Genomic DNA, 57,671 nt, shown 5'->3' with positions numbered 1-57,671 from the left:
CTAATTCGTTTATCAAAATGCTGTAACCCAGTTCCAGGTGATGATATCGTTGGGTATATTACGAAAGGCCGAGGTGTATCGATTCATCGTCGTGATTGTGTCAATGTGCATACAGAAGAAGCTGTAGAGCGTTTACTAGAAGTAGAGTGGGAAGGTAGCCCTGAAAAAGAAATTGAATACAATGTTGATATTGAAATTTCAGGCTATGATCGCCGTGGTTTATTGAATGAAGTATTGCAAGCTGTTACAGAAACGAAAACGTATATCTCAGCTGTTTCTGGTAGAAGTGATCGTAATAAGATGGCAACGATTAACATGTCGATTTCTATTCGAAACTTACAGCACTTGAAAAAAGTAGTAGAGCGCATTAAACGTGTTCCAGAAATTTATGCAGTACGACGCATGATGCATTAATAGGGAGTGTAGAAAAGATGAGAGTTGTTTTACAACGATCAAAGGAAGCGTCTGTCACAGTAGATGGTGAGATTGTAGGACAAATTCCATTCGGCTTAACATTACTAGTGGGCATTACGCATGAAGATACAGAAAAAGATGCAACTTATATTGCAGAAAAAATTGCAAACCTACGCATTTTTGAAGATGAGAGCGGAAAGATGAACCACTCTGTACTTGATGTAGAAGGACAAGTTCTATCTATTTCGCAATTTACATTATACGGAGATTGCCGTAAAGGAAGACGTCCAAACTTTATGGATGCTGCGAAACCTGACTATGCAGAGCGTTTATATGATTTCTTTAACGAAGAGGTACGTAAACAAGGATTACATGTAGAAACAGGGAAGTTCGGAGCAATGATGGACGTTTCTTTAATCAATGATGGTCCGGTGACCTTAATTGTGGAAAGTAAATAGCATTGTTAAAAAAGAGAGGGTTATATGACCCTCTCTTTTTTATACATTATTGTATGTTTTGTTCATTTATCCTGCTATTTGTGGGCTGCCCGTAAAGGTCCGATTGGTGAAGGCTAATAATCAGTGGGGGATGGACAAAACCCCCATTGATTAAAATTTCACTTTAACATAGGATGATTGTGAAGGGGAATAAAAGAAAAAGAAGGTGTAGCATGCTTCAAGAATTCAATATAGCTTTGCGTTTTATGCTAGAGTTATGTGTTCTTGGGATTGTTGGGTACTGGGGGTTTCGAATAGGAGAAATACCTGTTGTGAAAATTATACTGGCTATTATTCTTCCGATTGTTGTTGCGGTCATATGGGGGTTATTTGGAGCTCCACACGCAGAGTGGGAAGTGCGTGGTATATTGCATGTATTGTTAGAAATTAGCGTTTTTGGAGTAGGGGTTGCAGCGTTATATCATTTAAAGCACCCTTTACTTGCGAGTGGATTGGCTACTGTTATTATTGTTAATCGCATTCTTATGTTTATTTGGAATCAATAGCTGTTTCGGCTATGTATAACTATCTCATCAATATGGAACAATAACAAGTAAAACATCCATATTGAATGTGAGGGATATACGTATGCGTATGAATGAAAAAGGGCATTCTGTTACAAATGGTGCAAATCAGCTGTTTAACGTGAGTTTTCATGATTTTATTTCAAAAGAACAAAACAATACATCCATGGAGCTTGCTTCTGAGTTCGGAATTTCTCTTCAAGATGTAAAGCGTCTAAAGAAGCAGATTGAACGTTCTTAGAGCACTTGACAATCCTACTCAACAAACGTATAGTAATTTTATATTTACATATGAATATAACCGTTGATAGAGAAGAGTAAATGAGACACACATGGAAAGAGAAGAAATGTCTTAGGCTGAAAACATTTCTGCATGATGACTGATTGAATGACACTCTAGAGGTTTCAACTTGAACGGCATATATGCTTAGTAGAGATGAACGCATATTTAAGCGTTATTAAAAAAGTGGAAGCATACGTGCTTCAATTAGGGTGGCACCACGGGTATAATACTCTCGTCCCTACTGTTCAAACAGTAGAGGCGGGAGTTTTTTTATTTTTATTAAGATTAAAACAATTTGAGGAGGAACTGAATATGTCTATTCAAATCCCACGCGGAACGCAAGATATTCTTCCAGGCACTGTTGAGTTATGGCAGTATATCGAAGGGCAAGCACGCGAAATTTGCCGTCGTTACAATTATAAAGAAATTCGCACACCAATTTTTGAACACACTGAGCTATTTTTACGCGGTGTTGGTGATACGACAGATATCGTACAAAAAGAAATGTACTCATTCCAAGATCGTGGAGAGCGCAGTTTAACATTACGTCCAGAAGGTACTGCACCTGTTGTACGTTCTTACGTTGAAAATAAAATGTTCGGTGATGCAACACAACCAACGAAATTATACTATATCGGTCAAATGTTCCGTTACGAAAGACCACAAGCAGGTCGCTATCGTCAATTCGTACAATTCGGTATTGAAGCAATTGGTAGTAATGACCCTGCAATTGATGCAGAAGTAATTGCACTTGCTGTAGAGTTTTACCGCGGCATGGGCTTAAAAAATATTAAAGTTGTATTAAACAGCTTAGGTGATGCAGCAAGCCGTCAAGCACACCGTGATGCGTTAATCGCACACTTTGAGCCACGTATCGGCGAATTCTGCTCTGACTGTCAATCTCGCTTAGAAAAGAACCCACTTCGAATTTTAGACTGTAAGAAGGACCGTAACCATGAATTAATGGGAACAGCACCATCTATTACAGAATACTTAAACGAAGATTCAGCAGTATACTACGACAAAGTTCAAGAACTATTAACGATGATGGATGTTCCATTTGAAAAAGATCCGAACTTAGTGCGTGGTTTAGACTACTATCAACACACTGTTTTTGAAATTATGAGTGAGGCAGAAGGTTTCGGTGCGATCACTACATTAAGCGGTGGTGGCCGTTATAACGGACTTGTACAAGAAATCGGTGGACCAGAAATGCCAGGTATCGGTTTTGCAATGAGTATTGAACGTTTAATTATGGCGCTAAAAGCTGAAAACATTGAATTACCACTTGAACATAGCATTGATTGTTACGTTGTAGCGCTTGGTGAAAAAGCGAAAGACCATGCTGCAAAAGTTGCGTTCGATCTTCGTAAAGCTGGATTGTCAGTTGAAAAAGATTATTTAGATCGCAAAATGAAAGCACAATTTAAATCAGCAGATCGTCTAAAGGCGAAATTTGTAGCTGTATTAGGAGAAGATGAGCTAGATAAAGGCATCATTAACTTAAAAGATATGGCAACAGGTGAACAAGAAGAAGTAGCGTTAGATGTATTCGCTTCATACGTAGCAGAGAAATTAATATAGGGGGAACTTACAGTGGCTGAAAGAACACATGCATGTGGAAAAGTAACGGTAGAAGCTGTTGGACAAACAGTTCAATTAAAAGGTTGGGTACAAAAACGTCGTGACTTAGGTGGATTAATCTTTATTGACTTACGTGACCGTACAGGTATCGTACAAGTTGTATTTAACCCAGAAACGTCAAAAGAAGCGCTAGAAGTAGCAGAAACAATTCGTAGCGAATACGTATTACACGTAGAAGGTACAGTTGTTGAACGTGGTGCAGGTGCAATTAATGACAATATGGCAACTGGTCGTATTGAAGTACAAGCAACGAAAGTAAACGTATTAAATGCAGCGAAAACAACGCCAATTATTATTTCTGATGACACAGATGCATCAGAAGATGTGCGTTTAAAATATCGTTACTTAGACTTACGTCGTCCTGTAATGTTCAACACATTTAAAATGCGTCACGACGTAACAAAAACAATTCGTAACTTCTTAGATACAGAAGAATTTTTAGAAGTTGAAACACCAATTTTAACGAAGAGCACACCAGAAGGAGCTCGTGACTATTTAGTACCAAGTCGTGTGCATGATGGTGAATTTTATGCATTACCGCAGTCTCCGCAGTTATTTAAACAGCTTCTTATGGTCGGCGGATTTGAGCGTTACTATCAAGTAGCACGTTGTTTCCGTGACGAAGATTTACGTGCGGATCGTCAACCAGAATTTACACAAATCGATATCGAGGCATCATTCTTAACACAAGATGAAATTTTAGAAATGATGGAGCGTATGATGACGAAAGTCATGAAAGATGCGAAAGGTGTAGAAGTTAGTGCACCATTCCCTCGTATGAAATATGCTGATGCAATGGCTCGCTACGGTTCTGATAAGCCAGATACACGCTTTGAAATGGAACTAACAGACCTATCTGAATTTGCAGCAGGTTGTGGTTTCAAAGTATTTACAAGTGCTGTAGAAAACGGCGGACAAGTAAAAGCAATTAATGCAAAAGGTGCTGCGAGCAAATACTCTCGTAAAGACATCGATGCATTAACTGAATTTGTAAAAGTATATGGTGCAAAAGGTCTAGCTTGGTTGAAAGTTGAAGAAGACGGTCTAAAAGGACCAATTGCAAAATTCTTCGGTGAAGAAGATGCAAACGTGTTAATGAGTACATTAGAAGCTAATGCCGGCGACTTATTACTATTCGTAGCAGATAAGAAGAGTGTTGTTGCAGATAGCTTAGGTGCACTTCGTTTACGTCTAGGTAAAGAACTTGAGTTAATTGACGAAAGTAAATTTAACTTCCTATGGGTAACTGATTGGCCACTTCTTGAGTACGATGAAGATGCAGATCGTTACTTCGCAGCTCACCACCCATTCACAATGCCATTCCGTGAAGATGTTGAGCTATTAGAAACAGCACCAGAAAAAGCACGCGCACAAGCATATGACCTTGTATTAAACGGTTATGAGCTTGGTGGTGGATCACTTCGTATTTACGAGCGTGACGTACAAGAAAAAATGTTCAAGGCACTTGGATTCTCACAAGAAGAAGCACAAGAGCAATTCGGATTCTTATTAGAAGCATTCGAATACGGTACACCACCACACGGCGGAATCGCATTAGGTTTAGACCGTCTTGTTATGTTACTTGCAGGTCGTACGAACCTTCGTGATACAATTGCATTCCCGAAAACAGCAAGCGCAAGCTGCTTATTAACAGAAGCTCCAAGCCCAGTTGCAGAAGCACAGCTTGAAGAACTGAACTTGAAGTTGAACGTGAAAGAAGAGAAGTAAGAGAAGTAAAAATAGGGTCTAGATGGTTATATTAATACCATCTAGACTTTTTTAATGGATGATTGAGAGAAGAAGTGAAAGCACAGTTTACACTATGTTTTCCTTCTTGAAATATGTATTTTTAGGAATTCTATAACTTTTTCTATACAAATAGTCGGAAAAACGCTAGAATACATGGTAGACCATTTTTGTAATAGGAGTGTAGAGCTGAATGTTACATCAATTTTCACGTAATGAATTAGCCTTTGGAAAAGAAGGCCTTGAAATATTAAAAAATAGTACAGTCGGTATTTTAGGAATTGGCGGCGTAGGGTCATTTTCGGCAGAAGCGTTAGCACGTTCTGGCGTAGGACGTCTTGTATTAGTTGATAAAGATGTTGTAGATATTACAAACGTAAACCGTCAAATTCACGCGTTAGTATCTACTGTAGGGCGTTCAAAAGTAGAATTAATGAAAGAGCGTATTGCAGACATCAATCCAGAGTGTGAAGTAATTGGATTAGAGATGTTTTATACAGATGAAACATATGAAGAGTTCTTCAAACACGGCTTGGATTTCGTAGTGGATGCATCGGATACGATTACGTTTAAAATTCATTTAATTAAACAATGTTTACGTCGTAAAATTAAAATTATCTCATGTATGGGTGCTGCAAATAAAATGGACCCAACTCGTTTCCGTATTGCGGACATTTCTAAAACACATACAGATCCAATTGCGAAAGTAATTCGTACGAAGCTTCGTAAAGAGGGTATTAAAAAAGGTGTAAAAGTTGTCTTCTCTGACGAAAACCCAATCGTAATTCGTGAAGAGGTACGTAAAGAAATCGTACCAGACGAAAATGCAAAAATTCGTAAAGCGAAATTACCGCCTTCTTCAAATGCATTCGTACCATCTGTGGCAGGCTTAATTATGGCAAGTCACGTTGTACGTGAGCGTATTAAAAACGTAGAAGTGAAGCGTGTAGGGCAAGAATAAAAGGAAAGCATATATTCATTTCGGATATATGCTTTTTTATGTTTTAAAGAATTGTTGATATTTGCAATACTAATAATTCAAATGTAAGTAATCCTAATAAAGAATAATCGTATTTGTCTGATTTGTAGGCAGAGGTCTTTTTTAAACTATGAATTGTAAAAAGACCTAACGCTAGGACTAGAACACCGAGTGTTATTTTGAATACTATTAATGAAATAGCAACCATCTCCCTTCAAGTGTATATATTGACAATAACATTTAAGTGAAAAATATCCAATTTTTTACTTAAATGTTATTGTCAATCTTTGTCGTTAAATCGATATTCCTTGTCGAATCGTTGATATATTTTAAGTTGTGATAGATATATTCGAAAAACCGTTAATATAATTTCATTTACTGTTGAATTGTGAATCAAAAAAAACAGGGATGTCACTTAGTCAAAAAGTGACATCCCTGTTTTTTAATTCTCTGCGGAATATATAATATCTAAGTTTCCGTTTTGATCAGTCTTGAAGATTGGAGCAATCTGTTCCTCTTGCTCTTCAACTGAAACAAGTTTTCGAGCACGGTCCATAATTCTAACAAGCATTGCGTAATCTTCTTCGATTGCTTGTTGTTTTTTTGTGAGTACCGCTAATTTTGCTTCAAGTTCATTATTCGTTTTTTGTAGGGAAGTGAGCTGATCTTGTAATACACCATTTTCAGTTTGCAACTTTGCGATTGAAGGGTTACTATGTTCCATGTTTTGCAAAAATGAGATGACATTTTGCATTGTAAGTTCCTGTTTACTTGGCGTAATATCTTCTGAAAACTCAGCGTCGATTACGAGCTGCCGAGTTTGTGTAAACTGCTCTTTTTCTATTTTAGCTTCAGAACGTTTTAATTCTTTACGTTGTTTTTTTGCAATCTGCACCGCATCTTCGTAATTCGGTCTGACTTCAGCGTTCCATCTAAATCCACAAGCTGCGGAAGTACGGTTTAATGTATCGCCAACTTCATCGAACGCTTTTATTTGTGTACTTCCGCTGCGAATATGTCGTAAAACAGTTTCTGCTAAAAGGAGATCGTCTTCTCTTGTCCATGCATCTTGACGTGTTTTCATAAGCGAAGCCTCCGTAATGGTGACGTTTTCGTTTATGTTACCCTTTATTTTTCGTTTTATTCGAACTTTGTAATCTTTCATAAACAGTAGAAAGTGCTTGTTCAAATTTCCCTGTCGTTTTCGGTTTATAATATTGCTTGTTTTTTATTTTATCAGGCAAGTATTGTTGTTGTACCCAGCCATTTGGATGGTCGTGTGGATATAAGTATCCAATGCCTCTTCCGAGTGATTCGGCACCTTTATAGTGACTATCTTTTAAATGACTTGGAATATCACCTGTTTGACCGTTACGTAAATCGTGTAATGCGGCATCAAGTGCTTTATAAGCTGAATTTGATTTTGGTGATAGGCAAAGCTCGATAACCGCATTTGCAAGTGGTATACGTGCCTCTGGGAATCCAACTCGTTCAGCCGATTCAATTGCGGCTAGTGTACGCGGTCCAGCTTGTGGGCTAGCAAGTCCAATATCTTCATAAGCCATAATAAGAAGGCGTCTACCAATACTTTGTAAATCACCTGCTTCAATAAGGCGTGCTAAATAATGGAGCGCTGCATTTACATCACTTCCGCGCACTGATTTTTGAAATGCTGATAATACGTCATAATGAGCATCTCCGCCTTTGTCGTGAACGAAGCTTTTTTTTTGTAGGCATTCTTCTGCAATCTCGAGTGTGATTTCAGCCGCTCGATCGTCTGTAGTGAAGCTAGATAATACAGCAAGTTCAAGTGCGTTATAAGCGGAACGCATATCACCACCAGAGGCGTTTGCAAAGTGGTGCATTGCTTCATCTGTTACCGTTACAGTATATTCCCCAAGTCCTTTTTCTTTATCTTCTAAAGCTCTTTTTAACCCAATTAAAATATCATCTTCTGTTAGTGCGTGTAATTCGAAAATTTGACACCTGCTTCGAATAGCGGAGTTTATCGCATGAAACGGATTGCTTGTCGTTGCACCAATTAAAGTAAGAAGTCCACTTTCTAAATGAGGTAATAAAAAGTCTTGCTTTGCTTTATCTAGACGGTGAACTTCATCTAAAATTAAAACGAGGTGTCGATGCATCTTCGCTTCTTGTACGACAACTTCCATATCTTTTTTATTGTGAGTAACAGCGTTTAATAGGCGAAACGGGGTTCCGGTACTTCCTGCAATTGCACTAGCAATCGATGTTTTTCCTGTGCCTGGAGGACCGTATAAAATCATAGATTGAAAATGATTCGCTTGGACCATTCGCCATAAAATCTTTCCTTCACCAACTAAATGTTGTTGTCCGATAATTTCTTGAATATTTGTAGGGCGCATTCGATGTGCGAGTGGTTGTTTCATTTTGACCTTCTCCCTTAATGTATAATCTCACTCTATCGTATCATTTTTTTTAATGAAATTTGAAATAAGATGTTGCTTTGTGGGGAAAATGAATATGAATATTTTCATTTTTCTTTCAATTATAATAATTCCCGAGTTTTTCAATGTGATTTTATGTTATCATTTTGATACACAAGTTGAAATTTCTTATAATACTATATTATGCTATAATTTCATAGGATTTTAAATTGTGTTCTTTTATAAATAAGATATAACCAATAGAAGTGAAAATTTGAAATGAGGTGCAAATAGATGAAGATTTCAACGAAAGGCCGCTACGGCTTAACAATTATGATCGACCTTGCAAAAAAGTTTGGTGAAGGTCCAATTTCATTAAAATCAATCGCGCAGGCACATGACTTATCTGAACATTACTTAGAGCAATTAATTTCACCACTTCGTAACGCTCGTCTTGTAAAGAGTACGCGCGGTGCATATGGTGGATATGTATTATCTGATCAGCCAGCCAATATTACAGCTGGAGATGTAATCCGTGTATTAGAGGGGCCAATTAGTGTTGTAGAAATGATCGAAGAAGAAGAACCAGCACAACGCCAATTATGGATGCGTGTTCGTGACGCGGTGCAAGAAGTATTAGATAGTACAACTTTAGAAGATTTAGTACGTTATGAGGAAGAAAATCACGGGGGCTATATGTTTTACATTTAATTCCTTGTGAAACGATTTGGAAAGAAGGAGATTTAATGGAACGCATTTACTTAGATCATGCTGCGACATCTCCGACTCACCCAGAAGTGGTCGAAAAGATGATTCCATATATGACAGAAACATTCGGAAACCCGTCTAGCATTCACTTTTATGGTCGTCAAACGCGCCATGCGGTAGATGAGGCGAGACGCGCGTGTGCACGTAGCATTCACGCAAATCCGAATGAAATTATATTTACGAGCGGTGGTACAGAAGCTGATAATTTAGCGCTTATAGGTGTAGCACGCGCGAATCGTCATAAAGGAAACCACATTATAACGACGCAAATGGAACACCATGCGATTTTGCATACGTGTGAATTGTTAGAGCGTGAAGGGTTTGTAGTAACATATGTACCTGTTGATGAAACAGGGCGTGTTCAAGTTTCTGATATACAAAAGGCGTTAACGGAAGAGACAATTCTCGTATCTGTTATGTTTGGGAATAATGAAGTAGGGACAATGCAACCAATCGCGGAAATAGGAAAGCTGCTGAAGGAGCATCAAGCTTATTTCCATACAGATGCGGTACAAGCTTACGGTTTAGTAGAAATTGATGTGAAAGAGTTTGGTATTGATTTATTATCCATTTCAGCTCACAAAATTAATGGGCCAAAAGGTGTAGGGTTCCTATACGCAGGTGCAAATGTGAAATTTGAACCGTTATTAATAGGTGGAGAGCAAGAAAGAAAACGCCGTGCTGGTACGGAAAATGTACCTAGTATTGCTGGGCTTCAGCATGCAATTCTTATAGCTGAAAAAACTCGTGAGCAAAAAAATGCCCAATATGAAGAGTTTAAAGATATAATGGTATCTGTCTTCAAAAATGAAGACATTACTTTCGAGGTAAACGGAAACTTGGAATATCGCTTACCACACGTGTTGAATATAAGTTTTACAGGAATGAACATTGAACCGTTCCTTGTGAACTTAGACTTAGCTGGCATTGCAGTATCAAGTGGTTCTGCTTGTACAGCGGGTTCGATTGATCCATCACATGTATTAGTGGCGATGTTCGGAAAAGATTCCGATCAAATACGTTCATCCGTACGCTTTAGTTTCGGACTTGGAAATACGAAAGAGCAAATTGAAAAAGCGGCGTACGAAACAGTGAAAATCGTGAAGCGATTAACACAAAATTAGCATGGGAGGTGACATGATGAACAAACTACCTCACGAAACACGCGTTGTCATCGGGATGTCTGGTGGCGTCGATTCATCAGTGGCAGCTCTTTTATTAAAAGAGCAAGGTTACGATGTAATCGGAATTTTTATGAAAAACTGGGATGATACAGATGAGAATGGTGTCTGCACAGCAACTGAAGATTACAATGATGTAATTGAAGTGTGTAACCAAATCGGTATCCCGTATTATGCAGTAAACTTTGAAAAACAATACTGGGATAAAGTATTTACGTACTTTTTAGATGAGTACCGAGCTGGTCGTACACCAAATCCAGATGTAATGTGTAACAAAGAAATTAAATTCAAAGCCTTTTTAGAGCATGCAATTGCGCTTGGTGCTGATTATGTAGCGACAGGCCATTATGCACGTGTTGCTTATATGGACGGCGAATATAAAATGCTTCGCGGCGTTGATGACAATAAAGACCAAACGTACTTCTTAAATCAATTAAGCCAAGAGCAATTATCAAAAACAATGTTCCCATTAGGTGAATTAAAGAAACCGCAAATTCGTGAAATGGCGACAGCAGCTGGTTTAGCGACAGCCGCGAAGAAAGATAGTACGGGTATTTGCTTCATCGGTGAGCGTAACTTTAAAGATTTCTTAAGTAACTATTTACCAGCACAACCAGGTGTAATGCAAACATTATCTGGTGAAGTGAAAGGAAAACATGACGGTTTAATGTACTATACAATTGGACAACGTCATGGCCTTGGTATTGGTGGTAACGGTGATCCTTGGTTCGCTGTTGGGAAAAACTTAAAAGACAACATTTTATATGTTGATCAAGGATTCCATAACGAACTTTTATATGGTGATGAAGTTATTGCTACGAATGTAGGATGGGTAAGTAACAAGGCAAAAGAAACAGAATTTACATGCACAGCGAAATTCCGTTATCGTCAAGCAGACAATAAAGTAACGGTTCAGATCGTTGATGAAAATACAGTGCGTATTCTTTGTGATGAGCCAATTCGTGCGATTACACCAGGACAAGCAGTTGTTTTCTATGATGGAGATGAGTGCTTAGGCGGTGCTACAATCGATGAAGTATACCGTAGTGGTAAGAAATTAGATTATTTAGGATAAACGAGAAGCCTCTGCCGATTAGCGGTTAGAGGTTTCTTTTACATAAAGCGAATTTTCGTTCGCTTGGAAAATACATTCTTTGTTATAATTTGTTGTAGAGGTGAAGGACATGTCAAACAAACTTGAAACAGGTATTCAATATATGCAAGAAGGAAACTGGGAAGAAGCAGCTAAAAATTTTACGGAAGCAATCGAAGAAAATCCGAAAGATTCGCTAGGATACATTAACTTTGCGAATTTATTAGATGTATTAGGTGATAGTGAGCGAGCAATTTTATTTTACAAACGTGCATTAGAATTAGATGATAAATCTGCGGCTGCCTATTATGGCTTAGGAAATGTATATTACGGCCAAGAGCAATTTGCAGAGGCAAAGGCTGTATTTGAACAAGCAATGCAAGCTGGATTACAATCAGCTGATGTAACGTTTATGTTAGGTATCACACACGTGCAACTTGGAAATGATCGTCTTGCACTGCCATTTTTACAAAGAGCAACTGAATTAGATGAAAGTGATGTAGAAGCTGTTTTCCAATGCGGACTTTGCTTCGCACGACTAGAACATATTCAAGAGGCAAAACCTTATTTTGAAAAGGTATTAGAAATGGATGAAGAGCATGCAGATGCGTATTATAATTTAGGTGTTGCGTACGTATTTGAAGAAAATAATGAGAAAGCTCTTGCTTTATTTAAGAAAGCAACTGAAATTCAGCCAGATCACTTTTTAGCTGGTAATGGCGTTCGTTTATTAGAGCAAGAAGCTGAATAAAGTGAAATTATAGTTTAATGCGCAGTTACCCCTCATCTAAAGAGTATGAAAGAGGTGGGGGATGTACTGCTCATTAAAGTGAAAAGAACTCGGAAAGGAGAGGAAAGATGGGAAATCAACATGCAATGGATTTGTTTGAGGAAGAGAAAAAATTTATAAAAGCGCAAGTTCTTCATACCATTTTCCACAACGAAGAAAACCTCTATTCCGTTGTTAGTATGAAAATCATTGAAACAAATGAAACATACGACGAAAAAAAAGTGATGATAAATGGTCATTTTCCCCGTATGCATGAAGATGAAGTGTTTACATTAACAGGTCATTTTAAAGATCATCCAAAGTATGGGAAACAATATTTAGTTGAAACGTTTAAGAAAGAATTGCCGCAAACAAAAGCAGGTATGGTGCAATATTTAGCGAGTGATTTATTTAAAGGAATCGGAAAGCGTACAGCCGAAAAAATTGTGGACCATCTCGGGGAACATGCTATTTCTAAAATTATGGATGACCCTGAGGCGTTAAATGGTGTTGTTAATAAACAAAAAGCGCAAGAAATATATGAGACGATTGTTGAGCATCAAGGATTAGAGAAAGTAATGAGCTTTTTAAATGGTTACGGTTTTGGAACGAAACTTTCCATTAAGATTTACCAGCAATATAAAGAAATGACATTAGAAGTGATTCGTAAAAATCCATATCAACTTATTGAAGAAGTGGACGGGATTGGTTTTGGACGAGCAGATGATATAGGACGTGCGCTAGGGATATCGGGTAATCACGATGACCGTGTACGTGCGGGATGTTTTTACACATTAGAGAATGTTTCACTGCAACTCGGTCATGTTTATATGGGAAAAGATCAACTTGTAAGAGAAACGATGTCACTTTTAAATAATCAAGAAGGAAGAGTGACGGAAGAAGACATTATAGGTTGCGTTGAAATGATGCAAAGTGAAGGGAAAGTCATCATAGAAGAAGAACGAGTGTATTTAGCATCGTTGTTCTACTCTGAAAAAGGTGTTGTAAAGTCTATTCGTAGGCTTATGAATCAAGAAGAAACACCTTCATTCCCTGAAGCTGAAGTGTTAAAGACGTTAGGTGAAATTGAAGAGCAGCTGAATGTCCAATATGCACCATTTCAGCAAGAAGCAATTCAAACGGCACTTCATAAACCGATGATGTTATTAACAGGTGGACCAGGAACAGGGAAAACAACTGTTATTAAAGGAATTGTAGAAATGTATGCATCGCTGCATGGACTATCGTTAAATCCGAATGAATATAGTGATGATAATCCATTTCCGATATTATTAACGGCTCCAACAGGAAGAGCTGCGAAGCGAATGAGTGAATCAACAGGACTTCCGGCTTGCACAATTCATCGTTTGCTTGGCTGGACGCCAGAAGGTTCTTTCCAGCGCAATGAAACCGATCCGGTTCAAGGGAAGTTACTCATTATTGATGAGTTTTCGATGGTTGATATTTGGCTTGCAAATCAACTATTTAAGTCACTGCCAACGAACATCCAAGTAATCGTTGTAGGTGATGAAGACCAATTACCATCAGTAGGACCTGGACAAGTGTTGAAAGATTTATTAAATGCAGGTGCCATCCCAACGGTAAAACTCACAGAAATTTATCGTCAGGCAGAAGGTTCGTCTGTTATTCAGCTTGCCCATGCGATAAAAGACGGGACGCTTCCGCCAGATTTAGCGCAAAATAAAAAAGATCGTTCATTTATTAGCTGTGCAGGGGCTCAAATTGTTGAGGTTGTGAAAAAGGTTTGTGAAAATGCTAAGACAAAAGGCTTTAGTGCCAGAGATGTACAAGTATTGGCACCTATGTACCGCGGACCAGCAGGTATTAATGTACTGAATGAAGCGTTGCAACAAGTATTTAATCCGAAAAGGGAAAAGAGTAAAGAAATTGCTTACGGTGATGTTGTATACCGAAGAGGCGATAAAGTACTGCAACTTGTCAATCAGCCAGAAAGCCAAGTGTTTAATGGTGATATTGGAGAAATTGTTTCGGTGTTTTATGCGAAAGAAAATGTCGAGCAACAGGACATGATTATCGTTTCATTTGATGGAATTGAAGTAACGTATACAAAGCCGGATTTAAATCAAATTACTCATGCATATTGCTGCTCGATTCATAAATCACAAGGTAGTGAATTTCCAATAGTTATTATGCCGATTGTAAAGAGCTATTACCGTATGTTACGTCGTAATTTAATTTACACGGGCATTACAAGGAGTAAGAAATTCCTTATTATTTGTGGGGAGGAAGCGGCTTTTCAATCCGGTGTAAATCGCCTTGATGATGCAATGCGTCAAACGACTTTAGCTGGTCGCTTGCAAGAATCACAAGGAGAGGTGCAGATGGTAACGGTTAATGGCGAGGAAATGGACGTGGAAAACATTTCACCGTATGATTTCATGTAACAAGGTGAAATTATATAGTGAAACTTTCAAACGTATAACGTTGAAAGGCTCCAGCAATGTATAAATGAATGCGGTTTGGACATAATGGCGAATAGAATCTGGGAGACTGTAAGGAGATGAAAGCCATATGTTTATTTGTCCAAATTGCAAAGGGAAAGACATCGGAAAAATAGGTGTCAACCAATTTTATTGCTGGAATTGTTATATCGAATTATCGGTTTCAAAGGGGAAAATCCATACGCATCAAGTAGAGGAAGATGGTTCATTAAGCTCTCTTGATGATTTATTTGATGAGAACGAAAGAACGATCGGATAACGAAAAGGGGGATTTACTTTGAATCTACGCAATTCATTAATCGCATTAGGTGTTGGAGCTGCAGCATATCAATATGCTCGCAAGCAAGATGTATTTTCAAAACGCAATATGAAAAAAGCACGTAAGATGATTAAATCTTATTTATAAACGTAAAAAACTCCCTTCATGATAAGGGAGTTTTTTTATGCACTCGTATGCAAATATAAAAGTCCAATTTCAGAGAAGAGATAAGATAGGCCGTAGCACCCAACGCCAAGCATTCCATAATGCCATAATTGCTTCGCCCGTTCTTTTCGCGAGGAACGAATAAAGAAACCTTTCCAAATACCAAACCCAATACAAATCCATTCAAGAATCATAAAAAGTGCTGATAATACGAGCATCAACAAAATCATAATGAGACCTCCTGATTATATTGTTTCATGTTGCATTCTCAGGGGTGGTTGTCCTTATTATGTTAAATATATGTCCGTCTTTAAAAAACAGTATGGTCTGTATAAAAAGATTTTAAAACTTTTGCACATAACCTAACCTATTTATTTTCAAAATAAAGGTGGAGGAGGTTTTTCGTGTGAAGAATCTTAAAATCATTTGGATATATCGTTTAGGATTATTGTTACTCATTTTTCTTTGTTTGCTTGTCTTTTTAAAAATTAAGCCATTATGGGCACCGATTATTTTTGTATTTAAAGTGGCAATTACACCATTTCTTATCGCGTGTTTCATTGCGTACTTATTGCATCCTTTAATTGAAAAAATACATAAAGAAGGAATGCCTCGCACGCTTGCCATTTTGCTCATTTACGTACTTTTCTTCGGCGGAATTGGTTATGGGATTTATAAAGGAACGCCCGTTGTTATTAAGCAGTTGCAAGAAATTAATGAACAATTTCCACAGTTTACAAAAATGTATGATTCTTGGATGGATGGGGTCACAGAACAAACGGCGAATTTCCCGTCGTTTATTCATGAAAAGGTGAAACAAATTTTTGGTGGTGTAGAAACGAAGATTCAAGCACTTTTAAATAAAGTGATGAGTACAGCTCGTGGTGTACTCGATTCGTTACTCATTATTTTCTTAATCCCGTTCATTGTATTTTACATATTAAAAGATTACGGTGAGTTTTATCATATCTTTTGGAAACTAGTCCCGAGTAAATGGCGTAGTACGGGTCAAATGCTTGCGAAAGAAATTGATAAGTCACTCGGAAGTTATATTCGAGGACAGTTATTTGTTTGTTTAGTATTAGGGGGAGTATCTGTTCTTTCTTTTTGGTTTATCGGTATGAAATATCCATTATTACTCGGCATTATTATTGGGGTAACGGATATAATCCCGTACTTTGGTCCTATTTTAGGGGCGATTCCGACGTTGATGATTGCAGCAACGGTATCAACGAGTTTACTCATTAAGGCAGGGATTACAATTGCTATTTTGCAATTTTTGGAAAGTAACATTTTATCACCTTACATCGTCGGTAAGTCACTCCGTATGCACCCTGTTATTATTATGCTTGCATTACTAGTTGGAGGAGAGATAGCAGGGATTGTGGGGTTGCTAGTATCGGTTCCAATTTTAGCAGTTATTCGTACAGTAATTGTTCACGTGAGACCCCTTTGGAAAAGAGAAGATGTTTAAAATGAAGCCCTCTATTTAAAAAATAGAGGGCTAATTATATATTTATTTAGAAATCTGCTTGTGTATCTTTTGAATGAGGGAGCTCACATCATTTGTTTGAATATGTTTTATTCTTTTCCATTCCGTATCATACATAAATACAATTTGATTGCTGAAAAGACGCTTCTGTTCTTTTAGATTAGAAATGTTTGCGAAAGAGTACTCTTCAAATATTGGGTTCTGACTTACATCTGGTCCATAAAAGAATAGCCTTTTGTTCGTTAAAATCAATAGGCCTGGCCTTGCGACGGAACGATAAATAAATATGTCTAATGAACATGCTGCGTAAAAAAGGATTTTTTCGTCGGTAGCTAACATTGCTTTAGCTTGATTCAATAAAGTTGTCATTGTAATCGCTCCTTTATTGTTAATAATTTAATTATAACAAATAATGTAATATCTAGAAATTTGTATAGGGGTATTTTTTATGAAGAGATTCCTATTTAGTAGTAAATGCATAATATATCGAAAGGCTGTTAAAAATGAATAGTAGAATAATTATGGTTAATAAGCAATTGACACAATATAAATGATTATCTACATTGACAAACTTAAGAGAATTCTATTATATTTAGTCATATAATACATTAAATCAATGACGGAACAAGTACGTTACAGTCCATTTGTAGAGAGAAGCTTCCACTGGCTGAAAGAAGCTTTAAATGAAGGGTAACAGAAAGCTAATCCTGAGAGCAGCTAATCACTGCCGTCTTGCCACGTTACGGCACCATGAGGTGATGAATTGATTGTTATAATAGTCAATTCATAATTAGGGTGGTATCGCGAGTTAACTCTCGTCCCTTTTATAGGGACGGGAGTTTTTTATATTTAAGGAGGAAAATACAATGAAACAACTAACAGGCGCACAAATTCGTCAAATGTTTTTAGACTTTTTCCAAGAAAAAGGACATGCAGTAGAACCTAGTGCATCACTAGTTCCACATGAAGATCCATCTCTTCTATGGATTAACAGTGGTGTAGCAACATTAAAAAAATATTTTGATGGACGCGTAATCCCGCAAAATCCACGTATTACAAATGCTCAAAAATCAATTCGTACAAACGATATTGAAAACGTAGGGAAAACAGCTCGTCACCATACATTCTTTGAAATGTTAGGGAACTTCTCAATCGGTGATTACTTCAAAGAAGAAGCAATTACTTGGGCTTGGGAATTCTTAACGAGCGACAAATGGATCGGATTCGATAAAGAATTACTATCAGTTACAATCCATCCAGAAGATGAAGAAGCATTCACAATTTGGAATGAGCAAATGGGTGTTCCAAAAGAGCGCATCATCCGCTTAGAAGAAAACTTCTGGGATATCGGTGAAGGACCAAGTGGACCGAATACAGAGATTTTCTATGATCGCGGGGAAGCTTACGGTAATGACTTTAGTGACCCAGAATTATATCCAGGCGGAGAAAATGAGCGTTACTTAGAAGTATGGAACCTTGTATTCTCTCAATTTAACCATAATCCAGACGGTTCATATACGCCACTTCCTAAGAAGAACATTGATACAGGGATGGGTCTAGAGCGTATGACATCTATCGTTCAAGATGTGCCTACGAACTTTGATACGGATCTATTCATGCCAATGATTGGTGCAACAGAATCAATTTCTGGTGAGAAGTATCGTAATGGAGACTTAGAAAAAGATATGGCATTTAAAGTAATTGCTGACCATATCCGTACAGTAACATTCGCTGTTGGTGACGGTGCTCTTCCATCTAACGAAGGCCGTGGTTATGTATTACGTCGTTTATTACGCCGCGCTGTTCGTTATTCTAAGAAATTAAACATCAACCGTCCATTCATGTTTGAATTAGTACCGGTTGTTGGAGAAGTAATGAAAGACTTCTATCCAGAAGTACTTGAAAAGAAAGATTTCATCGCAAAAGTTGTGAAAAATGAAGAAGAACGCTTCCACGAAACACTTCATGATGGTGAAGCGATTTTAGCTGAAGTTATTGCAAAAGCGAAAGAAGAAAAAACAACTGTTATTTCTGGCGTAGATGCGTTCCGTTTATACGACACGTACGGTTTCCCAATTGAATTAACAGAAGAATATGCAGAAGAAGCTGGTATGACAGTTGATCAAGCAGGCTTCGAAGCTGAAATGGAAAAACAACGTGAGCGTGCACGTGCTGCTCGTCAAGACGTTGATTCTATGCAAGTTCAAGGCGGTGTCCTTGGTGAAGTTAAAGTAGCGAGCGAGTTTGTTGGTTACGGTACAGTTGCAACAGAAAGTAACGTTGTTGCACTTGTGAAAAATGGTGAATACACAGATAGCTTGCAAGCTGGTGAAGAAGGACAATTGATGCTAGATGTAACACCATTCTATGCTGAGAGCGGTGGACAAATTGCAGACCGTGGTCACCTTCTTGCTGACGGTGTAAAAGTTGTTGTAAAAGACGTACAAAAAGCACCAAACGGCCAAAACTTACACAAAATAGTTGTAGAAGAAGGTACGTTAACGAAAGATGCGGCTGTGAAAGCTGTTATTGATACAAAGAATCGTAGTAGCGTTGTGAAAAACCATACAGCAACTCACTTACTGCACCAAGCATTAAAAGACGTACTTGGAATGCATGTTAACCAAGCTGGTTCTCTTGTAACTTCTGAACGTTTACGCTTTGACTTCTCTCACTTTGGCCAAGTACAAGCTGATGAATTAGAAAAAATTGAGCGTATTGTAAACGAAAAAATTTGGGAAAGTATTGATGTTGAGATTTCTCAAAAAGCAATTGAAGAAGCGAAAGAAATGGGTGCAATGGCATTATTCGGTGAAAAATACGGAGATGTGGTACGTGTTGTACAAGTTGGCGGTTATAGCTTAGAGCTTTGCGGTGGTTGTCACGTTGATAACACAGCTTCTATCGGTATTTTCAAAATCGTTGCTGAGTCTGGTATCGGTGCAGGAACTCGTCGTATTGAGGCGGTAACTGGTAAGTCTGCATACGAATTAATGAACGATCAAGTAGGTTTATTAAAAGAAGCGGCAGGAAAAATGAAAACAAATCCGAAAGATATTTTAACAAGAGTTGATGGTTTATTTGCTGAAGTAAAACAACTTCAAAAAGAAAACGAATCTCTTGCTGCGAAATTAAGCAATATCGAAGCTGGAAACTTAACTGATTCAGTAATGACAGTTGATGGCGTGAACGTATTAGCGGCGAAAGTAAATGTTGCAGATATGAACAACTTACGTACAATGATGGATGATCTAAAAAATAAATTAGAGTCTGCAGTTGTTGTATTAGCGTCTGTAAATGATGATAAAGTAAACATTTTAGCTGGCGTAACGAAAGATTTAATTAGCCAAGGCTACCATGCAGGTAAGCTTGTGAAAGAAGTGGCTTCTCGTTGTGGTGGTGGCGGTGGTGGCCGTCCTGATATGGCTCAAGCAGGCGGTAAAAACCCAGCTCAAGTTGAGGAAGCTTTAGCGTTTGTACAAGAGTACGTTAAATCTGTTTCAAAATAAAGAGATAGTAGTGTACAATGGTAGGGAGAGGAGAAGTTCTTCTCCCTATACTTACTACTTACAAGTGAGGTGCTTGAAATGGACGGTTTTGATAAAACAATGAAGTTTAGCATTCAAGATGAAAAACAGAGTGTCCATGTAAATGATGTACTTTTAACTGTGTATGATGCACTTCAAGAAAAAGGCTATAATCCGATTAACCAAATCGTCGGTTATTTATTAAGTGGAGACCCAGCATACATACCTCGCCATAAAGATGCACGAAGCATCGTTCGCAAGCTTGAACGTGATGAGATAATTGAAGAGCTTGTGAAGTCTTACTTGAAACATCATCGTGAGGAGTAGTTTATGCGGATATTAGGTTTAGATGTAGGTACAAAAACAGTCGGAGTTGCAATGAGCGACGAAATGGGCTGGACAGCACAAGGGCTGGAAACAATCAGGATTAACGAAGAACGAGGCCACTTTGGTTTTGACCGTATTTCTGAGTTAGTAAAACAGTATGGTGTGGACAAAATAGTAGTAGGTTTACCTAAAAATATGAATGGTACAATTGGTCCGCGTGGTGAAGCGTGCCAGCAATTTGCAGAAAACCTACGAGAGCTGTTACAATTAGACGTAGTAATGTGGGACGAGCGTTTGTCGACGATGGCAGCGGAACGTCTGCTCATTTCAGCTGATGTAAGCCGTAAGAAGCGAAAGCAAGTAATCGATAAGATGGCTGCAGTCGTAATCTTACAAGGATTTTTAGATAGTAAATAAGAGGTGACCAAAATGGAAGAAAATCAAATTACAATTGTAGACGAAAAAGGTAACGAACATTTATGTGAGATTGTTTTCACTTTTGATGCTGAAAAATTTGGCAAAAAATCATACGTAGTCTTCTCTCCAATCGGTGAAGTAGACGAAGATGGAGACCAAATTTATGATGCAATGGCTTATGAGCAAAATGAAGAAGAGGGCGGAACTTTACTTCCAATCGAATCTGAAGAAGAGTGGGAAATGGTACAAGAAATGTTCAACACTCTTGCTGATGAGCAAGAAGCAGAATAATAAGTATTGAGAAGATGGACGATATATAGTCCATCTTTTTTTATATGTAAAATGAAAGATTTTTTGTCGAAACTGTGTAATCCTTTGTAGTATAATGAGACGGATTGTAGAAAAATAAAATATCTGTAAAAAAATGATAGGTAAGTTTATTGTGATTTTTCATTGTGTTGTATAGAAAGATGTACATATGGCCTACAATTGAATAAGGAGGAAGAGTTTTGATAGAGAATCAAGTGAAAAAGAAGCGTAGACGCATTTTTTTATTTTCGATTATTGCACTGCTTTTAGTTTGTGGTTCAGTCTATGCATATATTTCATCGGCTTTAGGACCGGTTGATAGCGAGAATAAAAAAGAGATTGAAGTAGAGATTCCAAAAGGATCATCTACAAGTAAAATTGGTGAAATTTTAGAGGGAAAAGGTGCTGTGAAAAGCGGTACAGTTTTTAGCTTTTATACGAAGGTTAAGTCAAAAAGCTTACAAGCAGGTACATATTTATTAAATCCTTCGATGAGTGCAAATGACATCATTGAACAAATGTCATCTGGTAATGTACATCGTCCAGCGCTATATAAAGTGACGATTAAAGAAGGGGCGCAAGTAACTGAAATTGCAGAAGTGATTGCGGCAGAATTAAAGTGGAATAAAGATGATGTTGTACGTCAATTAAACGATAAAGCATTTGTTCAAAAAATGCAGCAAAAGTATCCGAAGTTATTGACTGATAAAATTTTTGATAGCAATATTAAATATCCATTAGAAGGCTATCTATATCCAGCGACGTATTCTTTCTATAAAAAAGATACGACGTTAGAAGAAATCGTAATTCCAATGCTTGAGAAAACGAATGCCATTATTGTTCAAAACGAGGCAAAAATGAAAGCGAAAAACTGGGATGTTCATCAGCTTTTAACAATGTCTTCACTTATTGAAGAAGAGGCAACGGGCTTTACAGATCGTCAAAAAATCGCTAGTGTTTTCTATAATCGTTTAGCAAAAGGTATGCCACTTCAAACAGATCCGACAGTGTTATACGCGCTTGGAAAGCATAAACAACGCGTATTATATGAGGATTTAAAAGTAAACTCACCGTACAATACGTATGTTGTGAAAGGATTGCCGGTTGGGCCGATTGCAAACTCTGGTAAACATTCAGTGGAAGCTGCGTTAGAACCTGCGCAAACAGATTATTATTATTTCTTAGCTGCACCAAGTGGTGAAGTGTACTATGCAAAAACATTAGAAGAGCATAATGCATTAAAGCAAAAATACATTACGAAAAAACAGTGAAATGGGGAGGGATAGCGAAAAAGGTCGCACATCCCTCTTTTTTGTGGTAAAATATATCGGGTTAAAAACTGGCAGAAGAATCGTTTTTAATATCAAAACGGGACGTACAAGCTAAGGGTTAAGCTGGCTTGTATTTTTATTGCATTCTATGTGTGAAAAGACAAAGATTGACGCGTCATAGAGGCACTTCTCCATGTAAATAAGGAGGACCAATTATGGAGGATGCAGTTAACGAGTACCTATTATCATTTATTGATCCAAAAGATAAATTAATTCTTGAAATGGAAGAGTATGCAACAGAAAACCATGTGCCGATTATGGATCGACTTGGAATGGAATTTATGCTGCAATTTTTACGTTTAATTGGACCGAAAAGCATTTTAGAACTTGGAACAGCAATCGGTTATTCTAGTATTCGTATGATGGAAGCTATTCCGAATTCGCGTATTGTGACAGTAGAGCGCAATCGTGAACGATATGAAAAGGCACTTGAATATATAGAACGTTCCCCAGTAACAAATCGCATTTCTGTTATTTATGGTGATGCTTTAGAAACGGGTGAACAAGTGAAAGAACATGGAACATTTGACGTTATTTTTATTGATGCAGCAAAAGGACAGTATCGTCGCTTTTTTGACTTATATGAACCGTTATTAAATCCTGGTGGCGTAATTATTTCAGATAATGTTATGTACCATGGTCTTGTAACGACAAAAGAGAAAATTGAAAACAGACGTACGCGTGGTTTAATCCGTCGTATTAAGGCGTACAATGAGTGGCTTATGAACCATGAAGGATATGATACAACGATTTTCCCGATTGGTGATGGAGTAGCTGTTAGTAAAAAGAGAGGGTGACCAAGGTATGAAGAAACCTGAATTGTTAGTAACACCAAGAGCGGTGGCGGATATCGAACCTCTTGCGAAAGCAGGAGCAGATGCGGTAATGATCGGTGAGCAAAAGTTTGGTTTACGTTTAGCAGGGGAGTTTTCACGTGAAGATGTAAAACAAGCGGCGAAGATTGCACATGAAAATGGTGTGAAAGTATACGTAGCCATGAACGCTATGTTCCACAACGATAAAGTAGAAGAATTAACAGAATACGTTTCATTTTTAAACGAAGTGAATGTAGATGCAATTGTTTTTGGAGATCCAGCGGTATTAATGGCTGTTCGTGAAGTAGCGCCAAATATGCAGTTGCACTGGAATACAGAAACGACAGCAACAAACTGGTTCACTTGTAATTACTGGGGACAAAGAGGGGCGAAGCGTGCTGTATTAGCTCGTGAGCTTAGCTTAGATGAAATTGTTGATTTAAAAGAAAATGCTGAAGTGGAACTAGAAGTACAAATTCACGGTATGACTTGTATGTTCCAATCAAAGCGTTCATTAGTAGGAAACTACTTTGAGTATCAAGGACGTAATCTTGACATTGAAAAGAAAAAATATGAAGAGAATATGTTCTTATATGACCCAGAGCGTAACAATAAATATCCAATTTATGAAGATGAAAATGGTACTCACATTATGAGTCCGAACGATATCTGTTTCATCGATGAATTAGAGGAACTAATCGAAGCTGAAGTTGACAGCTTAAAAATCGACGGTGTACTAAAAAGCTCTGAATACATTATTGAAGTAACGAAGAAATATCGTAAAGCAATTGATTTATGTGTAGAAGATCGTGATGCGTATTATGATGTGAAAGATGATTTATATAAAGAGATAGAAGAAATGCAACCAGTAAATCGTCCGTTAGATACAGGATTCTTCTTTAAAGAGACGGTTTACTAAACGAGGAGGGTGTAGGAAATGACTGTACAAGAAATTTCACGAGTGATCGATGGCAAACGCGTTATTGTGAAGAAACCTGAACTGTTAATCCCTGCGGGTAACTTAGAAAAATTAAAAGTAGCTATCCATTATGGGGCAGATGCTGTATATTTAGGTGGACAAGAATTTGGTCTTCGTTCGAATGCAGGTAACTTTACGCTGGAAGACATGGCAGAAGGCGTTGAATTTGCAAAGAAATATGGAGCGAAAATATATGTAACAACAAATATTTTTGCACATAATGAAAATATGGACGGGCTAGAGGAATATTTAAGAGGGATTGAAAAAGCTGGCGTAACGGGAATTATCGTTGCTGATCCGCTTATTATTGAGACATGTAAACGTGTAGCACCTTCTGTTGAGGTGCATTTAAGTACACAACAATCGCTATCCAACTGGAAAGCAGCACAGTATTGGAAAGAAGAAGGTTTACATCGTCTTGTATTAGCTCGTGAGGCAAGCTATGAAGAGATGAAAGAAATTAAAGACAAAGTGGATATTGAAATTGAAGCATTCGTCCATGGTGCAATGTGTATCGCATATTCAGGAAGATGTACATTAAGTAACCATATGACAGCGCGTGACTCTAATCGTGGTGGTTGTTGTCAATCTTGTCGCTGGGACTATGATTTAGTTCAAACGGTATCACAACATAAAGATGCAAAAGAGCTTCCTTTATTCCAAGAAGAAGATGCTCACTTTGCGATGAGTCCAAAAGATTTAAATTTAATTTTATCAATTCCGAAAATGATTGAAATTGGAATTGATAGCTTAAAAGTTGAAGGACGTATGAAATCTATCCATTACGTAGCGACTGTAGCAACTGTATATCGTAAAGTAATTGATGCGTATTGTGCGGATCCGGATAACTTTGAGTTTAAACAAGAGTGGTTAGATGAGCTTGATAAATGTGCAAATCGTGACACAGCTCCTGCATTCTTTGAAGGGGTTCCAGGACATCAAGAGCAAATGTTTGGAAATCATAGTAAGAAAACAACGTATGATTTTGCTGGTTTAGTGTTAGATTATAATGAAGAAACGGGCATCGTAACGCTTGAGCAACGTAATCACTTCAAACCAGGACATGAAGTGGAGTTCTTTGGACCAGAAATAGAAAACTTTACGCAGACGGTGGAGAAAATTTGGGATGAGGATGGAAACGAATTAGATGCAGCGAGACATCCGTTGCAAATCGTGAAATTCAAAGTGGATCAACCAGTGTATGTGAATAATATGATGCGCAAAAACATACTTCAATAAGAAAGAGTGGTAGTCGAATGGGGACGAATAAGCCTGTTGTAATTGGAATCGCTGGTGGTTCAGGATCAGGAAAAACAAGTGTAACGAAAGCGATTTTTGACCATTTTAAAGGTCATTCCATTTTAATCTTGGAGCAAGATTATTATTACAAAGATCAAAGCCATTTACCAATGGAAGAGCGTTTAAAAACAAATTACGATCATCCGCTTGCGTTTGATAATGATCTGTTAATTGAACATTTGAAGCAGTTGCTTGCATATGAGCAAATTGATAAGCCTGTATATGACTATACATTGCATACGCGTTCAGAAGAAATTATTCCAGTTGAGCCGAAAGATGTAATCATTTTAGAAGGAATTCTTATTTTAGAAGACCCACGTCTTTGTGAGTTAATGGACATTAAGCTATTCGTTGATACAGATGCGGATCTTCGTATCCTGCGCCGCATGCAGCGTGATATTAAAGAGCGCGGTCGTACGATGGATTCAGTTATTGATCAATATGTAACTGTTGTACGTCCAATGCACAATCAATTTATTGAGCCTTCTAAGAAATTTGCGGATATTATTATCCCTGAAGGTGGACAAAACCATGTTGCAATTGATATTATGGTGACAAAAATTGCAACAATTCTTGAACAAAAAGTAAATTTGTAATAGCATAGTAAAAGATATACGATAGGAAGGGATTTTTTCCCTTCCTATCGAATACAATGAAACATGCAACCTCATCTATATATAGGTGAGGGCATATTTATATCAACTTTCCATACATATCTTCTTTATATAAAGAAGAATTGGGAATACGGGGTTGTATGTGACAACTCCGCTAGTACAGGCGTGCTAGAAACCTCCGCTATACATATAAGTGGGGGAGTTTTCATATGGAACTCCTCTTTTTTTTCGGGGGATTGGTATATAAAAGGAGTGGAAAATATGGCAACAGAAAAAACATACCCAATGACGCAAGAGGGTAAGCAAAAATTAGAGAACGAACTTGAGGATTTAAAAACGGTAAAACGTAAAGAGGTTGTAGAGCGCATTAAGATTGCACGTAGCTTCGGAGATCTTTCTGAGAACTCTGAGTACGATGCAGCGAAAGATGAGCAAGCGTTCGTAGAAGGACGTATTACACAATTAGAAAACATGATTCGTAACGCAGTTATCATCACAGATAACGGTGAAGAATCTACAGTTGTTACATTAGGTAAAACAGTAACATTTAAAGAGTTACCAGGTGGAGATGAAGAATCTTACACAATCGTAGGTAGCGCAGAAGCAGATCCATTTGAAGGAAGAATTTCTAACGATTCTCCAATTGCAAAAAGCTTATTAGGTAAGCAAATTGGTGAGAAGGTAGCAATTCAAACACCGGGCGGAGAAATGCAAGTAGAGATTATCTCTGTAAAATAACGTAAAAATCACTCGTGTAAAAACGGGTGATTTTTTTATTTGTATAAAAGATGAAACACCTCGTCTAAACTACATGAGACGAGGTGTTTTTTATGAAAATAAAACGGAGAATTACAGTTGTTTTAATTTGTTTTATGAGTGTAATGTTTTTACTACTTTGTCGCTTAATCCAAATACAGATTTTAGATACGGAATCATTTACTGACCAAAATATCAATTTAATTGAAAAAAGTGTTACGCAACGAACGCAATCACTTACAGTAGATAATGGAAGAGGGCACTTTACAGATCGAAATGGTAAGGAAATCGGTGAAGAGAAATATCCAGTTCTAATTATTTTTCCATTTTTACAAATAAAAAATGACATGTTAGAGAAAATTTCGCATATCATTGGTTTGTCGAGACAAGAGATAAGACTGCAAATGAAAAGTAAGAATAAAGCATTTATATTACAAAGGGGGAATATCCCATTTCAATTAACGGTTGAGCAGATGGAGAAGGTAAATCAGTTAGATACTTTAGGCATTGTAGCAGCAGAAGTTCGATTGAAGCAAACGGGAGAGGCAAATCATTTAATTGGTGATGTGGGAGAGAATGAACAGGAATTTCAAAAGCGCTATGGAGAAATGAAAAAACTTTCGGAACAAACGCCAATTGGTATTTCCGGATTGCAACAATCATTTGATGAATTTTTACTTACTGATGGAGAGGCAAAAGTACTATATCAAGTGGATCGGCAAGGAGAGCCGATTTTCGGGAAACAAGCAAAATACACTTCACCAGGAAATCCATTTTATCCAGTTACTATTCAAACAACGCTACATAAAACGTTGCAACGGCAAGCTGAAAAGATTATAAATGAAAACGGAATAAAAAAAGGTGGGTTAGTATTACTAGACATAAAAAATAGTGAAGTTTTAGCAATGGTAAGTAAGCCATCTTTACAGATGAATGATAGGAGCGCATACAAAGCAACACTTGAAAATCAAATGTTAACTCCTCATTTTCCTGGATCTGTTTTTAAAACAGTAGTTGCAGCGGCGGTAATTGATCAAAATTTGGTGCGATTTAACCGTGTATTTAACTGTAATACGGATTTATACGGTGAAAATCTTCCACAAGTTATGATGGGGTCATTAAACTTTAAGGAAAGCTTTGCTAGAAGCTGTAATCGGACGTTTGCCCTATTAGGTAATGAACTAATACAAAAGGATAGAGAAGTGTTAGAGACGTATATAGAGGCCCTAGGAGCAAGTAAGACGGTTGGTTGGAAAGGTTCAGTATTTCATACACCAGAATTTGAACAATTGCCAGAAGAAAAGAATGCTGTTATTTGGAGAAGTGAAGAAAATAAAGTTAGTAGAAAAGCCATTGCTCAAACGATGATTGGACAAAAAGATGTACGCGTGTCGCCTCTAGCTATAGCGAATATGATGGCGACAATTGCTAGAGATGGAGAGAAGTTGGAAGTGAAAGCTGTAAAAAAAATAGTATATAAAAATGGAACTGACTTTTTTACATTTGAAAATCATAAATTAACTGGGAAACAGCTTTCTTATGAAACGGTGAAAAAACTACAAGAGTTATTAAGAGGTGTTGTAACGACGGAGAAAGGAACGGGAACAGTGTTCCGTTCGTTACCACTAAACGTTGCCGGAAAATCTGGAACGGCACAAACAGGAAAAGGAGAAAAGGTGAATCGCTGGTTTGCAGGTTATTTTCCATATGAAAACCCAAGGTATGCTTTAGTTGTAGTTGATATAGAAACAGATAGTAACAAAAATGTAGTTACACCCGTTTTTACAGAAATGGTAGAAGTAATTCATAGATTAGAAAATGAAAAGTAATCTTGCAATTATTTATGAAATGTTTTCATTTCGTGAAAATATTATTGTAAATGTTCAACCTTTATAAATTTAATGTTACAATAGCAAGTATGAAAAACTGCATGGAGGTTTGAAGAATGGCAGGAGGATCTAGATTTCAACAGAAACAACAAAAACGTCGTCAAAACGGTGTTTTAAATATTGCAATTGCTATTGTATTAATAGCAGTAGCTATTGTAGCATATCAATTGTTTGTTCCTGACACAAAAGAGCAAGCGGCTTCTAGTGATAAAAAAGTAGCTCAGCAAACAACAAAAGAGAATAAAGCTGAGAAAGCTAAAGGCAAAGAAGAGACGAAGAAGAACGAGCAAGAGAAGGCAGAGGCTAAGAAGAAGGAAGAAGAGAAGCAAAAGGCTGAAGAAGAACAGAAAAAAGCTGAAGAAGAAGCGAAAGCTAACGAGAAAGTACCAGCTGAAAAAACACAGCCAAAGGCAACTGACGCTTATACGAAAGCTTCTTGGAAGCCAGTAGGTACAGAGCAAGGTGCAACACCTGCGATGACGTTTAAAAAAGGTACAGCAGATTGGAATGAGATGAATCAAGCAATTTCAGCTGCAATTGACGTTCCAGTAGAGCAATTAGTTATTCATAGAATCGGAAATAACGGTAAGAATAAAGCTTACGGTAACGTACAAGATAAACAATCAGGTAAAAAGTATTATGTGAATATTGATTGGGTAGACAATGAAGGCTGGAAACCAGTACTTGTTCAAACTCTAAACTAAAAAAGAGAAGCTCTTATGAGCTTCTCTTTTTTAGTTAGCGTAATTTTTTTAATTTAAAATGAACAACCGCGCTATAATATGGTCTTTTGCTTTCCGGATCCATAACCATTTGATGCGAGATGTGATGAACTTCAAGCATAAGTGCTTTATTATTATCGATTTGTTCACTAATTTTTCGTTCTAAAGAAGCTAAGTCTCCCGCTTCAAAAAACTCTACTTTATCTTCTAACATTTCAAAGGTAAATGACACGAAGACGACCCCTCTCCTATGTAATCACCTATAGTGTAACAAAGAAAAGAAGGAAATACCATGTGCATTTCAATTGACATTTTTGGAAAGAGGGCATATTATACTGATAAAACCGATAAGAAAAAGGGGAATTTTTATGGGAACAGAATTTAATGGTTTATTTGATGAATGGGCTCATACGTATGACTCATTTGTACAAGGCGAAGATATACAATATAAAGAAGTTTTCGCCCATTATGAGGACATTTTAGAGGATGTAGTTAACAAGTCATTTGGCAACGTATTAGAATTTGGTGTTGGTACTGGCAATTTAACAAATAAATTATTACTTGCTGGTCGCACAGTTTACGGTATAGAACCGTCACGCGAAATGCGTACTATTGCAAAAGAGAAATTACCAAAAGAATTTTCAATTACAGAGGGTGATTTTCTTTCATTTGAAGTCCCAAATTCAATCGATACTATTGTGAGCACTTACGCATTTCATCATTTAATAGATGAAGAAAAAGACGTAGCAATTGCGAAGTATAGTCAATTGCTAAACAAAGGTGGTAAAATAGTGTTTGCTGATACGATATTTGCAGATCAAGATGCGTATGATAAAACTGTCGAAGTAGCAAAACAAAGAGGTTTTCATCAGCTAGCAAACGATTTGCAAACAGAATACTATACACGTATTCCGATCATGCAATCTATTTTTGAAAACAATGGCTTCCACGTAACGTTCACGAGATTAAATCATTTCGTTTGGGTAATGGAGGCAACTAAGCAATAGAAAGAGGGATTAGATTGAGAATTGCTGTAATTGGAGCAATGGAAGAAGAAGTACGTATTTTACGTGACAAACTAGAACAAGCAGAAACAGAAACTGTTGCAGGTTGTGAATTTACGAAAGGGCTATTAGCAGGACATGAAGTAATCTTGTTAAAGTCTGGTATTGGTAAAGTAAACGCAGCGATGTCAACGACGATTTTATTAGAAAGATATAAGCCTGAAAAAGTAATTAATACTGGTTCAGCTGGTGGATTCCATCACTCTCTAAATGTTGGAGATGTGGTTATTTCAACAGAAGTTCGTCACCATGACGTAGATGTAACAGCATTTAACTATGAATATGGTCAAGTGCCAGGAATGCCGCCGGGATTTAAAGCTGATGAAGCATTAGTTGCATTAGCTGAGAAATGTATGCAGGCAGAAGAAAATATTCAAGTTGTAAAAGGTATGATTGCAACAGGCGATTCATTTATGAGTGATCCGAACCGCGTTGCGGCAATTCGTGATAAATTTGAAGATCTTTATGCAGTGGAAATGGAAGCAGCAGCTGTTGCACAAGTATGCCACCAATATGAAGTTCCGTTTGTTATTATTCGTGCACTTTCTGATATTGCTGGTAAAGAATCAAATGTTTCATTTGATCAATTTTTAGATCAAGCAGCTCTTCATTCTACAAACTTTATCGTAAAAGTACTAGAAGAGTTAAAGTAATGTAACAAAAAGGCAACTGTCTCATATAAAGAAAATACATACAGTTGCCTTTTCTTTATTGGCAAATAAGGGGGAGAACACGATGAATGTATATCGTGGCGTTCATGAATTGATTGGTCATACACCAATTGTAGAAATTACTCGTTTTTCACTTCCAGAAGGAGTCCGTTTATTTGCAAAGCTTGAATTTTACAACCCAGGCGGAAGCGTTAAGGATCGTTTAGGAAGAGAATTAATCGAAGATGCGTTAGAAAAAGGGCTTGTTACCCAGGGCGGAACAATTATTGAACCGACGGCTGGAAATACTGGCATTGGACTGGCACTTGCAGCGTTAGAACATGATTTACGCGTTATTGTTTGTGTACCAGAGAAATTTAGTATTGAGAAACAAGAATTAATGAAAGCGCTAGGTGCAACGGTCGTGCATACACCGACTGAGCAAGGAATGACCGGCGCAATTGCAAAAGCAAAAGAGTTAGTAAATGAAATACCGAATTCATACTCTCCAAGTCAGTTTGCGAATGAAGCAAATCCGCGTGCTTATTTCAAAACATTAGGTCCTGAACTTTGGGATGCATTGAATGGAGAGATTAACATATTTGTTGCAGGGGCAGGGACTGGCGGTACGTTTATGGGAACTGCATCTTATTTGAAAGAGAAAAATATTGATATTAAAGCGGTTATTGTAGAACCAGAAGGCTCTATTTTAAATGGCGGTAAAGCTGGTTCACATGAAACAGAAGGTATTGGTCTTGAATTCATTCCACCATTTTTAAAAACATCTTATTTTGATGAAATTCATACGATTTCTGATCGACATGCATTTTTACGAGTGAAAGAATTAGCGCAAAAAGAAGGACTTCTCGTTGGAAGCTCTTCAGGAGCAGCATTTCATGCGAGCTTACTTGAGGCAGAGAAAGCAACACCAGGTACAAATATTGTAACGATTTTTCCTGATAGTAGTGAGCGCTATTTAAGCAAAGACATATACAAAGGATGGGAATAAAAAATGAGAGCAAAGACAAAGTTAATTCATGGTATTCGCATAGGAGAACCTTCAACTGGATCTGTAAACGTACCGATCTATCAAACAAGTACGTACAAACAAGAAGCAGTTGGTAAGCATCAAGGATATGAATATTCACGTACAGGCAACCCGACACGTGCAGCTTTAGAAGAAATGATTGCTGTATTAGAAAATGGTCATGCTGGATTTGCATTTGGCTCAGGAATGGCTGCTATTACAGCAACAATTATGTTGTTCTCAAAAGGTGATCATGTCATTTTAACAGATGATGTTTATGGCGGAACGTACCGTGTTATTACGAAAGTATTAAACCGCTTCGGTATTGAGCATACATTTGTAGATACAACAAACCTAGAGGAAGTTGTAGAAGCAATTCGCCCAAATACGAAAGCAATTTATGTAGAAACACCAACAAATCCATTACTAAAAATTACTGATATTAAGAAAATATCTACTCTTGCTAAAGAAAACGACTTATTAACAATTATTGATAACACATTCATGACGCCATATTGGCAGTCGCCAATCTCTTTAGGAGCAGACATTGTACTTCATAGTGCAACGAAATATTTAGGAGGTCATAGTGACGTAGTTGCAGGGCTAGTCGTTGTAAATAGCCCACAACTAGCAGAAGACCTTCATTTCGTGCAAAACTCAACAGGAGGTATTCTTGGACCACAAGATAGCTTCCTACTACTTCGCGGTCTAAAAACGTTAGGAATTCGTATGGAAGAGCATGAAATAAATTCACGCGCAATTGCTGAGTTTTTAAATAACCATCCAAAAGTAAATAAAGTATATTATCCAGGTCTTGAATCACATCAAAATCACGAATTAGCAACAGAACAGGCGAATGGATTTGGTGCAATCATCTCATTTGATGTAGATAGTGAGGAAACGTTAAATGGAGTACTTGAGAAGTTACAGTACTTCACACTTGCTGAAAGTTTAGGAGCAGTAGAAAGTTTAATTTCTATCCCGTCTCAAATGACACATGCATCAATCCCAGCAGATCGCCGTAAAGAATTAGGAATTACAGATACATTAATTCGAATCTCTGTTGGTATTGAAGATGGGGAAGATTTAATTGAAGATTTAGCACAAGCACTAGCATAGTAAAAATGCACTGCTAATATAGAGCAGTGCATTTTATTATATTAATTTGTGAAAAATTTCACAAATTAGACATACACAAATGAAATGATTTCATGTATATTGAATTCATGAAATGTTATTCACGAACAAACTTGTGAAATGTTTCACAAACAATGGGATTCATGTAGGACGGTAACTCTATTTTTTTTCGCTAATCGGGACTTATTATGACCGTGATAACAGAATAGGAGGAAATTTACATGGTAGTCAAAGAGAAAGTTGTAAATGAAATGCAAGAGGTAAAAGAGATGATTGATACGTTAGTGAAGAACGGTCAACAAGCTTTACAAGCATTAGAAAGTTTTACACAAGAGCAAATTGACAACATTGTTCATGAAATGGCGCTTGCGGGTGTCGATCAACATATGCCACTTGCGAAGTTGGCTGTTGAAGAAACCGGCCGTGGTGTATATGAAGATAAATGCATTAAAAATATTTTTGCCACTGAATATATTTGGCATAGTATAAAGAAAGATAAAACGGTAGGAATTATTCATGAAGATCCTCATGAAGAAGTAATAGAAATTGCAGAACCTGTCGGTGTAGTAGCTGGGGTAACGCCAGTAACTAACCCAACGTCGACAACAATGTTTAAAGCGTTAATCGCGATAAAAACGAGAAATCCAATTATTTTCGCATTTCATCCTTCTGCACAAAACTGTTCCATTGCAGCGGCGAAAACAGTATATGATGCAGCAGTGAAGGCCGGTGCACCAAAGCACTGTATTCAATGGATTGAAAGACCTTCTGTGGAAGCAACGAAACAATTAATGAACCATGAAGGTGTTGCACTCGTTCTAGCGACTGGAGGAGCTGGTATGGTGAAATCAGCTTATTCTACTGGCAAACCCGCGCTAGGTGTAGGCCCTGGTAATGTACCATGTTATATAGAGAAGTCGGCACATGTAAAACGCGCTGTTAATGATTTAATTTTATCGAAAACATTTGATAACGGTATGATTTGTGCATCGGAACAAGCTATCATTGTAGACAAGGAAATCTATGATGATGTTAAAACAGAAATGATTGCAAATAATTGTTACTTTGTAACAGAAGAAGAGAGAAAAAAATTAGAAAAGCTTGTTATTAATGAAAATACATGTGCAGTAAATAGTGATATTGTTGGGAAATCTACGCAGTATATTGCTGAATTAGTAGGAATTACTGTACCTGAACATACAAAAATGCTTGTAGCTGAAATTAAAGGTATCGGGGCATCATATCCACTATCTCGTGAGAAGCTAAGCCCAGTGTTAGCTTGTGTAAAGGCAAATTCATTAGAAGAAGGATTTACATATTGCGAAGAAATGTTAGACCTTGGTGGCCTAGGGCATTCAGCGGTTATCCATTCTACAAATAAAGAAGTACAAAAACAATTTGGGTTACGTATGAAAGCCTGCCGTCTCATTGTAAATGCACCTTCATCACAAGGTGGAATTGGTGATATATATAATGGATTTATTCCATCACTTACGCTTGGTTGTGGCTCCTACGGGAAAAACTCAGTTTCTCAAAATGTAACAGCTACTCATTTATTAAATATAAAAAGGTTGGCAAATAGAAAAAAGAATATGCAGTGGTTCAAATTACCACCCAAAATTTATTTTGAAAAACATGCGACAGCATATTTAGCAAACATGCCTAACATTTCCCGCGCATTTATTGTAACGGATCCAGGGATGGTTGAGCACGGTTATGTAGATACAGTTACGCACTATTTACGTAAGCATGCAAATGATGTGAAAGTTGAAGTTTTCTTTGAAGTTGAGCCAGATCCATCAGATGAAACCGTATTTAAAGGTGCGGACATGATGAAAAGCTTTAAGCCTGATGTAATTATCGCACTTGGTGGCGGTTCAGCTATGGATGCGGCAAAAGGGATGTGGCTCTTCTATGAGCACCCAGAAACAACATTCTATGGCATTAAACAGAAATTTTTAGATATAAGAAAACGTACATGTAAATATCCGGAATTAGGAAATAAAGCGCAGTTTGTTGCCATTCCAACAACATCAGGAACAGGGTCAGAAGTGACACCATTTGCAGTTATTACAGATAAGAAAAATAATATAAAGTATCCACTCGCGGATTATGAATTAACGCCAGATGTAGCAATTGTTGATCCGCAATTTGTAATGACAGTACCACCACATGTAACAGCAGACACTGGTATGGACGTATTAACGCATGCAATCGAGGCGTATGTGTCTGTTTTGGCAAATGACTATACAGATGGATTAGCATTAAAAGCAATTGATCTCGTATTTAAATATTTACCGAGAGCATATAAAGATGGAAATGATGAAGAAGCACGAGAAAAAATGCATAATGCTTCCGCAATCGCAGGGATGGCATTTGCAAATGCTTTCCTAGGTATTAATCACAGTTTAGCGCATAAAATTGGACCAGAATTCCATATTCCGCACGGGCGTGCGAATGCAATTCTTATGCCGCATGTAGTCCGCTATAATGCTATTAAGCCAAGAAAACACGCATTGTTCCCAAAATATGAGCACTTTGTGGCTGATGAACGCTATGCACATATTGCGAGAATGCTCGGGCTTCCAGCAAGTTCAGCGGCGGAAGGTGTGGAATCACTCGTCCAAGCAATTATTGAGCTTGGAAAAAGTTTAAATATAAATATGAGTATTGCAGGACAAGGAGTTGCTAAAGACCAATTTGAAGGGGTTGTTGGATTATTAGCAGAAAGAGCTTTTGAAGATCAATGTACAACAGCTAATCCAAAATTACCGCTCATTTCAGAGCTGAAAGAAATCTATATGGAAGCATATAAAGGCGTATAATAGATAAAAAAGAGCCGCGAGTAAGCGGCTCTTTTTTACTTTGGAAAACATCTCCCAGATTGGTTCTATTTACTTGTCTTTAAGCTTGATAGAATGTGATAAAGTGAGGATGGGAGTGATAAGCAGATGAAAGAATTACAAGAAAAAATAGCAGATTATACCCGGTTTGCACAAGTACTTTTAGCTATAAGTACATTTTTAATGATCGGTTTATTAATTCCAAGTGGAATAAAAAGTATGGTACAGTCTTTTGCTATGATGGGAAGTATTATTGTATTTTTAGTTCTTGCTTTTTTCTTCTTTAAGCGTGTTAGAACGATGCGTGACCAATTAGAGGAGAGCGAATATGAAGAAAATTGTTAAATAGGGCGCTACGAAAAGAAGAAATCTTTTTGTAGCGTTTTTTTGTTTTTTGTAGAAAATGTATGCGTTTCATGTTGACAATGATAATCCTTATCAATTAAAGTAGAATAGTAGTCAATGATTATCATTATCAATTAGAGGTGGAAGAATGAAAAAATCTATTACACTGTTCACAGCGATCTTATCTATTTTTTTCTTGTTAATAGGTTGCAGTGCAAAGGAAAACGAAAAAGCATCTGCAACAAAAACAGAAAAAGGAACAGACAAAATCGAAATCACCGATCTCTCAAACAGAAAGGTAACATTCAATAAAGTTCCTGAAAGTTTTGCTACGTTGAGTATGGGAGACATGGATATTATTCATGCTTTAGGTGGAAAAATAGTAGGTCGTCCTGATACAAAATTAACTCTCCCAGAGGAATTAAAGAAAGCGCAAGTAATCGGGAATGCACATCAACCGAATTTTGAGCAAATTGCTAGTTTAAAACCGGATGTACTTGTTGCTAACAATGGATTCCAAAAGAACATTCCAACGGTTGAAGGACAAGGAACAAAAGTAATCATTTCTTCAGCCAATTCTGTAAAAGATATTCAAAAGAGTATTGAAATGTATGGAACAGTGATGAAGAAAGAAGATAAAGCAAAAGAACTTAATCAAAAAATTAATGATCAAATGAAGAAATATGAGAAAAAGAGTGACGTTAAAGCATTACTAGTGTATGGAGCACCAGGCACTTATTTAGCAGCGTTACCAACATCTCTGTCAGGTGATATTTTAGAAAAAACGGGCGGTAAAAATATTGCAGCTGGTTTTCCAGAAATGAAAGAATATCCGCAATATGCACAGCTAAGTGTAGAACGCATTATTGAGGCGAACCCAGATGTAATTTATTTAATTACACATGGAGATCCAAATAGTGTGAAAAAAGCATTTGAAGGCGAAATGATGAAAAATGAAGCGTGGAAAAATTTAGATGCAGTCAAACAAAATCATGTTGTTATTTTGCCACCAAATTTATTTGGATCAAATCCTGGAACAAAAGTAACAGAAGCAATGGACTTTATGTATAAAAGTATACAAGATGTAAGGAAATGATGAGTATGGAGAGTAGTGAAGCAGTAAGAGAAAAGGAACATCCTTTTGCGAAAAAAAGATGGATAACAGCAGTTATTTTAGTTGTATTAACGATTCTAGGTCTTTTTTATGGTCTTTTCGCAGGAAGTTTATCCTTTTCTTTAGGAGACATTCTAACAGGGATACAAGATGAAGATTCGACAGTTCATCGAATTGTATGGGATCTTCGTATACCGAGAGTGCTTGTTGGGTTTATAGTAGGAACGTGTTTAGCTACATCTGGAGCATTACTGCAAGGGGTTATGAGAAACCCTCTTGCAGACCCTGGTATTATCGGGGTTTCATCCGGAGCAGGTCTTGTAGCAATTGTAATTATGATTCTATTCCCTCAGCATATGGCTTTTTTACCGCTAGGAGCATTTTTAGGTGCTTTCATAACAGCGATGGTTATTTACGCTTTATCATGGCAAAAAGGGGCACCGCCTTCAAGAATCGTCTTAGTAGGTGTATCAATCAATGCATTAATTGGTGCAGCAACGTCAGCATTAATGTTACTACATAGTGATAAAGTACAATCTGTGTTACCGTGGTTAGCTGGTGGTATTGGTGGTGTAAGTTGGGCGCATTTAAACATGATTATTTATTATGCAATATTCGCTATTATATTGGCTTTCTTTGGCATTAAGCATATTCGAGTATTAATGCTAGGAGATGAAATGGCGAAATTATTAGGGCATAACGTGGAGAGAAGTCGGTTTTATTTAATAGTAGTAAGTACATTATTAGCTGGAATTGCGGTTAGTGTTTCTGGACTTATTGGATTTGTCGGTCTTGTTGTACCACATATGTTACGTTTATTAGTTGGAAATGACTATAAATATTTACTGCCATTATCCTGCCTTGGCGGAGGGATATTACTTGTTTTCGCGGATGCGATAGCTCGAAGTTGGTTCGATCCAATCGAATTGCCTGTTGGTATTTTATTGTCCTTCTTGGGCGGTCCGTTCTTCTTATATTTAATTCATAGAGGAGGAAAACAACGTGATTTCCGTTAACAAAGTGTTTTACGCACATTCTGAAAGATTTCAAATGCAAAATATGAATGTACATATTAAAGCTGGAGAAATCGTTAGTTTAATCGGTCCGAATGGGTCGGGGAAGTCTACTTTGCTTCGTTTAATAGCAAGGCTACTTAAACAAAGCGAAGGAGATATCATTTTAGATGGGGAAAATATTCATACGATGAAGAGTGTGGATGTAGCGAAGCAATTAGCGATGTTACCACAAATGCATGATCATCAATTAGATTTAACAGTGAAAGAGTTAATACAGTTCGGAAGAGGTCCTCATAAATCATGGAGTAGTCGCTTGAATAAAGAAGATGAAGAAATTGTTGATTGGGCATTGTCTGTTACAAATCTTGAAGGGTATGAATATCGTCTTTTACAGTCTTTGTCAGGAGGAGAAAGACAACGTGCTTGGATTGCGATGACGCTAGCACAACGTACAAATGTCTTATTATTAGATGAACCAACAACCTTTTTGGATATCGTTCACCAGTTGGAAGTAATGGAACTTGTGAAACGATTAAACGAGGAGTTTGGTATGACAATTATAATGGTTTTACATGACATTAACCAAGCGGCTCAATATAGTGATCGTTTACTCGTATTAAAGCAAGGCAAGATTCAGTATGACGGTGTACCAGAAGAAGTATTATGTCAACAAATGTTTCAACATGTATTTGGCATAGAAGTAGATATTTTTCAAGGAAGCGACAAGCCATTTTTTACACCGAAACGAATTTCTAAAAAAGGAGCAGAGCGATGCAAACAGAAGAATGTATTACCACTGAATTAGTAAGAGAATTTGTTATGGCAGCTCATGGAGATCTAGAAAGGGTACAGGAGCTTTTGTTCGAATCACCAAGCTTACTTCATGCTTCTTATAATTGGGGCGGTTCAGATTGGGAAAGTGCTTTAGGAGCAGCAGCACATGTGGGGCGTAAAGATATTGCTCTTTATTTACTAGAAAAGGGTGCTCGGATGGATGTTTTTGCAGCAGCTATGCTTGGAGAGTTAGAAGTTGTACAAGCTATTTTAGTAGCACAACCAGAAGCATTGCGTGCATCTGGCCCACATGGTATTTCCCTTCTTCAACATGCTCGAATGGGTGGAGAAAAAGCACAGCGTGTATTTAAGTACTTAACGGTGCTCTCTTAATCACCGTAAAAGTTCTTATGTGCGGTAAACTTTTCACTTTAATATAATTGGAAAGTTTACCGCCCGTTAGAACGGGATAAGTATCTAGTATATTTGAAAATCCTACCCCCCCTCAATTGTAGTTTTCTTTTTGCTAGTTATGATATGGATGCAGTAGACACTCTTTTGTCTACTGCTTTTTTTTGATATAATACACCTTTACAAGACTTAATTTTCTTTCTTTTGTGAATTAATAAACATTTATATAGTTTGAAATATATTGATATGTAATAAGGTTCAAAATGATGGGAGTGAGTTAAAAAGTGTTCCATACAGATCGCTTACAATTTCGTAAATATACAAGGGATGATTTATCGTTTTATGCGTCTTTATGGGGGAATGAGAAGGTAATGCGCTATATTGGAAATGGGACGTTAAAAACATATATGCAATGCAAAAAAAGTTTGGAGGAATGGGTGCTTCCGAATTATAAAAATGGTCTAGGTTTATTTGTAATGATTGAAAAAGAGACGGGAATACGAATTGGTCATGCAGGGCTTGTCAAACAGAAGGTAGATGGAAAAGAGGAAATTGAGATTGGCTATTGGCTACTTCCTAAGTACTGGGGGAAAGGGTATGCGAAAGAGGCTGCGGCGGCATTTCGAGACTATGGTTTTCAAGCATTACAAATGAATAAATTAATTTCACTTATTAATCCGAACCACCCAGCTTCAATATTTGTAGCTAGAAAAACAGGACTTAGCTATGAAAAAACTACTGCATTTCATGGGATTGATGTTTTAGTTTATTCTATTAAGAGAGTTGGATGAAAAAGTTCACTTTTTTAAAGGTGAAATATACTTTTTGAAGAATGGTATATAAAAATAAAAGGAGGGATTACATGTATATTTATCATAATGGACTAATTATTCGTGAAGGAACGAATGGAGTGCCAGCATATGCAGTTAAAACATTATTTGAAGATGCTGGTTGGAGTAATGATAATATCCCTTCTTGGCAAATTGAAAAATTTTCGATAGCATTTGAAAATTCAACATGGGCTTTCACAATTTGGGATGAAGAAGAGATGGTCGCGATGGTTAGAGTAATTTCTGATCAAATCATGGTTGCTAACATAGTAAATTTAGTTGTGAAGTGTGAGTATAGAGGGAAAGGATTAGGTAAGAAACTGGTAGCTCTTTGTTTGCAAAAGCTTCCTCATGGTGATTGGTTTGCACATACAGCCGCTAACAATTTTGATTTTTATAGAAGTTGTGGTTTTGAAGTAAGAGAGTTATCAAGAAATGGGACATGTGCGTACTACGGGTATCAAGTAGCAAAAAAGGATGGGCACCGATAAACTTATAAGGTAGTGAAGAAAAAGGATTGCTATTTTAATTAATATAAACTGAATTGAGACTCATTTTATGATAAAATGAAAGAAAATTCAGTTTATTAAATGGGGGATAAAAATGAATGTAAAAGTTGGGGATGTATTTAAATATGAAAGAAGATTTACCGAGGAAGAAGTTTTCGAATTTGCCAATATTACAGGTGATAAAGGTAGGCATCATATGGAATATGATGAGAATGGAAGGTTAATGGTTCATGGTTTATTGACGGCTAGTATTGGGACGAAAGTAGGCGAAGAGTTACATTACATAGCAAGGGAATTAGTAAGCGAATTTATTAGGCCAGTTTTTACAGGGGATACGATTACTTGTGAATTAACTTTAACAAATATTGAACAAATGGAAGGGTATAAAAAAGTTTCAATTGAGTCAGTATATCGTAATCAACATGAAAAGACCGTACTAGTTGGGACAAGTTATGGAATTATAAGGGGATAAAAAAGAAGCCTGTTACGAAACAGGCTTCTTTTTTTATCAATTAGTAAACGCGTTTTCGATTTTCCGCATGACTAGAGATAAGTAATAACGCAGACTCTTCACCTATATTACGAACAATATGAGGAACGCATGCATTCCAGGAGAAAGAATCGCCTTCTTCTACAATTGCAATGTCTTCACCATGTTGAACTTCTAGTTTTCCGCGTAATACAAGATGACACTCTTCACCTTCATGAGCATTTGGTGAGTTTTCTTTTGGAAACCCAGCAGGAATTTCTACGAGATTTAGGCGAAGGCCACCTTGCTCCGCGACATGCTCAATTCTTTGTTCATCTTTTCCATAAACACTGTATTTACGTTTTTCTTTTTTTACAATTTTTAAACGATCCTTTTGTTCTAACAATAAATAGGGAAGGGGAACATTTAAAAAATTAGAGATCGTTTCTAAAGTTGAGATAGATGGTGATGTTTTATTGTTTTCAACTTGACTCATAAAGCCTTTAGAAAGACCTGTTCCTTCACAGATTTGGGCGATCGTAATACCTCTACGTTGACGAATTTCACGAATTGCAGAACCGATATTCATAAAATCATGCTCCTTTTTTGTAAACAACTATTTGTATCATAGCAAAAAAAATATATTTTTTCTCATGAAAAATGAATTGACGAATAAAAATAATTAGTGTATGTTTTGTAATGTAAATAAAAGTTTTGTATAAGAAAACTATAAAGGAGAGAAAGAAATGAATCAACATATTGGTAACTTAATTATTCGTATCGTGTTAGGGGTAACGTTCTTTATGCACGGTTTAACAAAATTCCAATCAGGAATTGACAATATTGCAGGGTGGTTTACAAGCATTGGTTTACCAGGAGGACTTGCATACGGTGTAGCAACAGTTGAATTAGTTGGAGGTCTATTGTTAATTCTAGGTTTAGGTGTAAGATATATTGGCTTATTATTTGCACTTGTTATGGTTGGAGCGATTGTGAAAGTAAAATGGTCAGCAGGCCTGTTAGGAGACGGGAAAAATCCTGGGTTTGAGTTAGAACTTGCATTATTAGCGATGGGTGCATACTTATTTGTTGCGAAGACTGATGGTTTTGTAGATAATTTCTTAAAAGAGAAAATGTCAAAGAAGAACTAAATGAAATGGGGGCTAACAAGATGAGTTTTCAACTTCATCCCGACACAACACTTGATGTTGTTCATTTATACGTATCAAATATAAAGAAATCACTAGAGTTTTATACTGAAGTATTGCGTATGAAGGTACTGGAAGAAAAAAGTACAATAGTTACGTTTGGTAATGAGGAAAATGAGCCACTTCTCATCATAGAAGAAAAGGAAAACGCTCTTCCGAAGCAAAGAGGTCGAACTGGTTTATATCACTACGCAATTTTATTACCAAACAGACAAGACTTAGCAAATATTCTTCGTCATTTTGTTGAGAGAGTACACCCATTACATGGTGGGGCTGACCATTACTTTAGTGAAGCTCTTTATTTAGCTGATCCAGATGGAAACGGGATTGAAATTTATCATGATCGCCAAAAAGAAGTTTGGCATGATGAAAATGGAGAGCTACCATTTGTTAGTAACCCGTTAGATGGCGAAGGATTATTACAGCAAGGCAGTACATGGAATGGATTCCCAGCTGGTACTGTGATGGGACATATTCATTTACATGTAGCTGACTTAGAAGAAGCGAAACGTTTCTATGTGGATGGTCTTGGTTTTGAAGTAACAATCCCAGCTCGTAATGGTGCGCTATTCGTATCGGCAGGTGGCTATCATCACCATATCGGTTTAAATACGTGGCAAGGTGAAGGAATACCACCGCAAATGCCAAATTCCGTTGGGTTGAAATATTTCACAATTGTACTAGCAGAGGAAAAACAAAAAGAGCAAGTATGTGAAAGCTTAAAAAATATTGGCAAGATTGCTACGTACAAAGATGGAACATTACAGGTCGAGGATCCATTTGGACATTGTATTCATTTCAAAATTAAAGGAGAAGCCTAAGAAGGCTTCTCTTTTTACTTTCTTATAATTGCTTTTTCATTTTGTAAAAATAGTTCATCAAATTGCTTCGCAAGCTCAAAATCTAGTTTCGTTAAACCTTTTGCATTCCAAGATGACAAAGTAATAATGACTGCTTTATACTGGATAAGGATAAATGGATGGTGATTATGTTCTTCTGATAGTTTGGCGGCTTCAGAGACAAATTCGACTCCTTTTAAGTAGTCGGAAAACATATATTTTCGTTCAATCCATTTTTCATCTTTTATCATCCATTTATCTACCTTCAATAATTCCTCTTGAACTTCTTCCTCAGTTAATCGTAGCATCATTTTTCACATCCTTTACAGAAAGTAGTGCAAGACCATTGTTAATAAGACGTGTTACAGCTTCGTCAGTTGTGAAAGTAGAAAGTTGTTGTAATAATGCTGATGATGTTTCATGCCCTTTGTTATGCTCTAAAAGCAATTCTAATATTTCAAGGCGGAGCAGCCATTCTTTCGCATAAAATTTACTTAATACTTCTTGAATTGCTACTAATTGCTCGATATGCGCGTCGTGTAAAATACCTTCATTTCGAATATCGCGAACTGTTTGATACATACGTTCAAGTTCATTCAGTACAAGTGGAGCAGGAATTTCTTGAACTTCTTCATTCATTGGGAAAAATGCTGCAGCATCTGCGGCACCTGGGAATACGGAAGTAATTGTTGAACCAACAGCCATATCAAATGCGCCCCATGAAGCATCAAATAGTAAACGATCTTTATAAGTAACTGTACAATCTATAAACGAGATAAGGGCAATTTTATTATCATTCTTTACAATGTTAGTTACTGTTCCTTTTACATGAATGTCACTTGCAAAAGTAAAATCTGCACCGTTTCCAATTGTAATACCTAAAGATTGTAACTGTTCTTCTGTGCAATTTTCTAATGCAATGTCTCCATCTAGTAATCCGACCGGTGTCCCGAATCCATCACTATGTACAGATGTAGAATGATTTACCAACTGTTTATTATGCATTGCTAATGCAGTTGGAGAGCTTGTTCTCATGTAAATGACTTCACCAGCATCATTTTTAATTGTCTCTGTAAATGTACCTGTAATTTGTAATCCGCTACTTAGCTCAGTTGTAGCATGATTTTCGGAGCGGATTGCTTTTTCTAATCCTTCTGTGCCACCTGTTTTAAACGCCATCGTTGTAGAGAACTGCTCAAGTGCCTCAGTCAACTCTTCAAATGATTCACAAACAAATAGCTGTGGCTGCATTTTTGTTACGTCATAAGTTGTCCCAGTGCAAGCTTCGATGGAAAAAGGAACTTTTTCCACAGCATCTGTTAAACAATGCTTACTTTCACCGACAGAGGAAAGGAGACCAGCACCGTATATTTTCGGATCATTTATATTACCAATTAAGCCGTATTCCACTGTCCACCAAAAAAGACGTGAAATTTGCTCAGCTTCTGATAAGCCAGAAACGAGTTTTTGTTTTTCGATTACAGCATTTTCAGCAGCTGTAACTTCATCAGGAGTAGAAGTAGGGCTCTCTTTTACAATCGTTAATGTACGAACAGCTTCAAATGCATCATGCTCTTCTTTTGTAGAGAAAGCTTTCGCACCAATTTGTCCAAAGCGTTTCACATATTTTGCATATGTACGATCAAGCAAAATTGGAGCGTGGCCTGCAGCTTCATGAACGATATCAGGAGCCGGTGTATACTCAATATTTTCTACTTTACGAATATCTGTTGCAATTGGTAATAATCCATGACCTTGAAAATCAAAGAATGCTACGCCGGGAATGAGTCCGTCAATCGTTACGGCTCCCCAGCCGCTTGGTGCTAAACAATCATTCATTTCTTCTACTTTTGGAATCGCATCTATATTAATACCAGATGATTGTAGTCCATTCACATAGGCTGGATGAGCAACATCTTTTAAGAAATTATGGTTTTGTCTCATAATGTAACGCCAAACAGCGTGATTCACCGGCGTGTATTGATCATAATGTTGTGTGGATACGAATGGTTTTAAATGCGATGGGATTTCTGTTTTCTTTGTCATTTAGACATCCTCCTTGTTTTCTATAAAATTGAATATGGGTTTCGTATAGCTTATACCACCCCCTTTCAAATTGTAAGCGCTTATAAAATTTTATCATAAGATTCGGAATTATTTAACATTTGTTTCTTTGAGAAATAGAAAAAGCCCCTATCGGAACATCCGATAGGGGCGAAAGAATCGCGGTACCACCCTATTTGTAAGTGAAAATACACTTACATCTCAATTCATGATAACGGAAAAACTCCGTCTTTTCCTTCATGCATAAAAGCACTACGAAAAAGAAGCTCCAGAATTGTAATTCGTACTTATATATGTGCTAATTTCCACCGACCATTAGCTCTCTGTAACAGGGATATAATATACTACTGCGATTCTTTCAATGCGTATATATGAAGTTGTATAAAAGGGAAGGACGCAAAAAAGCCCCTATCGGAAAATCCGATAGGGACGATAAAAATCGCGGTACCACCCTAATTGTAAACAGAAAAATTGTTTACCACTCACTTTAAGATAACGGAAAACTCCGTCTTTCTCTTCATGCATTATGTGCACTACGGGAAAGAAGCTCCAGAATTGTAATTCACGCTTGTATGTGTACTGATTCGCACCAACCATCAGTTCTCTGAGACAGGGATATAAGTCGCTACTAGTATTCCTTCAAAGCCGATATATAATTTGTTCAACTAAACTATGTTTCGTATTATAAAACTATGTTTAAAAGCTTGTCAACAAAAAAATATTACTTTATTTCCAAATCAACGTTTAAATTGGTTGTATTTCCTGCTGCATCAGTTGCTACGATGTGAATTGTGTTTTTTCCTTCTTGTAATTGGCTACGATCGAAATAAATGCCGTAATTTTTCTCCCAAGAATTTAGGAATGCACTTTCCCATACACCATTTCCGTTAATTTCATATTGCATTCTCACTGGAATACCAGGTGCTATCCAACCAGATTCTGTCATCCAATCTAGTAGGATATCATCCACTTTTCCTGTAATTACAAGGTTTTCTTGGTCAACTTCGTATGTTAACTTAGGTGCAGTTCGGTCGATAAACACAGCTCCTGCTTGCTTTGTTTCTCCGCCAGAGTTAGAAGCAACAGCTTCGATTTGGTATAAGCCATCAGATAGAGGGGATCCATCAGTTTTTGTACCATTCCATTTGAAAGATTTATAACCAGGTGTTTCGTTTTTACCTTGATACACCATACCTTGATATGTCACACGGTCTTTCGTAATTAAATTAGCATGAAACGCTATATCCTTAACTGGCGTAACTAAATAGTAATTGATTAGGTTATCATCTAGTATTTTGTCATTATTTGGACTGAAAGTAGAATTAACGATTTCAAGGCCGTCAATACGCTTGTATTCTTTTGGATCGATGCTAAATGTAAATGGAATACGCATTTCTTCAGTCTTTCCTTGTTCTTTTACATATAGATTTCCTGTATATACGCCTTGTGGTAAGGAGCTATCAACAGTAATAGTAAAAGGCTTTTCGATGTTACTATTAGGTTTCATACTAATCGAAGAAGGGAAAGAAGTCTGGATTTTTGTTTTTGTATCTAGTAATTCAATACGAGTTGAAAAGTTTTTCTTTTTATTAGAAAGATTTTGTAACGTAATATTTTGTGTTAGTTTCACTTTGCCGCTATTAGGTTTAATAAGACCGAAACTTACGTTATTCGGTTTCACTAATGCATCTGTTTGGACTGCTTTTGGAATGTTAATTAAACCAGATCCTTGTGCCATAACAGGATATGTATTTTCATTGACATCCTTTAATGTTTTTGCAGTATTGGCAAGAGCAGATTTCAATTGTTCTGTCGTCCAATCCGGATGCATTTGACGCAGTAAGGCAACGGCTCCCGCTACTTGTGGCGCAGCCATACTTGTTCCGTTGTGAAATTCATAGCCGCCTCTTGGTACAGTACTAGTAATTTGTACTCCAGGTGCAACAATATCAGGCTTTATAAGCCAACTTCCTTGTGATGGCCCTCTTGAACTAAATTGACCAATTAGCTCCGTCTGGCTTGGTTGCCCAATTTTTATATTTTTTTTACGCTTTGTAATTAAATTCTTCAACTCTTCACCATTCGTATTTGATAGCTGCATAACTGGAAGAGCTAAATCTTCGCGTACGAAATATTCTGGCATAATATTAATTTCTTTTTCGTTAGAAATTAATAGCACGCCGAGAGCGCCAGCTTGTTTCGCTTGTTCTGCTTTTACTAATGTGCTCGAAGTTCCTTGTAAAACAAGGGCGAACTTACCTTTTACATCTTGTTTAGCATAATCACCTGAATTACCGTAGCCAACATATACAAGCTGAGCATCGTTGCCTACTTGGAAATTAGCTTTTGATAACGGTAATCCTTGATAAGATTTATTGGAACCAGCTACTTGGAATGTTGGAAATGGAATAGAAACAGTGGATGCTCCAACAGAGATGACACTACTTGCGTTACCAGGAGCATCGACAGACCAAGGTTTTGGTCCATCATTTCCATTTGAGACGACCGCAGTAACACCAAGTTTTGCTGCACGCTCTAGCGTCATTGTTACAGGTTGATCAGGTACATTCAAATCTTGACCGAGAGATAGATTTAAAACATCGGCACCATCTTGAATAGCGCGCTCAATACCTTGAAGAATATCTTCGGTCGTACCAGTACCACCATCATTCATGACACGGTAAGCTAGTATAGAAGCATTAGGAGCAACTCCCTTTATTTTTCCGTTACCAGCAATAATTCCAGCAACATGGGTACCGTGGACGTTTCCATCCATCGGATCATTATCTTCATCAACTGTATCATAACCACCAATATAATTTGCTTGTAAATCAGGGTGGGTATAGTCTACACCAGAATCGATAATAGCTACTTTCATACCTTTTCCATCAAGCGGTTTGCCAGATGGATCTTTTAAATTCCATGCTTCAGGTGCACCAATTGTCGGTCCGCCGATATTTGGTGCTTCTTCGTTAGTAGCGCTTTTTGATGTTTCGTGTAACTTATATGTTAAGTTCGGATAAATTGCCTTTACTTCAGGTAAAGAAGCTAAAGCAGCAACTTGATCTCCTGGGATAGAAATAGAGAATCCAGAAAATAACGTACTATACGTTTCTTTTATTGTTGCTTTCGGTGCTTTTTCTTTAATTTTTTTGTTGTATCCTCTTGTGCCTTTTTTAGTTGTGCATGGTATGATTGTACATTGCTATTTTTTAGGTCTGGAGCATGCTGAATGTTACTTTGTGAAGCGAGTGGTGCATGTTGCAATTCTACAATGACTGAAATTTCTTTTGATGTTTTTGTTTCAACATTTTGCGCGATTTTGTTTTCGCCCCATTGTTCAATATTCGCTTTTAATTGTGGACTAAATTGCTTCTCTTTTTGTAGTGACTCAGCATGGGCGCTTAAAGCTCCAAAACTCGAAAAGACGAGCGCCATACTTAATAGTGTGGATGTAGTTTTTTTTATTGAAACTCCCCCTAATAAAAAGTGCTAATATCCCGAAAAAATATCTTACATTTTTATCGTTAAATATAAAAACGAATGTTGGCTAAACTATATTTTCGACATAATTCATACCAATCCTCTTTGAATTGAAAATTTCTTGGGAAATTTTTTGGGATTATGTCGAATGGATAAAATTTGCATATAGTAAGCCGAATATGAGGAATGCTAAAGATGGAAAATGGGGGTGCTATATGAAAAGGTTTATAGTAAGTGTAGTCATGATTTTGTTCCTTTTTTTCTGTTCCAGTGCGATTAAAGGCGCAGAAAGCAATGAAGTGAAAGTTGCCTTTATTCGTAATCATAATCTATGGATTAAAGTCGGCGAGAAAGAAAAACAAATTACAAAAGGAGAGTACATAACAGGGCCGAAATGGTCACATAATGGAGAATGGCTTGCATATGCAAAAGGAAAGAAGCGAAATCATTTTGAACTGTATCGGCTGAAAGATGGAAAGAAAGTTACACCATCTCAATCAGAAGCATCGAATTATCAATGGTCACCAACAGAGAATATAATTGCATTTATATTTACAGGTACATTAAATACATTTGATGCTGAAAAAAAGAAAGCAGATTTTGAAAATGTAGCCAATGGTGTAGGGGATTATGCTTGGTACCCAGACGGACAGAGATTTTTTGTTTCCTCTGAAGCGTACTTGCTTCCAACAGGGTGGACAGGTGCTCAGTTATATGAAATACAAAAGGATGCAAATATGAATCCTCATAAGATGAAACATTTATATGCACTACCGAATGAGCATGATGACTTTTTAGCATTAGTTGGAAGTGGATTTAAGTGGTCGCCAGATCAAAAGTGGATTTCGTTTTTAGCAGTACCAACAGCTTCTTTATCAGCGGATAGTAATACACTTTGCTTAATTCGATCAGACGGCAGTCGTTTTGAAACAGTAGATCCAATGTTATTAAACACACAATGGTTCAAATGGGCGCCATCCAAAAATATATTAGCCTATATTGAAGGAAGTGGGAGAGTTGCATTAGAGAATAAACATTTAAAAGTAAAAGAACTACCGGCATTACAGCAGAACACATTTACTCCAAAAGGATATGTTGATTGGGATTTCACATGGAAGAACGATAATGTAATTATCATTTCAAGGGTAAAGGAAGCAGATTTATCTGTACCTCTAGAAAAAAGACCACTACCATCTTTATATGAGGTAAATAGTATAAACGATGAACAACATCAAATTACAAAGCCATCTAATAGCCAAGGTGATTATAATCCTATTTTTATTAAGAAGAGTAACCAATTAATGTGGCTCCGTTCGAATCGTAAGAAAGCTGATGTATGGATTGCTCATAGTGATGGGAAATATGAAAAGAAGTGGATTGAAAATATAGATGTGCCAGAGTGGTATTATGAGAAATGGAATTGGGAAGATGTCCTTTCGGTTAAAGACGAGTAAAAAACCTGCCTAAAATACAATTTTTAGGCAGGTTTTTTAATGTTATTTATGTGTTTTATTTGGCTTTTTTTTCGCAGGGTTTCCGTTCCCTTGGCGCTTTCTATTTTGTTCATCTTTTGCTTGTTTTTCATGTAATGTATCCAAAAAGTCATTTGAGTTACTCATTTTTATATCGCTCCTTTTTTTATTACGTCCTAGTTACTATAACCATTTAGGAGGATAATCATGATATAAAAGTTAAGCGCTTAGTTTTCTTCGGTAGTATAAGTAAAATAGTCCATACGTAATGAATAACATAAGTAAAATTTGTAACTCTACATTTTCTTTAAAAATAGTTGCGACAGGATCTGGTAAATAAGGTGATGTATCGCTCGTTTCTAAACCTAACCATTTGTTTAAGAGGTTCATGATACAAAATATGAAAACACCGGACCAGCTTGCGATAATTGCTTTTTGCTTTATTTTCGTTTTACGTTCATCATCTGTAATCCAAGGATTAGCAGTTTTATCACTAATAAAAAAGCCATTTATGTATCCCCATATGATTATTCCGAGAAAGATGATAATCCATTTCATATTTATATTCCTCCCCTTATTGTAAAAAGTGTTTGACATCAATATGTGTAAAATTATAATATTTTCCAAATATTGATGTCAAATACTTTTTACATTCTACTTTTTAAAATAGCAGGAGTAAAGAAAAAAATAGGGAAGAAATATGTGAGACCATTTTCTAGTGAGAGGAAGAGGAGAATGAAACTTGTCTTTGTTCGGCATGGTGAAGGTGAGCATACGAAAAATTTATCATTAAGTTTACAAGCGGTGAATCCGTCATTGACGGGTGTGGGAAAGAAGCAGGCAAAATTGCTTCAGCGCGATGTACCATTACAAGAAAAGGATATATTAATCGTTAGTCCTACACTTCGAACTTTACAAACTGCGACAATATGGAGTGAGGAAGTTGCTTGTCAAAAAATTGTTCATCCATATGTATCCCCGCGTATTTTTCCTTATCGGGAATCCGCCAAAACATTGCCATGCGATCAATTGTTAGATCGAAAGATAATTGAAAATTTATTTCCACATTTTTCATTAGAAGAAAGTACAAATGAATTGTTATGGAATGAGGGAGTCAATATCATCTTGGAGAAAGAGTTTCAGCAAATAGTAGATGAATTTCTGCACTGGTGCTATCAGTTAAAAGCAGAAAAAATTTGTATCGTTTCACATGATGGAACAATTACAGCGTATAGGCAATATTTACAGAAAGTCGCTTTAACTAGAGCTGATTTTTTGAAAGAAACGGGTATGTATGAAATTGACTTATAGGGTAGGGAATTTGTAATGGAAGACTTAGGGGGAAATGTATACGACTTAAACGAGCAGAGGGTATACTTTGGCGTAGCAGAAATTAAGTAATATGCAAAATTGCATATTACACATATTGTAAATGATTGGTATAAGTTTGGGGAGTTGAAGCTAGTAGAATCGATTTTACAGAATGATGCCAAATCGTATGTTAGCTCGATAGATTATGTAGGTGGAAATGTAGTACTTATGTTTACAATACGCTTATTTTACAGGCTTATTTCCCATGACAAAACGTTAGGAGAAGCTGTTCGAGAAGCGAGATTAATCGATGAGAAGACATGTACATTTCGAGTATATAAACAATATGAAACGCATTTGTTATATATTCGAATGAATACATTTCACATTTAACTCACATTTTTTTTACATTTTCTTCAATGAAAATGATTATCACTTGTGGTATGATATGTTCAAGTTTTTGCGGGTAATAAAAGTTACTATATATACGTTAGTATTTAATGTTTTTTATGCATGTCACAAATTATTCATAATTAACATTTCAAAAGTAAGTAACTAATGTTATTATATTATCTGTAACTGACTTAATTACAACTTTAGGAGGAAGATATGATTATTCAATTTTTAAGAGAAAACAAAGCAGTTTCTTTTGTATTAGCGATAGTTCGAGTGTATCTTGGTTACACATGGGTAATGGCTGGAATCGGTAAACTACAAGGAAAAGGATTCGATGCAACTGGTTATTTACAAGGTGCAATTGAAAAATCTAAAGGAGCACAACCAGCTGTTCAATCTTGGTGGGCATCATTCTTACAAGATTTTGCAATTCCAAACGTTGATTTATTTAATACACTTGTGACGTGGGGAGAAATTTTAGTAGGAATTGGTTTAATTGTAGGCTGTTTAACAAAAACAGCGGTCTTTTTCGGTCTTTTAATGAACTTTTCCTATATGTTTAGTGGGTCAATTGGTGTGAACCCTGAGATGGTTATTTTATCGATGTTCGTTCTTGTTTCTGGTATGAATGCTGGGAAAATTGGAGTTGATGGCTTCATTATTCCAAAAGTACTAGGATCAAAAACTCAAAAACGCCAAAAGCAAGCTGCTTAATATATGAAAACGGGTATCTCAACATGAGATACCCGTTTATTTTTCAGCACTTATAGGATTTTTCTCGAAGAAATCTTTTACATATCCTACAAATTCTTGTGGCTCTTGACGAAATGGTGCGTGATAACCTTTTTCGATAATATGGAAAGTACTATTTTTTAAGAATTGATGATAAGTTTCTCCTTCTTTCCAAGAAACGCTACTATCATTTCTTCCCCATATAATTAAAGTTGGTTGTTTGATTTCATTTGCATTGATTTGAAGACGTCTAGGCCATAATTTCATTTTATTATAATGTTCTTCATCATTACGCTTGAATGTAACTTTGCCCTCATCATAATCTGCAATAGAAGAAACGGCACTTAAATCAGTCGACAACTTTGGTTTTGGTGAACCTTGTTTATTAACGAGTGTATGAGGGCCGCCTGTAGCATCAGTTAAAATAAGGTGGGTAACCGCTTCAGGGTATAAATATGTTAAATTAAGAGAAATTTCTCCCCCCATTGAATGTCCCAGTATTGCGAATGAGTCATATCCTAGTTTTTTCATTAGCTTATAATACAAATTTGCATGAGTTGGGAAAGAATAATAAAAATCCATCGGCTTAGAGGAACGTCCGAATCCTAAGGCGTCAACAGAAATAATCGTATGATCTTTTGCTAAATTTGAGTAAATCTTTTGAAAACCATCGGATGATCCTCCAAATCCATGGATCATAAGTAAAGGTGGTTTTTTATCACCAATCTTTTTAAAGTAAATCGTTTGACCATCTATCTCTACCATTTTTTCCTCAGTAGCTAGTTTCGCTGTAAGTGTATTTTTAACTTGTTTTACTTGTTCTACTGGCTTTTCTGCTGCATTACATCCTACTAATAGTGTAAGAGTAAGACAACCTACCATAAAATAGCTAAATCGCTTCAATTAGGTGTCCCCTTTCTAACATAACGCTGCATCTATCATAGCAAATAGCATATTACGATTTCCAGGAAGTTGATCCCCATTTTTTATCATAAGAGGTGAAAGAAGTGTTTCATGGAAATTTGCCGTTTGAAGAAATTGGCGGAATATGAATTGTGAATGTGGGACATCAATGCGTATCGTCCCATTCCACGAGTTACAAATTATTTCTAATAACTGAATAGCGTCCTTCTCTTTTTTTGAAATAAGAGGGGTAATACAAAGTAAATCTCCTTTTTGTATGCATAAAGCAAAGGCATCTATTTGATTATCCCGTTCTATTTTAAATGAGTAAATTGCTCTTGATAGTAGTGATAAATAAAGCTTAGAACGATGTGCACCAGTCGCAGTTTGATCAAGAGAAATTAGAGATTGAACATCCGTTTGCTGAATTTGTTTTATAGGGACAAAATTTGTATTTTTGTAAGTAGCTTGTTTTTCGAAACGATGAATTGTTGTTATTGATTGAAATCCATAAGATTCATATAAGGGTTCGCCAGCTTTTGTTGCAATGAGCGTAATAGGGAGCGATGGATGAGTTACTTTTAAGCTATTGTTTAACAAAATACGGCCAATTCCTTTTCTTTGAAAATCAGGATGCACGATTAACATACCGATAGAAGAAAATCCAGGGGCAAATGAAAAGACCCCGCCCGCTGCAATAAGTTTATTCTCATGTACATAGCCAAAAACTGTACCAATGGAAAGGTACATATGGAATTGCTCTTTCATAAAACTCGCATGCTGTAACCACCCAACTGATTCGCAAAGAGAGAGTAAGGCTGGAATGAAAGATTCGTCTAGTTTTACTGTTTTCATAAAGTTCACCATATTTCTATTTAAATTTGAAAAAATAAGAATAATATTACGAAATGTAAAATAATAGGTTCGTATTAAAAGGAATCCAACATGTTTATATTTTTCTTTGTAAAGGGAAGTATCGTTAATACGAAAAGACAAACTTATACAAATTATAACTGGAATTTACATAAGTTAACAAAAAATTTACATTCAACTCATTTTCTCTTAACAGTCTTCTATTAAATTTGATAGTGGGAAATGAATAACCTAATTAGGGGGACAAGACAGTGAAAAAGTTTGTGAAAAAAGCATGGCCATTTGCAGTTGTGGCGTCGTTAGCAGTTACTTCGGTAGCGACATGGAATTTTACGCGTTCTAGTGAGGTTAATGCGGATGAGAATGGAAACAATGCAAAGATTAAAAATGTCATCGTATTAATTGGGGATGGTATGGGACCTTCATATATGACAGCACATCGCTATATGAAAGATAATCCAAAAACATTTGAGATGGAATCTACAGAATTTGATAAGCATCTTGTAGGAACACAAAAAACATATCCAGAAGATGAACATGAAAATATTACAGACTCTGCATCGGCAGCTACTGCGATGTCAGCAGGTATAAAAACATATAACGCAGCTATTGCAGTAGATAATGATAAAGCTGAAGTGAAGACAGTATTGGAGCAAGCGAAAGAAAAAGGGAAGTCAACGGGATTAGTTGCGACTTCTGAAATTACACATGCAACACCAGCTGCATTCGGTGCACATGATATTAGCCGTAAAAATATGGATGCAATTGCAAATGATTACTTTGATGAAAAAATTAAAGGTAAGCATAAAATAGATGTTATGCTTGGCGGTGGCGTAAATAACTTTGTTAGAAAAGACCGCAATCTTACAGAAGAGTTTAAGAAGTCTGGTTATAGTTATGTAACAGATCGTAATCAACTATTAAATGATAAAAGCGATCAAGTTCTTGGCTTATTTGCACCAGGTGGTTTAGATAAAATGATTGATCGTAATGATAAAACACCTTCATTAGAAGAGATGACAAATGCAGCAATTGAGCGCTTGAACAAAAATAAAAATGGTTTCTTCTTAATGGTCGAAGGTAGTCAAATTGATTGGGCTGGACATGATAATGATATTGTCGGTGCAATGAGTGAAATGGAAGACTTCGAAAAAGCGTTTAAAGCAGCAATTGAGTTTGCGAAAAAAGATAAGAATACCTTAGTTGTTGCAACTGCAGACCATGCTACTGGAGGATTATCTTTAGGTGCGAATGGTGAGTATAACTTTAAAGTAGATCCGATTAAAGCTGCGAAACGTACGCCAGACTTTATGGCAAATGAGATTGCAAAAGGTGCAAATGTAGAAGAAACATTGAAAAAGTATATTGATTTACAGTTAACACCAGAAGAAATTAAAGCTGTAAATGATATCGCTCCATCAAAAGATGTAACAAAGATTGATAATGCAATTGAAGATATCTTCAATAAGCGTTCGGTTACAGGCTGGACAACGGGTGGACATACAGGTGAAGATGTAAACGTATATGCATTCGGACCAGGTAAATACTTATTCTCTGGGGTTCAAGAGAATACAAACATAGCGAAACGTGTCTTTGACATCGTTGGCGGCGGCGATCCGAATAAAGGAAGACGCTAATTATAAATGAAAGTGAGGCGAAATGCCTCACTTTTCTTTTTAGGAGATGGAAAGATGAGGATTTTTTTAGGGAAAGTAAGATTCCTTTTAGTATTTGTATTATTGCTAGTTGGATGTCAATCTCAAGAGAATAATATAGAACAAAAATCTGCTAAAAAAACTGAGGAAAAGGTACATATAACGAAAGAAGAAGAGAAATCCATTCAAGATGTTATTGAGGCATTTGTACGGACGACGAATGAAAAAAATCTTGCTGAACATATGGAGTTATTTTCAAAGAAGATGCCTAGTGCTGAAGACTTAAAAACACAAAAGGAAGCAGCGTTTCAAAAGGGAAATAAGAAAATTGAATTAGGGCATATGAATATGAAAGCTCTTAAAGAGGGACTTGTTATCGTTGAAACAGAGGAAAAAGAAGTAGACGGGGGAGTTACTTTGCAGAAGAAAGTACAGTATGCACTTGGAAAAGAAGAGGAAGGCTGGAAAATTGAAGAGGTTCGTACGATAGAAAAGAAATAAAAAAGGTTCTCGTAGAGAGAACCTTTTTAAAGTGGTAATAAAATTTGATTTGAACATGCTTCAATATCATCAATATCTTGACGGATGGTCGCCATTTTATTATCGAGATCTTCAGCTTTCATAGCCGCATCATGTAGTTCATCTCTCAAATAATCAGGTATGTTTCCTTCATATTTGTAGTAAAGTTTATGTTCTAAACTTGCCCAAAAGTCCATGGCAAGTGTACGTAATTGAATTTCTGCAAAGACATCTTTCGTACCAGAATTTAGTGACAATGGATATTTTATTATCATGTGTAAACTTTTATAGCCATTTCCTTTTGGATTAGCAATATAATCTTTTACTTCTACAATTTCCA

Annotated in this window: 61 protein-coding genes, 1 pseudogene and 4 other annotated features (2 of these 66 cut by a window edge); of the genes and pseudogenes, 48 read left to right on the top strand and 14 right to left on the bottom strand. The window is 36.7% G+C overall.

All coding sequences use genetic code 11. The features are described 5' to 3' along the window. The 7 genes from relA to BAU27_RS19920 all read left to right on the top strand — a co-directional run. Positions 1-414: the end of a GTP diphosphokinase gene (relA, locus tag BAU27_RS19950; protein ID WP_071747440.1), read on the top strand. The gene continues 1,770 nt to the left of window position 1, outside the view; only the last 414 of its 2,184 coding nucleotides appear in the window; its start codon lies beyond the left edge, outside the window; it ends in the stop codon at positions 412-414. Between the two features lie 17 nt (positions 415-431). Beyond that, positions 432-872 (top strand): D-tyrosyl-tRNA(Tyr) deacylase, encoded by a 441-nt coding sequence (locus BAU27_RS19945; RefSeq protein ID WP_001266956.1) that lies wholly within the window; start codon positions 432-434, stop codon positions 870-872. Between the two features lie 212 nt (positions 873-1,084). Continuing rightward, entirely contained in the window at positions 1,085-1,417 is a 333-nt protein-coding gene (locus BAU27_RS19940) for a YrdB family protein (protein ID WP_071747439.1), read from the top strand. An 82-nt stretch (positions 1,418-1,499) separates the two neighbouring features. Beyond that, positions 1,500-1,676, top strand: a complete 177-nt coding sequence (locus BAU27_RS32395) for a hypothetical protein (protein WP_048531368.1) — start codon at positions 1,500-1,502, stop codon at positions 1,674-1,676. Positions 1,677-1,730: 54 nt separating this feature from the next. Next, positions 1,731-1,961: a binding site (T-box leader), on the top strand. A gap of 69 nt (positions 1,962-2,030) precedes the next feature. Then, positions 2,031-3,302: a histidine--tRNA ligase gene (gene hisS, locus BAU27_RS19930; protein WP_000027084.1), complete on the top strand. Its 1,272-nt coding sequence runs from the start codon at positions 2,031-2,033 to the stop codon at positions 3,300-3,302. Positions 3,303-3,314: 12 nt separating this feature from the next. Next, on the top strand, positions 3,315-5,090 hold the full coding sequence (gene aspS, locus BAU27_RS19925) for an aspartate--tRNA ligase (RefSeq protein WP_071771715.1): 1,776 nt from the start codon (positions 3,315-3,317) through the stop codon (positions 5,088-5,090). A 211-nt stretch (positions 5,091-5,301) separates the two neighbouring features. Beyond that, positions 5,302-6,069, top strand: coding sequence for a tRNA threonylcarbamoyladenosine dehydratase (locus BAU27_RS19920; RefSeq protein WP_000903182.1), 768 nt, complete (start codon positions 5,302-5,304; stop codon positions 6,067-6,069). Between the two features lie 460 nt (positions 6,070-6,529). Here the strand turns inward: BAU27_RS19920 and BAU27_RS19910 are convergent, their stop codons facing one another. Beyond that, positions 6,530-7,171 carry an RsfA family transcriptional regulator gene (locus tag BAU27_RS19910; protein ID WP_071771713.1) on the bottom strand — a complete coding sequence of 214 codons (642 nt, stop codon included), beginning with the start codon at positions 7,169-7,171 and terminating at the stop codon, positions 6,530-6,532. A gap of 37 nt (positions 7,172-7,208) precedes the next feature. Beyond that, complete coding sequence (locus BAU27_RS19905) at positions 7,209-8,495, bottom strand: replication-associated recombination protein A (RefSeq protein WP_071747434.1); 1,287 nt, start codon at positions 8,493-8,495, stop codon at positions 7,209-7,211. Positions 8,496-8,786: 291 nt separating this feature from the next. Here BAU27_RS19905 and cymR point away from each other — a divergent pair, with 291 nt between their 5' ends. The 7 genes from cymR to BAU27_RS19870 all read left to right on the top strand — a co-directional run bounded on the left by cymR (position 8,787) and on the right by BAU27_RS19870 (position 15,192). Next, a complete protein-coding gene (gene cymR, locus BAU27_RS19900; RefSeq protein ID WP_000704116.1) occupies positions 8,787-9,203 on the top strand; it encodes a cysteine metabolism transcriptional regulator CymR in 417 nt (138 codons plus the stop codon). 35 nt (positions 9,204-9,238) lie between these two features. Then, positions 9,239-10,384, top strand: coding sequence for a cysteine desulfurase family protein (locus BAU27_RS19895; RefSeq protein WP_071747433.1), 1,146 nt, complete (start codon positions 9,239-9,241; stop codon positions 10,382-10,384). Positions 10,385-10,400: 16 nt separating this feature from the next. Continuing rightward, positions 10,401-11,516, top strand: a complete 1,116-nt coding sequence (mnmA, locus tag BAU27_RS19890; RefSeq protein ID WP_071747432.1) for a tRNA 2-thiouridine(34) synthase MnmA — start codon at positions 10,401-10,403, stop codon at positions 11,514-11,516. 109 nt (positions 11,517-11,625) lie between these two features. Further along, positions 11,626-12,285, top strand: coding sequence for a tetratricopeptide repeat protein (locus BAU27_RS19885; RefSeq protein WP_071747431.1), 660 nt, complete (start codon positions 11,626-11,628; stop codon positions 12,283-12,285). Positions 12,286-12,392: 107 nt separating this feature from the next. After that, a complete protein-coding gene (gene recD2 / locus BAU27_RS19880) occupies positions 12,393-14,729 on the top strand; it encodes an SF1B family DNA helicase RecD2 (protein WP_071747430.1) in 2,337 nt (778 codons plus the stop codon). A 127-nt stretch (positions 14,730-14,856) separates the two neighbouring features. Next, positions 14,857-15,045, top strand: coding sequence for a hypothetical protein (locus BAU27_RS19875; RefSeq protein ID WP_000469281.1), 189 nt, complete (start codon positions 14,857-14,859; stop codon positions 15,043-15,045). An 18-nt stretch (positions 15,046-15,063) separates the two neighbouring features. Further along, the gene (locus BAU27_RS19870) at positions 15,064-15,192 is read left to right on the top strand and encodes a YrzQ family protein (RefSeq protein ID WP_001053553.1); all 129 of its coding nucleotides are present in this window, start codon (positions 15,064-15,066) and stop codon (positions 15,190-15,192) included. 35 nt (positions 15,193-15,227) lie between these two features. On the opposite strand, the gene BAU27_RS19865 is transcribed toward BAU27_RS19870, so the two are convergent. Beyond that, positions 15,228-15,440 carry a hypothetical protein gene (locus BAU27_RS19865; protein WP_071747429.1) on the bottom strand — a complete coding sequence of 71 codons (213 nt, stop codon included), beginning with the start codon at positions 15,438-15,440 and terminating at the stop codon, positions 15,228-15,230. A gap of 176 nt (positions 15,441-15,616) precedes the next feature. Between BAU27_RS19865 and BAU27_RS19860 the strand changes: the two genes are divergently transcribed. Further along, entirely contained in the window at positions 15,617-16,684 is a 1,068-nt protein-coding gene (locus BAU27_RS19860; RefSeq protein WP_071747428.1) for an AI-2E family transporter, read from the top strand. 42 nt (positions 16,685-16,726) lie between these two features. Here BAU27_RS19860 and BAU27_RS19855 read toward each other — a convergent pair whose 3' ends face one another. Then, positions 16,727-17,071, bottom strand: coding sequence for a PH domain-containing protein (locus BAU27_RS19855; RefSeq protein WP_071747427.1), 345 nt, complete (start codon positions 17,069-17,071; stop codon positions 16,727-16,729). Positions 17,072-17,309: 238 nt separating this feature from the next. Then, positions 17,310-17,528: a binding site (T-box leader), on the top strand. Positions 17,529-17,568: 40 nt separating this feature from the next. Between BAU27_RS19855 and alaS the strand changes: the two genes are divergently transcribed. The 12 genes from alaS to BAU27_RS19795 all read left to right on the top strand — a co-directional run bounded on the left by alaS (position 17,569) and on the right by BAU27_RS19795 (position 29,669). Continuing rightward, complete coding sequence (alaS, locus tag BAU27_RS19850; protein WP_071771712.1) at positions 17,569-20,211, top strand: alanine--tRNA ligase; 2,643 nt, start codon at positions 17,569-17,571, stop codon at positions 20,209-20,211. 78 nt (positions 20,212-20,289) lie between these two features. Next, positions 20,290-20,556 carry an IreB family regulatory phosphoprotein gene (locus BAU27_RS19845; RefSeq protein WP_000348591.1) on the top strand — a complete coding sequence of 89 codons (267 nt, stop codon included), beginning with the start codon at positions 20,290-20,292 and terminating at the stop codon, positions 20,554-20,556. A gap of 3 nt (positions 20,557-20,559) precedes the next feature. Next, a complete protein-coding gene (gene ruvX, locus BAU27_RS19840; RefSeq protein ID WP_071747425.1) occupies positions 20,560-20,973 on the top strand; it encodes a Holliday junction resolvase RuvX in 414 nt (137 codons plus the stop codon). A 12-nt stretch (positions 20,974-20,985) separates the two neighbouring features. Then, the gene (locus tag BAU27_RS19835; protein ID WP_000392249.1) at positions 20,986-21,264 is read left to right on the top strand and encodes a DUF1292 domain-containing protein; all 279 of its coding nucleotides are present in this window, start codon (positions 20,986-20,988) and stop codon (positions 21,262-21,264) included. Between the two features lie 218 nt (positions 21,265-21,482). After that, positions 21,483-22,553: an endolytic transglycosylase MltG gene (gene mltG, locus BAU27_RS19830; protein ID WP_071771711.1), complete on the top strand. Its 1,071-nt coding sequence runs from the start codon at positions 21,483-21,485 to the stop codon at positions 22,551-22,553. Between the two features lie 215 nt (positions 22,554-22,768). Further along, complete coding sequence (locus BAU27_RS19825; protein ID WP_071771710.1) at positions 22,769-23,410, top strand: O-methyltransferase; 642 nt, start codon at positions 22,769-22,771, stop codon at positions 23,408-23,410. Positions 23,411-23,417: 7 nt separating this feature from the next. Further along, on the top strand, positions 23,418-24,347 hold the full coding sequence (locus BAU27_RS19820; protein WP_071747422.1) for a peptidase U32 family protein: 930 nt from the start codon (positions 23,418-23,420) through the stop codon (positions 24,345-24,347). Positions 24,348-24,365: 18 nt separating this feature from the next. Beyond that, on the top strand, positions 24,366-25,646 hold the full coding sequence (locus tag BAU27_RS19815) for a peptidase U32 family protein (RefSeq protein ID WP_071747421.1): 1,281 nt from the start codon (positions 24,366-24,368) through the stop codon (positions 25,644-25,646). 17 nt (positions 25,647-25,663) lie between these two features. Beyond that, complete coding sequence (udk, locus tag BAU27_RS19810) at positions 25,664-26,302, top strand: uridine kinase (protein ID WP_071747420.1); 639 nt, start codon at positions 25,664-25,666, stop codon at positions 26,300-26,302. Between the two features lie 279 nt (positions 26,303-26,581). Beyond that, on the top strand, positions 26,582-27,058 hold the full coding sequence (greA, locus tag BAU27_RS19805) for a transcription elongation factor GreA (protein WP_000179964.1): 477 nt from the start codon (positions 26,582-26,584) through the stop codon (positions 27,056-27,058). 92 nt (positions 27,059-27,150) lie between these two features. After that, complete coding sequence (locus BAU27_RS19800) at positions 27,151-28,905, top strand: peptidoglycan D,D-transpeptidase FtsI family protein (RefSeq protein ID WP_071771709.1); 1,755 nt, start codon at positions 27,151-27,153, stop codon at positions 28,903-28,905. Between the two features lie 116 nt (positions 28,906-29,021). Next, positions 29,022-29,669 (top strand): YrrS family protein, encoded by a 648-nt coding sequence (locus BAU27_RS19795; protein WP_071771708.1) that lies wholly within the window; start codon positions 29,022-29,024, stop codon positions 29,667-29,669. A 34-nt stretch (positions 29,670-29,703) separates the two neighbouring features. Here the strand turns inward: BAU27_RS19795 and BAU27_RS19790 are convergent, their stop codons facing one another. Further along, complete coding sequence (locus BAU27_RS19790) at positions 29,704-29,919, bottom strand: YrzA family protein (RefSeq protein WP_000010984.1); 216 nt, start codon at positions 29,917-29,919, stop codon at positions 29,704-29,706. A 136-nt stretch (positions 29,920-30,055) separates the two neighbouring features. On the opposite strand from BAU27_RS19790, the gene BAU27_RS19785 reads away from it, so the two are divergent. The 13 genes from BAU27_RS19785 to BAU27_RS19720 all read left to right on the top strand — a co-directional run bounded on the left by BAU27_RS19785 (position 30,056) and on the right by BAU27_RS19720 (position 41,879). Then, a complete protein-coding gene (locus tag BAU27_RS19785; protein WP_002015267.1) occupies positions 30,056-30,694 on the top strand; it encodes a class I SAM-dependent DNA methyltransferase in 639 nt (212 codons plus the stop codon). Positions 30,695-30,708: 14 nt separating this feature from the next. Then, positions 30,709-31,404, top strand: coding sequence for a 5'-methylthioadenosine/S-adenosylhomocysteine nucleosidase (mtnN, locus tag BAU27_RS19780; protein WP_002088741.1), 696 nt, complete (start codon positions 30,709-30,711; stop codon positions 31,402-31,404). Between the two features lie 82 nt (positions 31,405-31,486). Continuing rightward, positions 31,487-32,410, top strand: coding sequence for an O-acetylserine dependent cystathionine beta-synthase (locus tag BAU27_RS19775; protein ID WP_071747416.1), 924 nt, complete (start codon positions 31,487-31,489; stop codon positions 32,408-32,410). A gap of 3 nt (positions 32,411-32,413) precedes the next feature. Then, positions 32,414-33,547: a bifunctional cystathionine gamma-lyase/homocysteine desulfhydrase gene (locus tag BAU27_RS19770; protein WP_071771707.1), complete on the top strand. Its 1,134-nt coding sequence runs from the start codon at positions 32,414-32,416 to the stop codon at positions 33,545-33,547. A 239-nt stretch (positions 33,548-33,786) separates the two neighbouring features. Beyond that, the gene (gene adhE, locus BAU27_RS19765) at positions 33,787-36,390 is read left to right on the top strand and encodes a bifunctional acetaldehyde-CoA/alcohol dehydrogenase (RefSeq protein WP_071771706.1); all 2,604 of its coding nucleotides are present in this window, start codon (positions 33,787-33,789) and stop codon (positions 36,388-36,390) included. Between the two features lie 126 nt (positions 36,391-36,516). After that, complete coding sequence (locus BAU27_RS19760) at positions 36,517-36,753, top strand: YrhC family protein (RefSeq protein WP_071747414.1); 237 nt, start codon at positions 36,517-36,519, stop codon at positions 36,751-36,753. Positions 36,754-36,901: 148 nt separating this feature from the next. Next, a complete protein-coding gene (locus tag BAU27_RS19750; RefSeq protein ID WP_071771705.1) occupies positions 36,902-37,849 on the top strand; it encodes a helical backbone metal receptor in 948 nt (315 codons plus the stop codon). A gap of 5 nt (positions 37,850-37,854) precedes the next feature. Beyond that, entirely contained in the window at positions 37,855-38,883 is a 1,029-nt protein-coding gene (locus BAU27_RS19745; protein WP_071771760.1) for a FecCD family ABC transporter permease, read from the top strand. Continuing rightward, complete coding sequence (locus tag BAU27_RS19740) at positions 38,870-39,688, top strand: ABC transporter ATP-binding protein (RefSeq protein WP_071771704.1); 819 nt, start codon at positions 38,870-38,872, stop codon at positions 39,686-39,688. The genes BAU27_RS19745 and BAU27_RS19740 overlap by 14 nt, the downstream gene beginning before the upstream one ends. After that, positions 39,655-40,050 carry an ankyrin repeat domain-containing protein gene (locus tag BAU27_RS19735; RefSeq protein WP_071771703.1) on the top strand — a complete coding sequence of 132 codons (396 nt, stop codon included), beginning with the start codon at positions 39,655-39,657 and terminating at the stop codon, positions 40,048-40,050. The genes BAU27_RS19740 and BAU27_RS19735 overlap by 34 nt, the downstream gene beginning before the upstream one ends. Before the next feature lie 302 nt (positions 40,051-40,352). Then, complete coding sequence (locus BAU27_RS19730; protein ID WP_000469117.1) at positions 40,353-40,859, top strand: GNAT family N-acetyltransferase; 507 nt, start codon at positions 40,353-40,355, stop codon at positions 40,857-40,859. 71 nt (positions 40,860-40,930) lie between these two features. Beyond that, positions 40,931-41,389, top strand: a complete 459-nt coding sequence (locus BAU27_RS19725; RefSeq protein ID WP_071747410.1) for a GNAT family N-acetyltransferase — start codon at positions 40,931-40,933, stop codon at positions 41,387-41,389. A gap of 112 nt (positions 41,390-41,501) precedes the next feature. After that, the gene (locus tag BAU27_RS19720) at positions 41,502-41,879 is read left to right on the top strand and encodes a hotdog family protein (protein WP_071747409.1); all 378 of its coding nucleotides are present in this window, start codon (positions 41,502-41,504) and stop codon (positions 41,877-41,879) included. A gap of 40 nt (positions 41,880-41,919) precedes the next feature. Here BAU27_RS19720 and BAU27_RS19715 read toward each other — a convergent pair whose 3' ends face one another. Further along, a complete protein-coding gene (locus BAU27_RS19715; protein ID WP_071771702.1) occupies positions 41,920-42,465 on the bottom strand; it encodes a helix-turn-helix domain-containing protein in 546 nt (181 codons plus the stop codon). Positions 42,466-42,622: 157 nt separating this feature from the next. Between BAU27_RS19715 and BAU27_RS19710 the strand changes: the two genes are divergently transcribed. Continuing rightward, positions 42,623-43,027: a DoxX family protein gene (locus tag BAU27_RS19710; RefSeq protein ID WP_071771701.1), complete on the top strand. Its 405-nt coding sequence runs from the start codon at positions 42,623-42,625 to the stop codon at positions 43,025-43,027. Positions 43,028-43,047: 20 nt separating this feature from the next. Continuing rightward, positions 43,048-43,905: a VOC family protein gene (locus tag BAU27_RS19705; protein WP_071771700.1), complete on the top strand. Its 858-nt coding sequence runs from the start codon at positions 43,048-43,050 to the stop codon at positions 43,903-43,905. Between the two features lie 14 nt (positions 43,906-43,919). Here the strand turns inward: BAU27_RS19705 and BAU27_RS19700 are convergent, their stop codons facing one another. The 3 genes and pseudogenes from BAU27_RS19700 to BAU27_RS19685 form a co-directional block, all read right to left on the bottom strand. After that, complete coding sequence (locus BAU27_RS19700; protein ID WP_071747406.1) at positions 43,920-44,234, bottom strand: 4a-hydroxytetrahydrobiopterin dehydratase; 315 nt, start codon at positions 44,232-44,234, stop codon at positions 43,920-43,922. After that, a complete protein-coding gene (locus tag BAU27_RS19695; protein WP_071771699.1) occupies positions 44,215-45,969 on the bottom strand; it encodes an aromatic amino acid hydroxylase in 1,755 nt (584 codons plus the stop codon). The genes BAU27_RS19700 and BAU27_RS19695 overlap by 20 nt, the downstream gene beginning before the upstream one ends. Before the next feature lie 161 nt (positions 45,970-46,130). After that, positions 46,131-46,358 (bottom strand) — a binding site (T-box leader). Between the two features lie 51 nt (positions 46,359-46,409). Beyond that, positions 46,410-46,639 (bottom strand) — a binding site (T-box leader). 69 nt (positions 46,640-46,708) lie between these two features. Next, positions 46,709-49,455: pseudogene (locus BAU27_RS19685) on the bottom strand (S8 family serine peptidase). Between the two features lie 230 nt (positions 49,456-49,685). On the opposite strand from BAU27_RS19685, the gene BAU27_RS19680 reads away from it, so the two are divergent. Beyond that, complete coding sequence (locus tag BAU27_RS19680) at positions 49,686-50,924, top strand: TolB family protein (protein ID WP_071771698.1); 1,239 nt, start codon at positions 49,686-49,688, stop codon at positions 50,922-50,924. Between the two features lie 42 nt (positions 50,925-50,966). On the opposite strand, the gene BAU27_RS19675 is transcribed toward BAU27_RS19680, so the two are convergent. Both BAU27_RS19675 and BAU27_RS19670 read right to left on the bottom strand, forming a co-directional pair. Next, positions 50,967-51,089 (bottom strand): DUF4023 domain-containing protein, encoded by a 123-nt coding sequence (locus tag BAU27_RS19675; protein ID WP_000071861.1) that lies wholly within the window; start codon positions 51,087-51,089, stop codon positions 50,967-50,969. 72 nt (positions 51,090-51,161) lie between these two features. Further along, positions 51,162-51,500 (bottom strand): phosphoglycerate mutase, encoded by a 339-nt coding sequence (locus BAU27_RS19670; protein WP_071771697.1) that lies wholly within the window; start codon positions 51,498-51,500, stop codon positions 51,162-51,164. Positions 51,501-51,677: 177 nt separating this feature from the next. Here BAU27_RS19670 and BAU27_RS19665 point away from each other — a divergent pair, with 177 nt between their 5' ends. The 3 genes from BAU27_RS19665 to BAU27_RS19655 all read left to right on the top strand — a co-directional run bounded on the left by BAU27_RS19665 (position 51,678) and on the right by BAU27_RS19655 (position 53,363). Further along, positions 51,678-52,253 (top strand): histidine phosphatase family protein, encoded by a 576-nt coding sequence (locus tag BAU27_RS19665; protein ID WP_071771696.1) that lies wholly within the window; start codon positions 51,678-51,680, stop codon positions 52,251-52,253. A 144-nt stretch (positions 52,254-52,397) separates the two neighbouring features. Then, entirely contained in the window at positions 52,398-52,646 is a 249-nt protein-coding gene (locus tag BAU27_RS33575) for a hypothetical protein (RefSeq protein WP_254797974.1), read from the top strand. A gap of 216 nt (positions 52,647-52,862) precedes the next feature. Beyond that, entirely contained in the window at positions 52,863-53,363 is a 501-nt protein-coding gene (locus tag BAU27_RS19655) for a DoxX family protein (protein WP_000586624.1), read from the top strand. A gap of 36 nt (positions 53,364-53,399) precedes the next feature. On the opposite strand, the gene BAU27_RS19650 is transcribed toward BAU27_RS19655, so the two are convergent. Continuing rightward, positions 53,400-54,284 (bottom strand): alpha/beta fold hydrolase, encoded by an 885-nt coding sequence (locus BAU27_RS19650; RefSeq protein ID WP_071771694.1) that lies wholly within the window; start codon positions 54,282-54,284, stop codon positions 53,400-53,402. Positions 54,285-54,299: 15 nt separating this feature from the next. Continuing rightward, positions 54,300-55,139: a GNAT family N-acetyltransferase gene (locus BAU27_RS19645; protein WP_083596082.1), complete on the bottom strand. Its 840-nt coding sequence runs from the start codon at positions 55,137-55,139 to the stop codon at positions 54,300-54,302. Positions 55,140-55,408: 269 nt separating this feature from the next. Here BAU27_RS19645 and BAU27_RS19640 point away from each other — a divergent pair, with 269 nt between their 5' ends. Next, on the top strand, positions 55,409-56,794 hold the full coding sequence (locus BAU27_RS19640) for an alkaline phosphatase (RefSeq protein ID WP_071747396.1): 1,386 nt from the start codon (positions 55,409-55,411) through the stop codon (positions 56,792-56,794). Positions 56,795-56,848: 54 nt separating this feature from the next. Further along, a complete protein-coding gene (locus tag BAU27_RS19635) occupies positions 56,849-57,313 on the top strand; it encodes a hypothetical protein (protein ID WP_071747395.1) in 465 nt (154 codons plus the stop codon). Between the two features lie 26 nt (positions 57,314-57,339). On the opposite strand, the gene BAU27_RS19630 is transcribed toward BAU27_RS19635, so the two are convergent. Further along, positions 57,340-57,671 carry the 3' portion of a GTP pyrophosphokinase gene (locus tag BAU27_RS19630; RefSeq protein WP_000456231.1) on the bottom strand. 319 nt of this gene lie beyond the right edge of the window, so 332 of the gene's 651 nt are visible here — the last part of the coding sequence; the start codon falls outside the window, past its right edge; its stop codon occupies positions 57,340-57,342.

The sequence above is a fragment of the Bacillus sp. NH11B genome (assembly GCF_001884205.1).
Lineage (GTDB): Bacteria > Bacillota > Bacilli > Bacillales > Bacillaceae_G > Bacillus_A > Bacillus_A proteolyticus.
Note: the sequence above shows the minus strand (reverse complement) of the source record. Positions and strands in the feature narration are given on the sequence as shown.

What these genes read in the sequence shown, in the direction of transcription:
- BAU27_RS19820 (WP_071747422.1), top strand. Translation starts at nt 23,418, where the DNA reads ATGAAGAAACCTGAATTGTTAGTAACACCAAGAGCGGTGGCGGATATC.
- BAU27_RS19945 (WP_001266956.1), top strand. Translation starts at nt 432, where the DNA reads ATGAGAGTTGTTTTACAACGATCAAAGGAAGCGTCTGTCACAGTAGAT.
- BAU27_RS19680 (WP_071771698.1), top strand. Translation starts at nt 49,686, where the DNA reads ATGAAAAGGTTTATAGTAAGTGTAGTCATGATTTTGTTCCTTTTTTTC.
- BAU27_RS19635 (WP_071747395.1), top strand. Translation starts at nt 56,849, where the DNA reads ATGAGGATTTTTTTAGGGAAAGTAAGATTCCTTTTAGTATTTGTATTA.
- BAU27_RS19710 (WP_071771701.1), top strand. Translation starts at nt 42,623, where the DNA reads ATGAATCAACATATTGGTAACTTAATTATTCGTATCGTGTTAGGGGTA.
- BAU27_RS19655 (WP_000586624.1), top strand. Translation starts at nt 52,863, where the DNA reads ATGATTATTCAATTTTTAAGAGAAAACAAAGCAGTTTCTTTTGTATTA.
- BAU27_RS19705 (WP_071771700.1), top strand. Translation starts at nt 43,048, where the DNA reads ATGAGTTTTCAACTTCATCCCGACACAACACTTGATGTTGTTCATTTA.
- BAU27_RS19835 (WP_000392249.1), top strand. Translation starts at nt 20,986, where the DNA reads ATGGAAGAAAATCAAATTACAATTGTAGACGAAAAAGGTAACGAACAT.
- BAU27_RS19770 (WP_071771707.1), top strand. Translation starts at nt 32,414, where the DNA reads ATGAGAGCAAAGACAAAGTTAATTCATGGTATTCGCATAGGAGAACCT.
- BAU27_RS19715 (WP_071771702.1), bottom strand. Translation starts at nt 42,465, where the DNA reads ATGAATATCGGTTCTGCAATTCGTGAAATTCGTCAACGTAGAGGTATT.
- BAU27_RS19795 (WP_071771708.1), top strand. Translation starts at nt 29,022, where the DNA reads ATGGCAGGAGGATCTAGATTTCAACAGAAACAACAAAAACGTCGTCAA.
- BAU27_RS19940 (WP_071747439.1), top strand. Translation starts at nt 1,085, where the DNA reads ATGCTTCAAGAATTCAATATAGCTTTGCGTTTTATGCTAGAGTTATGT.
- cymR (WP_000704116.1), top strand. Translation starts at nt 8,787, where the DNA reads ATGAAGATTTCAACGAAAGGCCGCTACGGCTTAACAATTATGATCGAC.
- BAU27_RS19865 (WP_071747429.1), bottom strand. Translation starts at nt 15,440, where the DNA reads ATGATTTTGTTGATGCTCGTATTATCAGCACTTTTTATGATTCTTGAA.
- BAU27_RS19750 (WP_071771705.1), top strand. Translation starts at nt 36,902, where the DNA reads ATGAAAAAATCTATTACACTGTTCACAGCGATCTTATCTATTTTTTTC.
- BAU27_RS19735 (WP_071771703.1), top strand. Translation starts at nt 39,655, where the DNA reads ATGCAAACAGAAGAATGTATTACCACTGAATTAGTAAGAGAATTTGTT.
- BAU27_RS19720 (WP_071747409.1), top strand. Translation starts at nt 41,502, where the DNA reads ATGAATGTAAAAGTTGGGGATGTATTTAAATATGAAAGAAGATTTACC.
- BAU27_RS19895 (WP_071747433.1), top strand. Translation starts at nt 9,239, where the DNA reads ATGGAACGCATTTACTTAGATCATGCTGCGACATCTCCGACTCACCCA.
- BAU27_RS19695 (WP_071771699.1), bottom strand. Translation starts at nt 45,969, where the DNA reads ATGACAAAGAAAACAGAAATCCCATCGCATTTAAAACCATTCGTATCC.
- BAU27_RS19645 (WP_083596082.1), bottom strand. Translation starts at nt 55,139, where the DNA reads ATGAAAACAGTAAAACTAGACGAATCTTTCATTCCAGCCTTACTCTCT.
- BAU27_RS19910 (WP_071771713.1), bottom strand. Translation starts at nt 7,171, where the DNA reads ATGAAAACACGTCAAGATGCATGGACAAGAGAAGACGATCTCCTTTTA.
- BAU27_RS19885 (WP_071747431.1), top strand. Translation starts at nt 11,626, where the DNA reads ATGTCAAACAAACTTGAAACAGGTATTCAATATATGCAAGAAGGAAAC.
- BAU27_RS19745 (WP_071771760.1), top strand. Translation starts at nt 37,855, where the DNA reads ATGGAGAGTAGTGAAGCAGTAAGAGAAAAGGAACATCCTTTTGCGAAA.
- BAU27_RS19725 (WP_071747410.1), top strand. Translation starts at nt 40,931, where the DNA reads ATGTATATTTATCATAATGGACTAATTATTCGTGAAGGAACGAATGGA.
- BAU27_RS19760 (WP_071747414.1), top strand. Translation starts at nt 36,517, where the DNA reads ATGAAAGAATTACAAGAAAAAATAGCAGATTATACCCGGTTTGCACAA.
- BAU27_RS32395 (WP_048531368.1), top strand. Translation starts at nt 1,500, where the DNA reads ATGCGTATGAATGAAAAAGGGCATTCTGTTACAAATGGTGCAAATCAG.
- BAU27_RS19775 (WP_071747416.1), top strand. Translation starts at nt 31,487, where the DNA reads ATGAATGTATATCGTGGCGTTCATGAATTGATTGGTCATACACCAATT.
- mnmA (WP_071747432.1), top strand. Translation starts at nt 10,401, where the DNA reads ATGAACAAACTACCTCACGAAACACGCGTTGTCATCGGGATGTCTGGT.
- BAU27_RS19905 (WP_071747434.1), bottom strand. Translation starts at nt 8,495, where the DNA reads ATGAAACAACCACTCGCACATCGAATGCGCCCTACAAATATTCAAGAA.
- BAU27_RS19875 (WP_000469281.1), top strand. Translation starts at nt 14,857, where the DNA reads ATGTTTATTTGTCCAAATTGCAAAGGGAAAGACATCGGAAAAATAGGT.
- BAU27_RS19920 (WP_000903182.1), top strand. Translation starts at nt 5,302, where the DNA reads ATGTTACATCAATTTTCACGTAATGAATTAGCCTTTGGAAAAGAAGGC.
- udk (WP_071747420.1), top strand. Translation starts at nt 25,664, where the DNA reads ATGGGGACGAATAAGCCTGTTGTAATTGGAATCGCTGGTGGTTCAGGA.
- BAU27_RS19670 (WP_071771697.1), bottom strand. Translation starts at nt 51,500, where the DNA reads ATGAAATGGATTATCATCTTTCTCGGAATAATCATATGGGGATACATA.
- adhE (WP_071771706.1), top strand. Translation starts at nt 33,787, where the DNA reads ATGGTAGTCAAAGAGAAAGTTGTAAATGAAATGCAAGAGGTAAAAGAG.
- recD2 (WP_071747430.1), top strand. Translation starts at nt 12,393, where the DNA reads ATGGGAAATCAACATGCAATGGATTTGTTTGAGGAAGAGAAAAAATTT.
- BAU27_RS19665 (WP_071771696.1), top strand. Translation starts at nt 51,678, where the DNA reads ATGAAACTTGTCTTTGTTCGGCATGGTGAAGGTGAGCATACGAAAAAT.
- BAU27_RS19800 (WP_071771709.1), top strand. Translation starts at nt 27,151, where the DNA reads ATGAAAATAAAACGGAGAATTACAGTTGTTTTAATTTGTTTTATGAGT.
- alaS (WP_071771712.1), top strand. Translation starts at nt 17,569, where the DNA reads ATGAAACAACTAACAGGCGCACAAATTCGTCAAATGTTTTTAGACTTT.
- hisS (WP_000027084.1), top strand. Translation starts at nt 2,031, where the DNA reads ATGTCTATTCAAATCCCACGCGGAACGCAAGATATTCTTCCAGGCACT.
- BAU27_RS19845 (WP_000348591.1), top strand. Translation starts at nt 20,290, where the DNA reads ATGGACGGTTTTGATAAAACAATGAAGTTTAGCATTCAAGATGAAAAA.
- BAU27_RS19855 (WP_071747427.1), bottom strand. Translation starts at nt 17,071, where the DNA reads ATGACAACTTTATTGAATCAAGCTAAAGCAATGTTAGCTACCGACGAA.
- BAU27_RS19785 (WP_002015267.1), top strand. Translation starts at nt 30,056, where the DNA reads ATGGGAACAGAATTTAATGGTTTATTTGATGAATGGGCTCATACGTAT.
- BAU27_RS19675 (WP_000071861.1), bottom strand. Translation starts at nt 51,089, where the DNA reads ATGAGTAACTCAAATGACTTTTTGGATACATTACATGAAAAACAAGCA.
- BAU27_RS19825 (WP_071771710.1), top strand. Translation starts at nt 22,769, where the DNA reads ATGGAGGATGCAGTTAACGAGTACCTATTATCATTTATTGATCCAAAA.
- BAU27_RS19815 (WP_071747421.1), top strand. Translation starts at nt 24,366, where the DNA reads ATGACTGTACAAGAAATTTCACGAGTGATCGATGGCAAACGCGTTATT.
- BAU27_RS19700 (WP_071747406.1), bottom strand. Translation starts at nt 44,234, where the DNA reads ATGATGCTACGATTAACTGAGGAAGAAGTTCAAGAGGAATTATTGAAG.
- greA (WP_000179964.1), top strand. Translation starts at nt 26,582, where the DNA reads ATGGCAACAGAAAAAACATACCCAATGACGCAAGAGGGTAAGCAAAAA.
- ruvX (WP_071747425.1), top strand. Translation starts at nt 20,560, where the DNA reads ATGCGGATATTAGGTTTAGATGTAGGTACAAAAACAGTCGGAGTTGCA.